Annotated in this window: 50 protein-coding genes, 4 tRNA genes and 1 pseudogene (2 of these 55 cut by a window edge); 28 read left to right on the top strand and 27 right to left on the bottom strand. The window is 56.4% G+C overall.

Annotated elements, in window-relative coordinates; translation table 11 throughout:
• The 11 genes from pyrF to rpe all read left to right on the top strand — a co-directional run.
• Window positions 1-645 carry the 3' portion of an orotidine-5'-phosphate decarboxylase gene (gene pyrF, locus FYJ63_RS01055; RefSeq protein WP_407717223.1) on the top strand. It extends 237 nt beyond the left edge of the window, so only the last 645 of its 882 coding nucleotides appear in the window; its start codon lies beyond the left edge, outside the window; its stop codon occupies window positions 643-645.
• 79 nt (window positions 646-724) lie between these two features.
• A complete protein-coding gene (gene mihF / locus FYJ63_RS01050; RefSeq protein WP_154542891.1) occupies window positions 725-1,036 on the top strand; it encodes an integration host factor, actinobacterial type in 312 nt (103 codons plus the stop codon).
• A 3-nt stretch (window positions 1,037-1,039) separates the two neighbouring features.
• Window positions 1,040-1,609, top strand: a complete 570-nt coding sequence (gene gmk / locus FYJ63_RS01045; protein ID WP_154542889.1) for a guanylate kinase — start codon at window positions 1,040-1,042, stop codon at window positions 1,607-1,609.
• A 39-nt stretch (window positions 1,610-1,648) separates the two neighbouring features.
• The gene (gene rpoZ / locus FYJ63_RS01040; protein WP_154542887.1) at window positions 1,649-1,936 is read left to right on the top strand and encodes a DNA-directed RNA polymerase subunit omega; all 288 of its coding nucleotides are present in this window, start codon (window positions 1,649-1,651) and stop codon (window positions 1,934-1,936) included.
• Window positions 1,926-2,474, top strand: a complete 549-nt coding sequence (locus FYJ63_RS01035; RefSeq protein ID WP_277027285.1) for a flavoprotein — start codon at window positions 1,926-1,928, stop codon at window positions 2,472-2,474. The genes rpoZ and FYJ63_RS01035 overlap by 11 nt, the downstream gene beginning before the upstream one ends.
• A 10-nt stretch (window positions 2,475-2,484) precedes the next feature.
• Window positions 2,485-3,141, top strand: coding sequence for a phosphopantothenoylcysteine decarboxylase domain-containing protein (locus FYJ63_RS01030; RefSeq protein WP_154542885.1), 657 nt, complete (start codon window positions 2,485-2,487; stop codon window positions 3,139-3,141).
• A 14-nt stretch (window positions 3,142-3,155) separates the two neighbouring features.
• On the top strand, window positions 3,156-4,349 hold the full coding sequence (gene metK, locus FYJ63_RS01025) for a methionine adenosyltransferase (RefSeq protein ID WP_154542883.1): 1,194 nt from the start codon (window positions 3,156-3,158) through the stop codon (window positions 4,347-4,349).
• A complete protein-coding gene (locus tag FYJ63_RS01020) occupies window positions 4,350-6,410 on the top strand; it encodes a primosomal protein N' family DNA-binding protein (protein WP_154542881.1) in 2,061 nt (686 codons plus the stop codon). It abuts the gene before it with no gap.
• A 30-nt stretch (window positions 6,411-6,440) separates the two neighbouring features.
• Window positions 6,441-7,403: a methionyl-tRNA formyltransferase gene (gene fmt, locus FYJ63_RS01015; RefSeq protein WP_154542879.1), complete on the top strand. Its 963-nt coding sequence runs from the start codon at window positions 6,441-6,443 to the stop codon at window positions 7,401-7,403.
• On the top strand, window positions 7,400-8,860 hold the full coding sequence (locus FYJ63_RS01010; RefSeq protein ID WP_154542877.1) for an RsmB/NOP family class I SAM-dependent RNA methyltransferase: 1,461 nt from the start codon (window positions 7,400-7,402) through the stop codon (window positions 8,858-8,860). Before fmt ends, FYJ63_RS01010 begins: the two co-directional genes overlap by 4 nt.
• On the top strand, window positions 8,850-9,509 hold the full coding sequence (gene rpe / locus FYJ63_RS01005; RefSeq protein ID WP_154542875.1) for a ribulose-phosphate 3-epimerase: 660 nt from the start codon (window positions 8,850-8,852) through the stop codon (window positions 9,507-9,509). Before FYJ63_RS01010 ends, rpe begins: the two co-directional genes overlap by 11 nt.
• Window positions 9,510-9,511: 2 nt before the next feature.
• Here rpe and FYJ63_RS01000 read toward each other — a convergent pair whose 3' ends face one another.
• On the bottom strand, window positions 9,512-10,348 hold the full coding sequence (locus FYJ63_RS01000; protein ID WP_154542873.1) for a DsbA family protein: 837 nt from the start codon (window positions 10,346-10,348) through the stop codon (window positions 9,512-9,514).
• A 26-nt stretch (window positions 10,349-10,374) separates the two neighbouring features.
• A complete protein-coding gene (locus tag FYJ63_RS00995) occupies window positions 10,375-15,474 on the bottom strand; it encodes a DUF3320 domain-containing protein (protein WP_338106775.1) in 5,100 nt (1,699 codons plus the stop codon).
• A gap of 159 nt (window positions 15,475-15,633) precedes the next feature.
• On the opposite strand from FYJ63_RS00995, the gene FYJ63_RS00990 reads away from it, so the two are divergent.
• The 4 genes from FYJ63_RS00990 to FYJ63_RS00975 all read left to right on the top strand — a co-directional run bounded on the left by FYJ63_RS00990 (window position 15,634) and on the right by FYJ63_RS00975 (window position 18,074).
• Complete coding sequence (locus FYJ63_RS00990) at window positions 15,634-16,071, top strand: FHA domain-containing protein (RefSeq protein WP_154542871.1); 438 nt, start codon at window positions 15,634-15,636, stop codon at window positions 16,069-16,071.
• The gene (gene ftsR, locus FYJ63_RS00985) at window positions 16,068-16,814 is read left to right on the top strand and encodes a transcriptional regulator FtsR (protein ID WP_277027301.1); all 747 of its coding nucleotides are present in this window, start codon (window positions 16,068-16,070) and stop codon (window positions 16,812-16,814) included. Before FYJ63_RS00990 ends, ftsR begins: the two co-directional genes overlap by 4 nt.
• Before the next feature lie 113 nt (window positions 16,815-16,927).
• Window positions 16,928-17,503, top strand: a complete 576-nt coding sequence (locus tag FYJ63_RS00980) for a MerR family transcriptional regulator (protein WP_154542963.1) — start codon at window positions 16,928-16,930, stop codon at window positions 17,501-17,503.
• 217 nt (window positions 17,504-17,720) lie between these two features.
• Window positions 17,721-18,074: an RNA polymerase-binding protein RbpA gene (locus FYJ63_RS00975; RefSeq protein WP_154542869.1), complete on the top strand. Its 354-nt coding sequence runs from the start codon at window positions 17,721-17,723 to the stop codon at window positions 18,072-18,074.
• 55 nt (window positions 18,075-18,129) lie between these two features.
• On the opposite strand, the gene FYJ63_RS00970 is transcribed toward FYJ63_RS00975, so the two are convergent.
• The 5 genes from FYJ63_RS00970 to FYJ63_RS00950 are packed head-to-tail and all read right to left on the bottom strand — an operon-like array spanning window position 18,130 to window position 25,276.
• A complete protein-coding gene (locus FYJ63_RS00970; protein ID WP_154542867.1) occupies window positions 18,130-18,858 on the bottom strand; it encodes a polyprenol monophosphomannose synthase in 729 nt (242 codons plus the stop codon).
• The gene (lnt, locus tag FYJ63_RS00965) at window positions 18,855-20,426 is read right to left on the bottom strand and encodes an apolipoprotein N-acyltransferase (RefSeq protein ID WP_287848492.1); all 1,572 of its coding nucleotides are present in this window, start codon (window positions 20,424-20,426) and stop codon (window positions 18,855-18,857) included. Before lnt ends, FYJ63_RS00970 begins: the two co-directional genes overlap by 4 nt.
• An 11-nt stretch (window positions 20,427-20,437) precedes the next feature.
• Window positions 20,438-22,873 (bottom strand): DEAD/DEAH box helicase, encoded by a 2,436-nt coding sequence (locus tag FYJ63_RS00960; protein WP_154542864.1) that lies wholly within the window; start codon window positions 22,871-22,873, stop codon window positions 20,438-20,440.
• Window positions 22,870-23,190, bottom strand: a complete 321-nt coding sequence (locus tag FYJ63_RS00955; protein WP_154542862.1) for a hypothetical protein — start codon at window positions 23,188-23,190, stop codon at window positions 22,870-22,872. The genes FYJ63_RS00960 and FYJ63_RS00955 overlap by 4 nt, the downstream gene beginning before the upstream one ends.
• 7 nt (window positions 23,191-23,197) lie before the next feature.
• Window positions 23,198-25,276, bottom strand: coding sequence for a helix-turn-helix transcriptional regulator (locus FYJ63_RS00950; RefSeq protein WP_154542860.1), 2,079 nt, complete (start codon window positions 25,274-25,276; stop codon window positions 23,198-23,200).
• 32 nt (window positions 25,277-25,308) lie between these two features.
• Here FYJ63_RS00950 and FYJ63_RS00945 point away from each other — a divergent pair, with 32 nt between their 5' ends.
• Together FYJ63_RS00945 and FYJ63_RS00940 are read left to right on the top strand one after the other, a co-directional pair.
• Window positions 25,309-26,475 (top strand): DUF3866 family protein, encoded by a 1,167-nt coding sequence (locus FYJ63_RS00945; protein ID WP_154542858.1) that lies wholly within the window; start codon window positions 25,309-25,311, stop codon window positions 26,473-26,475.
• 20 nt (window positions 26,476-26,495) lie between these two features.
• Window positions 26,496-27,719, top strand: a complete 1,224-nt coding sequence (locus tag FYJ63_RS00940) for a TIGR04053 family radical SAM/SPASM domain-containing protein (RefSeq protein ID WP_154542856.1) — start codon at window positions 26,496-26,498, stop codon at window positions 27,717-27,719.
• Between the two features lie 15 nt (window positions 27,720-27,734).
• Here FYJ63_RS00940 and hisG read toward each other — a convergent pair whose 3' ends face one another.
• From hisG to FYJ63_RS00915, 5 genes are all read right to left on the bottom strand, one after another.
• Window positions 27,735-28,583 carry an ATP phosphoribosyltransferase gene (gene hisG, locus FYJ63_RS00935; protein WP_154542854.1) on the bottom strand — a complete coding sequence of 283 codons (849 nt, stop codon included), beginning with the start codon at window positions 28,581-28,583 and terminating at the stop codon, window positions 27,735-27,737.
• A gap of 74 nt (window positions 28,584-28,657) precedes the next feature.
• Window positions 28,658-28,921, bottom strand: coding sequence for a phosphoribosyl-ATP diphosphatase (locus FYJ63_RS00930; protein WP_277027319.1), 264 nt, complete (start codon window positions 28,919-28,921; stop codon window positions 28,658-28,660).
• A gap of 85 nt (window positions 28,922-29,006) precedes the next feature.
• The gene (gene ruvC / locus FYJ63_RS00925) at window positions 29,007-29,636 is read right to left on the bottom strand and encodes a crossover junction endodeoxyribonuclease RuvC (RefSeq protein ID WP_277027320.1); all 630 of its coding nucleotides are present in this window, start codon (window positions 29,634-29,636) and stop codon (window positions 29,007-29,009) included.
• Window positions 29,637-29,645: 9 nt separating this feature from the next.
• Window positions 29,646-30,407 (bottom strand): YebC/PmpR family DNA-binding transcriptional regulator, encoded by a 762-nt coding sequence (locus FYJ63_RS00920; RefSeq protein ID WP_154542851.1) that lies wholly within the window; start codon window positions 30,405-30,407, stop codon window positions 29,646-29,648.
• A 95-nt stretch (window positions 30,408-30,502) separates the two neighbouring features.
• Window positions 30,503-31,942, bottom strand: a complete 1,440-nt coding sequence (locus FYJ63_RS00915) for an L-serine ammonia-lyase (protein ID WP_154542849.1) — start codon at window positions 31,940-31,942, stop codon at window positions 30,503-30,505.
• A 412-nt stretch (window positions 31,943-32,354) separates the two neighbouring features.
• Between FYJ63_RS00915 and FYJ63_RS00910 the strand changes: the two genes are divergently transcribed.
• Entirely contained in the window at window positions 32,355-33,764 is a 1,410-nt protein-coding gene (locus FYJ63_RS00910; RefSeq protein ID WP_154542847.1) for a methyl-accepting chemotaxis protein, read from the top strand.
• A gap of 45 nt (window positions 33,765-33,809) precedes the next feature.
• On the opposite strand, the gene FYJ63_RS00905 is transcribed toward FYJ63_RS00910, so the two are convergent.
• The 5 genes from FYJ63_RS00905 to thrS are packed head-to-tail and all read right to left on the bottom strand — an operon-like array spanning window position 33,810 to window position 38,586.
• Window positions 33,810-34,418 (bottom strand): NUDIX hydrolase, encoded by a 609-nt coding sequence (locus FYJ63_RS00905; protein ID WP_154542845.1) that lies wholly within the window; start codon window positions 34,416-34,418, stop codon window positions 33,810-33,812.
• A gap of 2 nt (window positions 34,419-34,420) precedes the next feature.
• Window positions 34,421-35,044, bottom strand: a complete 624-nt coding sequence (gene pdxT / locus FYJ63_RS00900) for a pyridoxal 5'-phosphate synthase glutaminase subunit PdxT (RefSeq protein ID WP_154542843.1) — start codon at window positions 35,042-35,044, stop codon at window positions 34,421-34,423.
• 29 nt (window positions 35,045-35,073) lie between these two features.
• Window positions 35,074-35,979, bottom strand: coding sequence for a pyridoxal 5'-phosphate synthase lyase subunit PdxS (pdxS, locus tag FYJ63_RS00895; RefSeq protein ID WP_154542841.1), 906 nt, complete (start codon window positions 35,977-35,979; stop codon window positions 35,074-35,076).
• Window positions 35,980-36,023: 44 nt separating this feature from the next.
• The gene (locus FYJ63_RS00890; RefSeq protein ID WP_154542839.1) at window positions 36,024-36,575 is read right to left on the bottom strand and encodes an HIT family protein; all 552 of its coding nucleotides are present in this window, start codon (window positions 36,573-36,575) and stop codon (window positions 36,024-36,026) included.
• Window position 36,576: 1 nt separating this feature from the next.
• Window positions 36,577-38,586, bottom strand: coding sequence for a threonine--tRNA ligase (thrS, locus tag FYJ63_RS00885; protein ID WP_338106774.1), 2,010 nt, complete (start codon window positions 38,584-38,586; stop codon window positions 36,577-36,579).
• A gap of 104 nt (window positions 38,587-38,690) precedes the next feature.
• Between thrS and FYJ63_RS00880 the strand changes: the two genes are divergently transcribed.
• The 3 genes from FYJ63_RS00880 (at window position 38,691) to FYJ63_RS00870 (ending at window position 38,957) form a co-directional block, all read left to right on the top strand.
• A tRNA-Gly gene (locus FYJ63_RS00880) sits at window positions 38,691-38,763 on the top strand.
• Between the two features lie 45 nt (window positions 38,764-38,808).
• A tRNA-Cys gene (locus tag FYJ63_RS00875) sits at window positions 38,809-38,879 on the top strand.
• 4 nt (window positions 38,880-38,883) lie between these two features.
• Window positions 38,884-38,957, top strand: a tRNA-Val gene (locus FYJ63_RS00870).
• Between the two features lie 203 nt (window positions 38,958-39,160).
• Here the strand turns inward: FYJ63_RS00870 and FYJ63_RS00865 are convergent.
• Complete coding sequence (locus tag FYJ63_RS00865) at window positions 39,161-40,171, bottom strand: LacI family DNA-binding transcriptional regulator (protein ID WP_195839293.1); 1,011 nt, start codon at window positions 40,169-40,171, stop codon at window positions 39,161-39,163.
• A 157-nt stretch (window positions 40,172-40,328) separates the two neighbouring features.
• Here FYJ63_RS00865 and FYJ63_RS00860 point away from each other — a divergent pair.
• The 4 genes from FYJ63_RS00860 to FYJ63_RS00845 all read left to right on the top strand — a co-directional run bounded on the left by FYJ63_RS00860 (window position 40,329) and on the right by FYJ63_RS00845 (window position 44,247).
• Window positions 40,329-40,400, top strand: a tRNA-Val gene (locus FYJ63_RS00860).
• 24 nt (window positions 40,401-40,424) lie between these two features.
• Window positions 40,425-41,474, top strand: coding sequence for an SGNH/GDSL hydrolase family protein (locus FYJ63_RS00855; RefSeq protein WP_277027328.1), 1,050 nt, complete (start codon window positions 40,425-40,427; stop codon window positions 41,472-41,474).
• A 17-nt stretch (window positions 41,475-41,491) separates the two neighbouring features.
• On the top strand, window positions 41,492-43,639 hold the full coding sequence (glgX, locus tag FYJ63_RS00850; protein ID WP_154542835.1) for a glycogen debranching protein GlgX: 2,148 nt from the start codon (window positions 41,492-41,494) through the stop codon (window positions 43,637-43,639).
• Window positions 43,640-43,686: 47 nt separating this feature from the next.
• The gene (locus FYJ63_RS00845; RefSeq protein ID WP_154542833.1) at window positions 43,687-44,247 is read left to right on the top strand and encodes a DUF3000 family protein; all 561 of its coding nucleotides are present in this window, start codon (window positions 43,687-43,689) and stop codon (window positions 44,245-44,247) included.
• Window positions 44,248-44,275: 28 nt separating this feature from the next.
• Here the strand turns inward: FYJ63_RS00845 and FYJ63_RS00840 are convergent, their stop codons facing one another.
• Window positions 44,276-44,854, bottom strand: coding sequence for a magnetosome magnetite crystal formation protein family (locus FYJ63_RS00840; RefSeq protein WP_154542831.1), 579 nt, complete (start codon window positions 44,852-44,854; stop codon window positions 44,276-44,278).
• A 152-nt stretch (window positions 44,855-45,006) separates the two neighbouring features.
• Between FYJ63_RS00840 and FYJ63_RS00835 the strand changes: the two genes are divergently transcribed.
• Window positions 45,007-46,254, top strand: a complete 1,248-nt coding sequence (locus FYJ63_RS00835) for an HRDC domain-containing protein (RefSeq protein WP_154542829.1) — start codon at window positions 45,007-45,009, stop codon at window positions 46,252-46,254.
• Window positions 46,255-46,328: 74 nt separating this feature from the next.
• Here the strand turns inward: FYJ63_RS00835 and FYJ63_RS11065 are convergent.
• Window positions 46,329-46,624: pseudogene (locus FYJ63_RS11065) on the bottom strand (2-oxo acid dehydrogenase subunit E2); the annotation flags it as partial.
• A gap of 109 nt (window positions 46,625-46,733) precedes the next feature.
• Here FYJ63_RS11065 and FYJ63_RS11060 point away from each other — a divergent pair.
• Window positions 46,734-47,108, top strand: a complete 375-nt coding sequence (locus FYJ63_RS11060; protein ID WP_229769830.1) for a hypothetical protein — start codon at window positions 46,734-46,736, stop codon at window positions 47,106-47,108.
• Between the two features lie 480 nt (window positions 47,109-47,588).
• Here the strand turns inward: FYJ63_RS11060 and rpmB are convergent, their stop codons facing one another.
• The 7 genes from rpmB to FYJ63_RS00790 form a co-directional block, all read right to left on the bottom strand.
• Window positions 47,589-47,825: a 50S ribosomal protein L28 gene (gene rpmB / locus FYJ63_RS00820; RefSeq protein WP_154542825.1), complete on the bottom strand. Its 237-nt coding sequence runs from the start codon at window positions 47,823-47,825 to the stop codon at window positions 47,589-47,591.
• 164 nt (window positions 47,826-47,989) lie between these two features.
• Window positions 47,990-48,313, bottom strand: a complete 324-nt coding sequence (locus FYJ63_RS00815; RefSeq protein ID WP_154542823.1) for a hypothetical protein — start codon at window positions 48,311-48,313, stop codon at window positions 47,990-47,992.
• The gene (locus tag FYJ63_RS00810) at window positions 48,297-48,635 is read right to left on the bottom strand and encodes an ArsR/SmtB family transcription factor (RefSeq protein ID WP_229769829.1); all 339 of its coding nucleotides are present in this window, start codon (window positions 48,633-48,635) and stop codon (window positions 48,297-48,299) included. Before FYJ63_RS00810 ends, FYJ63_RS00815 begins: the two co-directional genes overlap by 17 nt.
• Window positions 48,636-48,772: 137 nt before the next feature.
• Window positions 48,773-50,815: a 1-deoxy-D-xylulose-5-phosphate synthase gene (gene dxs / locus FYJ63_RS00805; protein ID WP_154542821.1), complete on the bottom strand. Its 2,043-nt coding sequence runs from the start codon at window positions 50,813-50,815 to the stop codon at window positions 48,773-48,775.
• Between the two features lie 104 nt (window positions 50,816-50,919).
• The gene (gene acnA, locus FYJ63_RS00800) at window positions 50,920-53,604 is read right to left on the bottom strand and encodes an aconitate hydratase AcnA (protein WP_154542819.1); all 2,685 of its coding nucleotides are present in this window, start codon (window positions 53,602-53,604) and stop codon (window positions 50,920-50,922) included.
• 105 nt (window positions 53,605-53,709) lie between these two features.
• Window positions 53,710-54,957 (bottom strand): class I SAM-dependent RNA methyltransferase, encoded by a 1,248-nt coding sequence (locus FYJ63_RS00795; protein ID WP_154542817.1) that lies wholly within the window; start codon window positions 54,955-54,957, stop codon window positions 53,710-53,712.
• Window positions 54,954-56,792: an APC family permease gene (locus FYJ63_RS00790; protein WP_154542815.1), complete on the bottom strand. Its 1,839-nt coding sequence runs from the start codon at window positions 56,790-56,792 to the stop codon at window positions 54,954-54,956. Before FYJ63_RS00790 ends, FYJ63_RS00795 begins: the two co-directional genes overlap by 4 nt.
• An 89-nt stretch (window positions 56,793-56,881) precedes the next feature.
• Here FYJ63_RS00790 and FYJ63_RS00785 point away from each other — a divergent pair, with 89 nt between their 5' ends.
• Window positions 56,882-57,276, top strand: partial view of a potassium channel family protein gene (locus FYJ63_RS00785; RefSeq protein WP_277027357.1) — the 5' portion only. The gene runs 268 nt beyond the window's last position; 395 of the gene's 663 nt are visible here — the first part of the coding sequence; it begins with the start codon at window positions 56,882-56,884; its stop codon lies off the right edge, out of view.

Below are 57,276 nucleotides of genomic sequence, written 5' to 3'. Positions count from 1 at the left end.
TCTTCCGGGATCTCGGCGCTAACTGCAACTTTGCGGGCGATAGAGGACGTGGGGGCACTGTCGATAGCTGACGTGAAACGCGGGGATATCGGATCCACCATGAGCGCCTACGCGCGGGCATACCTGGGAGATGGGCCTCTCGTAGCCGACGCCATGACGGTGAGTCCGTTTCTCGGCTTCGAGTCGCTTCGTCCCGCTTTGGATCTCGCGCGTGAGCGCGGTAGAGGGGTTTTCGTTTTGACCCTCACATCCAATCCGGAGGCGGGGCCTCTGCAGGGTGCGATGATGGCGGACAGTGGGCGCTCAGTTGCGGAAAACATCATGACCCAGGTCGCTGCGGAGAATTCAACAAGCGCCAGCCAAGGCCAGTTGGGCCACGTGGGTATGGTGATCGGAGCCACGGTTGCCGAGCGGATGCAGGGCCTCGAAGAGGTCCTACAAGACACCAACGGCCCCATCCTGGTTCCCGGGTTCGGAGCCCAAGGGGGCACGTCACAAGACATTGCCAAGCTTTTCGGGGCGGCAACAAATCGGGTCATTATCTCGAGTTCTCGAGGGATTCTTCGCCAAGGTCCGGATCCGAAAGGCCTGCAAGAAACTTTTTCAAATAATTTAGTTTCTCTAAAAGCCATACTCGCGGGCTAATTTTCAGTATAGGATAAGGTAAAGGTTGATTATCTAACCTTTACACAGTCAGTTAATAGGTTGAATCAGGAGTTAAAGCATGGCACTTCCTTCCCTCACCGCTGAGCAGCGCGCCGAAGCCTTGAAAAAGGCCGCAGCCGCGCGCAAACATCGTGCGGAAATCAAAGCCGATTTGAAAAACCGCAAGAAAACCCTCTCCGAAGTCTTGAAAGCATCCGCCTCAGACGAAGCCTTGGCCAAGATGAAAGTGGTTTCCTTGCTGGAATCTCTTCCCCGCGTGGGCGCCAAGACCGCAGCCCAAGCGATGGAAGAAATTGGGATTTCTCCGGCTCGTCGTATTCGTGGCCTTGGTCCTCACCAGACCGAAGAACTCATCAAGCGCTTTGGATAACCGATGAACGACAGGGCAAACGCCCGGTTGTTCATTCTCTGCGGACCCACTGCTGTTGGTAAAGGAACAGTGGTGGGTTCTCTGTCGGAAAAATATCCGGGAAAATTCTATCTTTCAGTGTCAGCCACCACCCGTGATCCCCGTCCGGGAGAAGTGGAAGGAAAATCCTATTTCTTCGTTTCCCACGAAGAATTCCAGCGGCTTATTGATTCCGGTGGAATGTTGGAGTGGGCCGAAGTCCACCACCAGAATTTCTATGGCACCCCCGCGGCGCCGGTGGATGACGCTTTGCGACGAGGACTTCCAGTCTTGTTGGAGATTGACCTGGCAGGATTCCATCAGGTGAAGGCGGCCCGCCCCGAAGCGCATTCCATCTTCATGAAACCGCCCTCCTGGGATGAGCTGGTGCATCGTCTAGCGGGGCGGGGGACTGAGCGTGCCGAGGAACAGCAACGTCGTTTGGCGACGGCCAAAGTGGAGCTGGCTGCGCAAGGGGAGTTCGATGAGGTTATCGTCAACGATAAAGTTGAAAACGCGACTCTCGCATTGGCTAAAATCATGGGTTTGGCATAGAATAAGATGCTCTTGAAACCTTAGAAAGAAGAGGATTTAATGACGGGAACAGTAGCCCATCCGGAAGGAATCACCAATCCGCCGATTGATGACTTGCTTGAACACGTTGACTCTAAATATGCCTTGGTGGCGTTTTCTGCAGCGCGGGCGCGTCAAATCAACACCTACAATCAACAGCTCGAAGCCGGTCTTTTGGATACGATTGGTCCTCTCGTGGATCACGAGCCCCGCGAAAAGCCCCTGTCTATCGCGATGCACGAGATAGCCGACGGGATGCTTGATATGAAACTGCAAGATCCTCATAAGACTGAAGACAGTGAAGAATGAGTCCTTGCGTCCCCCGATGATTCTCGGGGTGGGAGCCTCCGTTTCCGCCTTTAAAGGCGTGGAAGTGTTGCGCTTCTTGACCAAGGCGGGTCTCGATGTGTGGGTGTGTCCGACTCGAGCCTCGTTGCAGTTTGTGGGGAAAGCCACGTGGGAATCATTAAGCGCCCATCCCATCCACGTGGATGTGTTTGAAAAGCCCGACGAAATCACCCATGTTTCCGTAGCGGAACGCGCCCAGGCCTTCTTGGTCGTCGGTGCTACGGCAGACCTCATGGCTCGATTCCGGATGGGTCTGGCCGAAGAGTTCCTTACTCTCGCGGCGATAACCGTTGACTGTCCGCGGTTTCTCGCCCCAGCCATGCACCCGACCATGTGGAACAACTCCGCCACTCAAGAAAACGTTGGCGTGCTTCGCGAGCGCGGCTGGCATTTTATCGGTCCCGAATCGGGCTCTCTAGCAGACCGCACCGAGGGGGTCGGACGGTTGAGCGAGCCGGAAACCATCGTCAGTGAATTCCGCGCGGCCCTCGGATGGTAGGAATCGCCCCATGGACTTTGCCCGCGTTCTTGTTTCCGCCGGTGGCACCCGCGAACCCTGGGATGAGGTGCGGTTTCTTGGTAATCGCTCGACCGGACGTCAGGGCTGTGAGATAGCGCGAGCGGCTCAGGATTTAGGCGCGGCAGTCACTTTGGTGGCCGCCAATGTGGAGACCGCTTTGGTGCCTTCGGGAGTTTCGGTGGTGGAAGTGGAGACCGCCGATGAGATGCTCACGGCAATGCTCCAGGCCGCTCGCGAGGCGGATTTGATTGTGCAAAGCGCCGCCGTGGCGGATTTTCGCCCGATTCGCGTGAGCGGAAAAATCACCCGTCACAGTGACACGATTCCAGTCCTGGAACTGGAGAGAACCCCCGATGTTTTGGCTACTTTGTTGTCTCGGCGCCAAGCGGGGCAGGTTATTGTGGGATTCGGGGCGCTCACGGGTTCGGTGGACGAGGTGAAAACCCAAGGGAGTTTGAAAGCCAAAGCGAAAGGCGCCGACCTGCTGGCGGTAAACCAGGTGGGAGAAGGCCTCGGTTTTGGAACCCAGACAAATACGCTGTATTTTTTTGATGACCGCGGGGAGATTATCGGCGAGGCCAGCGGAACAAAATACGAGGTCGGAAAAGTCTTGCTCCATCTCGCGGGCAAAATAGCTCGAAACTGACTAGAATTCACTTCATGAGCAAAACTCTTACTTTTACTTCTGAATCTGTCACCGAAGGACATCCTGACAAGGTTTGTGACCGGATAGCCGACTCGATTTTGGACGCCATCTTGGAACAAGATCCCGCCGCGCGCGTCGCCGTGGAAACCTTCATCACCACCGGCTTGGTCCACGTGATGGGCGAGGTGACAACCGAAGCGTATGTGGAAATCCCCCACATTGTGCGCCACGAAATCTCTCAGATTGGCTATACGTCTTCGGATATCGGCTTCGACGGACGCTCTTGCGGGGTCATGGTGTCGTTAGACCAGCAGTCGCCGGACATCGAAGCGGGGGTGACGCATTCCTTAGAGACCCGCAAGATTGCGAAAGATTTTGATCCGCTGGATGCGCAAGGCGCGGGAGACCAGGGTCTCATGTTCGGTTACGCCTGCGATGAAACCCCAGATCTTATGCCGATGCCGATTTGGCTCGCTCATAAACTCTCGGCACGTCTCGCCCAGGTTCGCAAAGACGGGATTGTTTCCGGACTGCGGCCTGATGGAAAAACCCAGGTCAGTATCGTTTACGAGGACGATGTTCCCCGGGCTCTCTCGACCGTGGTGGTTTCCACCCAACACAACCCCGACCGGACTCAAGCGGAGCTTCACGCCATGGTGGAGGCCGAAGTCATCCGTCCGGTTTTCGAAGGGCTGGATCTTGACCTCGACACCTCGGCGGCCGAGGTCTTGGTGAATCCCTCCGGTAAATTCGTTATCGGCGGGCCGGCAGCTGACTCCGGACTGACCGGAAGAAAGATTATAGTCGACACTTACGGCGGGATGGCTCGCCACGGCGGTGGCGCTTTTTCCGGTAAGGACGCAACAAAAGTGGACCGTTCCGCGTCTTATGCGTTGCGCTGGATTGCGAAAAATATCGTCGCCGCGGGGCTCGCGAAGCGGTGCGAGATTCAAAGCGCCTACGCCATTGGTCGAGCCCATCCGGTGTCTTTCGCGGTGAACACGTTCGGAACCGGCGTCGTGGAGGATGAGAAAATTGCCGCCGCCGCCCAGTCCGTTTTCGACATGCGTCCCGCCGCGATTATTCGCGACCTGGATTTGACCCGTCCGATTTTCCGCTACACGACAAACTACGGTCATTTCGGGCGAGAGGGCTTCACCTGGGAGAATACCGACCGGGTCGACGCGCTCAAGAATTTCTTCAAGTAAATGGAGGGGTTGCTGCCGCTCGAAGGCTTTGAGAACCCAGGACCGCGGAAGGTCACGGTGGAGGGTGTCGAAAACGCGGTAGCGGCAGTGCTGTTGAACACTTTCGCGCCCCAGCTTTCTCGGGCTCTCGATTTTGTGGTTCCCGCGAAGTTCGACGCGGCGGCACAGGTCGGGAGCCTCGTTAAAGTCAAGGTTAGCGGGAAAGAATATACGGGCGTCATTGCCGCGCGAAAAGACAGCACTGACTGGTTGAAGCCCCTGCAGGAGATCCGGCGAGTGGTGAGCCCTTGGCCACTCCTGGATGAGTCAACCTTGGAACTACTCGAAACGGTTTCGCTCCATTACGGAACCGGACCGGGGGTTTTGTTGCGCTATGCCCTGCCGGTGCGTCGCGCCAAGATTGAAGCCGACTTTGAGACAGAGCCGCTGGATTTGACGACTTCGGCTCCCGCAGTGGATGAGGACGGGGGAACCTGGGCAAGTTATGAGGGAGGTAAAGAGTTCCTCTCGGAACTCAAAGAAGGGGGCTATCCGCGCGCGGTGGTTTCCGCGCTGCCCAGAGTGGACGGGACCGCGAGTGGGGAGCTACCCTCGACGCTTCGGAAGGCGGGGCTTCCCGCGCGGTTTTTGCCTCTCGCGGAACTCGTAAAACCAGTGTGGGATCGGGGAGAACAATCGCTTTTGATTCTTCCCACCGCAGAAGAAGCCGGCGAGGCCTACCTGTTTTTACGGCGCTATTTTGTCGGTCGGGAAGACTCAATTGCCCTCTACACTTCGACCATGCCCCAGACGTCTGCCTACGAGAGTTTTTTGAAAGCCAGGTTCGGACGCGCCGCAGTCATCGTGGCGACGCGCGGGGGAGTGTTCCTGCCTCTGCGGTTCCCGGGTTTGTTTTTCTGTTGGGACGATATGGCTTTGTCTCTGAGTTCCGACATGTTCCCTAACTTCTCAGCGCGGCAGGTGCTTTTGCAGCGGGCGACGCAAACGGGTCGTGCGCTGGTTTTCGCGCATTTTTCCGTCAGTGCGGGGGACTTACAGCTCGTCCAGCGCGGTTTTGCGCGCAAACTCGCCCCCACGCGTGACACTCTGCGCGCCGCGACCCCCCGCTTCCAGTTCCTCGATTTTGAGGGGCAAATGTGGGAGGGCCCGACTTCTGCCATGCTGATTCCGGCGCGAGCCTTGAAGATTGCTCGCGAAGGTCTTAGGCGCGGTCCGGTTCTGGTTCTGATTCCGCGGGATAGCAAGTTTTCGGTGGTCAGTTGCGTGAACTGTGGCACCAACGCCATCTGTCGGGTCTGCGGGGGTCCGTTGAGTTTCAACGGGTCGCGTTTGGAATGTAGTCGCTGCGGGGCTATAGAAACCGATTTTGTGTGCCACAACTGCGGGTCTTCGAAAGTGCGGGGGCGCTTGCTGCAATCACGTACCGTCATTGAAGACATCGGGCGAATGTTCAAAGACATACCGGTGTTGGTTTCCAAACCTGGGGCGGGGTTTTTGAGCCAAATCGGGGACGAGCCGCGTCTCGTGATCGCGAACTCGGGGGCGGAACCGGTGGCGGCGGGAGGCTACCAGGCGGCGCTGATTCTCAGAGCCCACATGTTGGCTTCCCGAACCGCGCTGTGGACGGCTCAAGAAGTGATGCGTCGGTTTTTGGCTGCCGCGGCGCTGGTGGCGCCGGGAAGAACCGTGTTTGTTACCGAGCCCTTGGGAACCCTGTGGGAGCAGAGCCTCATCCGTTGGGATCCCTGGGGGGCGGCGGAGGTTGATTTGCGGGAGCGCCAGGTGGGGCACTTTGCGCCCGCGTGGCGGACGGCCCTGTTACAGGCTCCGAAGCTCGCTGGGTTTCTGGAGGAACTACAACTTGTGCTTCCCGAGGCTCTAGTCTTAGGTCCGGTAGAATCCAGCACCCAGCCGGGATTCGAGGCGGCTTTCGTCTCGGTTTCCCTCAAAGAAAGCGAGGCCCTGGGGAAAGTGCTCCGCTCCCTCAATTTCAAATCCGGAGCGACGGGCAATCTCCTGGTTGAAATCGATCCTGCCGACCCCGCCGGCCAAGTCGCCTAATGCCCTAACCAGGGCAGGTAAGATAGTCCCATGCGAATTGTTTTTGCCGGATCCCCAGACGCCGCTTTGCCGACCTTGCGATACTTGCTGGATTCGAGCCACGAGGTGGTCGGAGTGCTGTCGCGCCCCGATGCCCCCAAGGGTCGGGGGCGGAAACCTCAGCCATCTGCGGTGTCACAGTTCGCGGTGGAACACGATCTTCCGCTTTACCAACCCAAGTCCCTAAAAAATAATCCTGACGCCGAGGCGATGATTCGAGAAATGGCTCCCGACCTAGGGGTCGTGGTGGCTTACGGAGCAATCCTTCCCCAAAACATCTTGGATCTTCCCACCCACGGCTGGATCAACATCCACTTTTCCCTCCTGCCGCGGTGGCGCGGAGCCGCGCCGGTTCAGCGCGCCTTGGAGACCGGAGACAAAGAAACCGGAATCACGGTTTTCCAACTCGAGCTCGCCCTCGACACTGGCCCCGTTTACGCCACTTTGCCGGTGGCAATCCCGAACGAAGCCTCTGCCGGAGAACTTCTCACGGTCTTGGGAAATCTCGCCGAAGTCCCGCTGGAAACTGCGCTTACAAAAATCACCTCCGGCACCCCGCCCACGCCCCAAACCGAGGACGGCGTCACCTACGCCCCGCAGCTCACCGCGAGTGAGGGCCAAATCGACTGGACTAAAGACGCCACCTTGATTGACGGACATATCAAGGGTTTCACTCCCTCGCCCGGAGCTTGGACCTTACTTGGTGACTTGCGCCTCAAAGTGGGAGTGCTGGCCCAAAACCCCGAAGTCACAATGCCTCTCCAAACCCTTAGCCCCGGGGAGATTTTCCTGACTCGCCACGAAGTCTGGGTGGGAACCGGAACCCATCCGGTATGCCTCGACACGGTGGCTCCGGCGGGGAAAAAACACATGACGGCTGATGCCTGGGCGAGGGGAGCACGACTCGAAGCCGGTATGACGTTTAGCTCCCCTAAACAAGGAGCTGCCTCTTGAACCGCGACCGCACTTTCAATAACCGCCGCACGGGCTATCAATACCGCTCCAAAGCCCGCCGCGACCAGCCCCGAGACGCTGTTTTCCAAACGCTGCGGAGAGTCGAGGAAGATGACGCTTTCGCGAATCTCGTTCTTCCCATCGAAATCGAACGCCATCATCTCAATCGCCGTGACGCTGCTTTCGCGACTGAACTCGCATACGGGACGCTGCGTCTCCAGGGGCGCTACGATGCGATTCTCTCCCGGCTAACTGACCGGCCGCTAAAGGAACTCGACCCGGAAGTCATGACGGTGCTTCGCATGGGAACCCACGAGATTCTCGGGATGCGGGTGGAAAACTATGCGGCCGTGGATTCTTCCGTGGATCTGGCTCGCGACCGAATTAGTTCGGGGCCGGCCGGCATGATTAATGCCGTGTTGCGTCGAGTTACGCAGAAGCCTCTCGAGGAGTGGTTGGACCTCATCACTGCCGGTTTGAGCGAAGAAAAATCCCTGGCGGTGGCGTTTTCCTATCCGGAGTGGATCGTCTGGGCGCTCAAGGACTCCCTGGTGGCTTCTGGACGGGAAGCCGCGGAGCTGCCGCAACTGCTTCACGCCCAAAACGCCCCCGCCTATGTGACGCTAAGTGCTAGGCCAACCCTTGTTACCGCCGATGAACTCGCGATTGCTGCGGAAACCTATCTCGATGTGGATACGCGTCTGGGAGAGCTTTCCCGCGAGGCCGTCGTGATTTCCGGAGGCGATCCGCGCAGACTACGTCTCGTGACCAGGGGATACGCCGGAGTGGAGGATGAAGGTTCCCAATTCCTGGTGGACATCTTGACCGCGGTTCCCGTTTCCGGAACCGAGCGGACCTGGGTGGATCTCTGTGCGGGTCCGGGCGGGAAAACCGCTCTTTTGGCCGGGTTCGCGAAGGAGAAGGACGTTTCCGTAATCGCCAACGAGGTTGCCGAACACCGCGCGGAGTTGGTGAAAGATTCAGTAAAGGCGCTCCGGGATACCGTCACTGTCATCACCGGTGACGGACGCGATTTCGGAGCGAAACACCCCGGGAAAGCCGACCGCGTCTTGGTTGACGCACCATGTTCCGGACTCGGATCCCTGCGGCGCCGCCCCGAAGCCAGATGGCGTAAACAGCCCGCAGATTTACAAGATCTCGCCCCACTGCAGCGAGACCTTCTCCACTCCGCCGCCCAAGCCACCAAGCCCGGGGGAGTGCTCGCCTACGCGACGTGCTCGCCCCACCTGTCCGAGACGCGAGCCCTGGTACAGTCTGTCCTCGAAAAACGCGAGGACCTGGAACTTCTGGACGCTACCGAATTCGCGAAACTCGCCGCCGTCAATCCCGCCCACGATTTCGGTCCCGGGCCTTTCCTCCAGTTGTGGCCGGACCGCGACGACACCGATGCCATGTTTATGGCCCTAATGAGAAAGCAGGAAACCCATGAAAACTAAGATCTATCCGTCAGTGTTGAATTGCGACCAGATGAAGTTCGCTGAGGAACTTGCCGCCATCAAGACCGCGGACGGGGTTCACTTGGACATTATGGACAACCACTTTGTTCCGAACCTCACTTGGGGTCTTCCTACCGCTCAGGCCGTTTTGAACGCAACAAAGCTACCGGTGGATGCCCATTTGATGATTGAGGACCCCGACCGTTGGGCTCCGGAATATGCCAAGGCAGGCTGCGCCATCGTGTGTTTCCACCTGGAGGCCTCCAAGGCGCCGGTTCGCACCGCCGAGGTGATTCGCTCCTTGGGGGCGAAACCGGGAATCGCCTTGAATCCCGCCACGCCCGTTAGTGCCATTAAAGACATCCTGGGTCGTTTCGACCAAGTCACTTTGATGAGCGTCGAGCCCGGGTTTGGGGGACAGGGTTTCATTCCCGAAGTCTTACCCAAGATTAAGCGCCTCAGGAAACTCGTGGAGGAAGCGCGTCTCGACACCGACATTCAAGTCGATGGGGGAGTGAATGACAAGACAGTGGCCCAAGTTGTGAAAGCCGGAGCCAATGTCATCGTTTCCGGTTCCTTCGTTTTCAAACGCAATCCGGTCGAGGCCATTGCTGACCTGCGGAAACTAGCCGAGAACCCGCTGGCGTAACCCTAGAGGGTGGCCTTCTCCAACAGTTTGTCGTCCTTGCCCAGATTGGCAAGGTCAACAATCTTCCCGTTAGCAATATAGAGCGGGGTGCCGGCTTGATCCCGACCCAAACCGGTCATGCGCTGCTGGGCGTAGATGTTGATGGCTAAACCACCGGCGTCTTGGGCTGCGGGAGGAACTTTGGCAAAGTCGATGCCATTTTTTTCCGCAATTTTTTGGACAACAGGGAGAGGATTTTGGGCTTCATTAGTCCACTTTTCGTTCCCCTGATTCTTTTCGTAGTCGGCAGACTTGTAGTTCTGCAGAGCATAGGCCGCCAAATCTTTTTGCACCGCCCAAGTCTTGTCCGGAGCGTTCTCAGCCGTCCACAAAATGAGATTATTAGCGACGGGGGCAAAAGGTAGCGCGTGAGTCAGGGTCGGGCGCAACACCACAAGAGCCTTCCCGCCTTCGACGAGGTCATCAAGTTGTTTACCGTTGCCAAGCTTTTCATCAAAGTCGTTGCAAATATTGCAAGTGTAGTCAAAGTAGTATTCCAAAACCTTAGTTCCAGCCTCGGTTTCTTTTTGGATCTCCGCGTTAGAAAGCAGTTTGCCGCTCTTGAACCACAGGCCCTTGCCTTGAGAGAACTCCTGGGGTTCAGCGTATCCGGTTGCGGTTTTAGTGCCGGGAATGGTCCCATCTGGCTGGGTCACCGCGGCCTGCTTCTTGGTCATGATGGCTACCCCCACCAATATCAGGGCCAAAACCACGGCGACAATGATAATAATCATGACGGTGCGACCGTGACCGGCATTCGGATTGGCGACCGCAACCTTATTCTTACTAGATTTTCCCATTTTTTATCTCCTTGTAAACGTCTTCATTATTGTAAGTGAAAACGCCCGTCCTTTCTTTCCAGATGTCCTTCCTTCGCCAAAAGAGTCAGCGCCGCAGCCATCCGTTGCCGAATCGAAGTCCGAGCCGCGGTGAGATCCAAGACTCTTGCCACGGCTTCGCTGGCTTCTTCCTCCAGCGGTCTCTGGGTGGCAATCACCCAGGTCAGGGCATTATTGAATTCTTCGTCGCTAATGTCGGTCAGGGCGCGCTGACCGTAGATGGAACCGGTTCTAAACACGTGGAAGTTTTCCGGACTGGTCCCTTTTGGCCACGCAAAATCCCCAAACTTGGTGGAACAAATATTGACCTCGGGCGAGAGTAACGCGAGAATTTTCTCACGCCGCTTCGGGTGGAGTCGTTGCATCCCGAAAGCGTCCGCCGCCAACTTGGCGAGCCGAGAGGTCGCGATGGGCCCTTCGGAGTAAAGAATTTTTTCCAAAGCCTCGCTGACCTGGGCGGCATTATCGGGTTCATCCAAGTCGTCAAGGATTTCTTTGTCCCCAAGATCTGTCAGGGGTTTCCCGCGCGGAACGAAAGGCTGGATCTCTGTCTTGAGTTCGTTCGGGGGAGTGGCTCCGGCGGGAGCAGGTGCTGGTGCAGGAACGGCTACAGGGGTAGCTACTGTTTGCGAAGCCTTTGGTGAAACGGACACGGGAACAGCCGCGGGGGTGACAAGTGCTGTCTCCGGAGCAACCGCTGGAATATTCGCGGGGATTGCGGGTACCGTCGCAGAGGGAGTTTCTCTGGGCTCTCGGGAAGGAATCACCAGTGGCGCAAAAGCGCCGGCCCCGGGCTGGGAGATTTTTCCGGTTTCCGGAAGCGCAGTGAGATTCGTAACCCATTCCGTCTCGTTTTCCCCCAGATGGTCGCTCAAGCTCGGTTCCGGCAGCGGCATCCCGACGAGTTCTTGGCGGGACAGGTGCGTGAAACTCGTGGGCGGTACCTCCGAGACTAGAGGAAGCGGCGAACTCGTGTTGAGACCCTTACCGAGGGAGATTTCCGTGTCGGGAACCGCGGAGGGAATGGGCTCGACGACTGGTGACGTGGCCGACGTAGGAGGCGTGTGAGGCGTGGAAGGTGCGGACGCAGTGGCCGGTGTGGCCGGTGCGGAAGGTGCAAGCGGAGTGGGAGGAGACAGTGGGGTACCAGCAGGTCGGAGACTCGCAGGCAGACTCCAATTGGCGCCACTATCTGTTGGTAAATCCCAACTGTCGATGCGTTGGGACTGCGCCGCGAGAACCCGCGTCGGCGAAGAGTAGCGATCCTCGCTCGCAATGGCCCCTTCCGTTACTTCCCCGGGGAAAGCCAAATCCAAAGACAGAGAAACCAGGCGCCGAACCACCTCGTCCTCATCGCCGACGAGCTGATCGAAATAGATATGTTCAATCTGTCCAAAGCCACACTGTTCCACCAGGTAGTTTGGCAGTGTCACCTCGCGGTCTAAAGCGGGGGTAATCCCACACCTTGATGGCGTATCAAGAACGATTCCCATCCACGGAGCATCCGCCCCTCCTCGCACCGCCAAGTCAACCACGAGAGGGTTGACTCCGAGAGGACCGTGAACTTCCAAACCAGATTTTGTCAGGCGTTTCTTCAAATGTTCCACCACGTAGTTGGAACCCTCCGGGGCCGCCTCGGCTCTTCCCGGAGTCTCGATGGCGGAGAGAAAATCCTGTACTTGGGCAGGTAGTGCCAACCGGTCGAAGCCTTTGTCCTCAACCAGCCACAATCGGTGGCTGGCTCCCAACAGTGCGCGGGAAAACGCCTGGAGAAAATCCTCCACTTGAGGGGATTTGGACTTTAGCGGGTGAGAGATTCCTCCGAGGAAGAAAACCACTGCGGAGGACTCCTGGGCTTCAAAATCACCGAGAGAAGAAACTGTCACCTGGGGGAAACCCAGTTCACGGCTCTGGGCGATATCTCCTAGATACCAACGGATTCCTGCTGCCAATTCGCCGGTCAATGTGATGGCGTGAATCGTGGAGTTCTTGTTTTTTAGTGCCAGATTGATGAGAAAATTACCGGCTTTTTCGAACCAGGCACGATTCGCTCCCGTGCCTTTCCATCCGGGCAACTCGTCTGCGGGAGAAAGAGAGAAGGCCGGTGACGAGGGCGGATCCAGTGGGAGCACAGTAGCCGAAGCGGGATGCCAAGAAACCGGCCAGGTTCTAATCTCCCCACCTCCAAAAATGGCTGCCGTAAGCGCGGTCACCGGCGACAAGTCAGACCCGTAACGCAGGTCAAAGCGCATTTCGGGAAAACCGGCACCTCTCGCTGCCGCGTAGACGGAAGGAGATTTTCCTCTCGCAAAAGCCTTCGCGCTGGGGGTCGTGGCCACAAAGAGAACCTGCTTCGCTAAACTGAGGGCCTTCACCGCGGCCCCGCACGGTAAATCCGCGGAATCCAGGATTACCAGCGCATCGAAAAGAGGTGTGCCGGTGGCTGGGGGGAGGTGGGTAGCGACTTCGCTGGGGGTGAGACCCAAAAGAGGGGTTCGCGCCAGAACCCCATGAAGTTCTTCGCCCAGGGTTTTCTGGATGGAGAAATGAGGGTCGCGAAGCCTTGCCCCGAACTCTCGCAGATCCTCTTTGCTGAGCCCCGTGGCATAATTCGCCGCTGTCGCCTTGACCACATTGGAGATTTCGCGGCGAGTCTCGGCGGCGGTAGCGGTCAAACGCTCGGTCTGGGCGCTCAAGTCGGGGGAGGAGAAGGACTGGCGTTCCAGCGCGTGTTGTCTTTCCGTAAGGGAAGCCAAACTCAAGGCGTATTCAAGCACTCCCGAAATAGATTTACCCGACAGTTTCCCGTCCGAAACCCAGTCGGAAAGGGGTTCCAGACCCAAGGCGGCGAGTTTCGGTTGGAGATTACGGAATGTCACCATGTCATCAAGGGTGGATTCAGGCGCGGGCAAAGCGCTAGCCCACTGTTTGCGAATCTGGAGGTATCGCGCGAGGGGTGGTAAAGAATGAGACCAAAACTCCAGTTGCGCGGGTTCAGTTTGCAGTTCCTCCAAGATGGAGGCGAAAGCTCCAGCAATGTCTCTCACCTGGCGACCGAGACCGCCACCCTCGCGAGCGATGGGAATAAGAGACACGAGGTCATCGACCCGGCTGGGGAGCTGCGCGGCCATTTCGACGGCGGTCAAGATAGTGTCGGCATGGTAGAGAAATTTGTCGTGTGCTCCCTTGGCTAAGGCATCAAATTTGGGCAGTCCCAGCATCGGATTGGCAGAGATTCTCGAACTGAGTTGGAGGCTGCGTTGACGTAGACTCGCGAGGGCCTCGAGCGTCTGAGCAACTTCTGCGGGATTAATCGTCTTGGAAAGATGAGGTTGCAGTTCTTTCAAGAGCGCCTTGCGGCGAGTGGTCCTGGTGAGACCTTTGGACGCCTCGGCGTGACGGGCATCTGAAATGAGCTGTTGATCTAGGCCGCGGCGATAGGCCTCGCCCGCCCACTTCAGCAAGGGATTGGCCTCACCCAGCAAATCGCTATAGTCGGACTTCAAGGTTTTGAGGTTTCCGGTGACTAGGACGCGTTCTTTTTCGGTGAGTTCCACCGGCTCGCGACCGTAACCGATTTCGAGAAGATCTAGCCAGCGAGAAAACCACGGCCAGGTTTCGAGCTCCGCGGCGGCAGACATGATTTCCAACACGGCCGGATGGGTGTGTTTAATGGCTGTTTCCAGGGCAGTAACCGCTTGGGTAAGCGCGGTTTTATCCACCGTGCGCGCTTTGGTTCCCACTAAAGACCACGGGTTGGCCCCCAGACCATTCACGGAATGGGAGTCGAGGGTCGCGAGAACTTGTCCGAGTTTAGCGGCTTGGGCGCGATCTTTCGAGGTTGCGGGGAAACGCGGGAGGGCGGCAAGTTCCGTCGCCAAGTCTTGTTCTTCGCGGTTTAGCGCGGATTTTGTCAGGAGGGTAGCGCTGTAAGCTTGCCAAGCGGAGACGCCGTTTGGTCCGGGCTCGTGAATCGACTTGGCGTAAACATCGAGGTCTTCGGAAAGCATCGTCAGCGACTGACGACAAGATTTCAGATAGTCATCATCTGCGCTCACCGGCTCATCCCAGGCTGATTTTAGGGCTGACTGTGCGGTGGCATCGGGATGCTGGGGGTCTAAAGCGAGGAACAGGTGACCAAAGTCCGCCTTGTTGATTCGCGTTTTCAACCTACGAAGTGAGGCGGGCCCTCCAACTACCAAAACAGTTTTGCCCGCGACTATGCCCTGTGCCAGTGAATTCACAACGGCGTCGGTTTTTCCGGCAGCGGGTGGTCCGGAGAGGATGAAGCTTTCTCCGCGACCGAAGGCCTGGGGGACACGAAGTTGGAGGTGGCTGGCTTTGAGTGGCGCATAAATGTCTTGTGACAGACTTAGCGTCGCGTGCTTGGTGGGCGGGTAGCCGACAGGCTCGCCTTTCGTGGCGTAGCGGTTCACCAAGGGTGCCGCACCGTAGTCCACCAGGTGTTTTTCCAAGTCGGAATAAACGTCATCCCAGTCGCGGTGAGCCAAGCCGACGCGTCCGCGTTTTTCCAGTTCGAGGCCGCGGGCTCGAGGCGTTTGATGCAAAGCCTGTTCGAGGGCTTGCCAGAGTTTGTCTAAATCGAATCCGGAAGAGGTGCGACCGGCTCGGGTCCACGCCGGGTTCACCCCGTACTTTTTTGCCAAAATTTTGACGAGAGTGGTGTTGAGATTGAGTTTGGAGCCCTCATCGAGACGCAGGAAAGTCTCTGACGATCCCGAAGCGGCGCTGAGCGTGCCGGTAAAGAGCGGAAAGGCCCAGCGCTGGTCTTGCTGGGAAATGAAGCCCAGTGCGACCTGTAGTTCGGTTGACTCCGTGAGGTTTTCACGAAGCCACAGCCACTGGGTAGGCCTCGCGATGGCTCCCAGTTCCGTGGCAAGTTTTCCTTGGGGCGCCAAGTCGAAATCGCCACCGGTTCGCAGTAGCTGGTAGGTGCTGGTAAGACTTTCTTCCACAAAGGGAAACTCGAAAAACGCTGCCGGACTGGACAGGGGAGTGACCCCGAATTGGGGAGAGTGCAGTGAAGTAGCCCAGTATTTCCAGGCTTCGGTCACGTTCTCGTTCACTCAGTGGTTCCTTTGTTTGCGGTATTTCCTGCTAAGAGTCATTTTAAGGCTATGTGGGGCGGGCGGGGAAAGTGACGGGCGGGGAATATAACAAATCGGTTAACTTTTTCGCCTCCGAGCCACTAAAGTAGAAGCAAGGAAATTTTTAGAGGAGACCACATGAGTGACATCGGCGCGAGTGCCCCTGACGAGACTGCTGTCTTTGGTGCCATCGGAACCTTGGCTGAAAGTGAGCCTGAACTTGGTAAACGCGTGCTTTCACCCGCGGATGAAGAAGCGGTAGCGGCTTTACCCGCGGGCTCAGCTCTCTTGATTGTGCAACGCGGGCCTTCTGCGGGGGCGCGATTTTTGCTCGACACAGACCGGATTACTGCCGGAAGACACCCCCGTTCCGATATTTTCCTCGATGACGTGACCGTTTCCCGCAAGCATTGCGAGTTTCTCCGCGAAGGGGAGGGTTTCGTAGTGCGCGATGTCGGTTCCCTCAACGGTACCTATGTGGACCGGCAACGGGTGGAGTCTCACCTGTTGCAATCGGGCGAAGAAGTCCAGATTGGAAAATTCCGCCTCGCCTACTATCCCGCGGTGGTGAAGTGAGCACCGCCGCTACCGCACTTAACCAGCAAAACGCGCCGGAGCCTTGGCCCCGTGGCGTCGATACTGCCCCGACCATGTCCATTAGTCGGGTGCAGGAATTGGTGTCTACAGAATTCCCTTCGGTGTCACAGGCTAAACTGCGGTTGCTAGAAAAACACGGCATCGTGGATCCGGCTCGCCGCGCCAACGGGTATCGCGGCTATTCCGAGGCCGATGTGGAGCGGATTCGTTACGCTTTACGCCAGCAGCGAGACAGCTATCTTCCCTTGGACAAGATTGGGGAGAATCTGGCGATGCTCGATCGCGGGGAAGACCCGATACCCACTGAGCCAGTGGCGAGAATGGTTTCCAACGATGGGGAAGTGGTTCTACCCAAGACCTCACGGGTGACAGTGCGTCAAATCATGGACTACACCGCGGTCAGTGCGGAGTCTTTGGACAAAATGGTCACCGCTAAACTCATTAGTCCTGATCTTTCCACGCGGTTTTCTCCCCGAGCCATCGAGGTGGTTCGCGCTCTCATGCAGTTGGAACAGGCGGGAATCGAACCGCGCAATCTTCGCGCGGCCAAGTCTTCAGCAAATGCTGCCGTCGATTTGATCGATAAAGTAGTAGGCCCGAAGCGGGCGAAAAACACGGCCGCCGCGAAGGATCGAGCCCGTCAGGATGCCTATGATTTGGCGCAAATCTTGAGTTCTCTCATCGAAGCCTTGATTTTGCAAGGGGTGGAGGAACTCTCCTAGAATCACCGTCACCTTAGGTTAAACTTAAAGTGCAAGGTTTGGGCGCGTTGGTCATTGACTAATCACCCCCTAAGACTTACTCTAAAGTTACACAATTGAAAGTTAGCAGAGGAATGGAGCCGGAGTTGGCAGATAGCAGTAAAACCCACGTTCCCCAGATTAAACAGGGGATGCTTTTTGGTGAAGTGCTTCCCGTCATTGACGAGGAAACCGGTTTCCGTGGCCCGACCGCCTGCAAGGCCGCCGGCATTACTTACCGCCAGCTCGATTATTGGGCGCGTACCGGTTTAGTGGAACCGAGTGTCCGCGGGGCAAAAGGCTCCGGATCCCAGCGGCTGTATTCTTTCCGAGACATTCTGCTTTTGAAAGTAGTGAAACGACTTCTTGACACGGGGGTTTCCCTCCAACAGATTCGCGTCTCTATCGCGACTCTCGGACGCATGGGCGTAGATGACTTGGCTTCTATCACTTTGATGAGCGACGGAGCCTCAGTCTATGCCTGCCAGTCACCGGACGAGGTAATCGACTTGGTCCAGGGCGGCCAAGGTGTCTTCGGAATTGCTGTCGGTCGTGTCTGGCGCGAGATTGAAGGCACTCTGGCGGAACTCCCGACCGAAAATGTCAACGACACAAACACGGAGATTCGAGACGAGCTCGCTGAGCGTCGCGCCCGTCGCCACGCTAGCTAGTTCGCTGGAACGAAGGTGCTTGCCCCGGCTGGTTTGCCTTTGGGGTAGGGGCTAAAAACATCTGGAAAGTCCGGGGTTAATTTAGAAAAATCTAAAATGACATAATATATATTATCGGATTGAGGCTTCAGGGGCTCCGGCCGCGATTTCGCTTGGTTGCACTTTTAGTCTTCCGATAGGCTAGAATGAATTGCTTCGAAAGTAGGAGGATTTCTCAATGGCAGATCGCGCGCTCCGCGGCACCCACATGGGTTCAACATCTCTAGAATCTGAAGAAGGCGTCGTTTTTGTCGAACGCCAGAATGTCGATTTCACCTGCCCCTCCGGACACACTTTCGAAATCACTTTCGCCATTGATGCCGAAGTTCCCGACACGTGGGAATGCCCGCTTTGCTCCAAGGTTGCGATCCGAAACGGTGTGGAGGATTTCCAAGAAGAAAAATCCACTAAGCCGCAGCGAACCCATTGGGAACAACTTATGGATCGTCGGACCATGGAACAGCTCCAGATCCTCTTAGACGAGCGTCTGGAAGTCTATCGTTCGGGTCGCCGCCGTCCCGGCGGTTATTAATCGCGTTAGAGACTTCCCCATTGGGAGTTTTCCATAGAGGGAAAATGACATAACACTACCTTCCAATTAGCTCTCGCCACCGCCACTTCAAGACTTCTATAAAGGCCTCTTTGATGATGGAACCGGACATTTTTGAGGTGCCGGCGCGCCGTTCCACAAAAGTAATCGGCACCTCTTTGATGCGCCCACCAGCCCGTTGCGTTCTCCAGGTCATTTCGATTTGGAAACCGTATCCTTTGGACTCAATGGAAGTTTTGCCTAAAAGTTTATCCAAAAAATCCACTCGATAGACCCGAAAACCGGCAGTGGTGTCGGCCACGCCTACGCCCAGAACTGCGTTCACATACAAACTTCCCGCCCGACTCAAAAGTTCGCGCCTTTTCGACCAGCCGTCTGTGCCTCCCCCGCGAGTCCAGCGAGAGCCAATGACGAGGTCAGGTTGGGTGGTGCCGTGCGAAAGATGCAGTAAGCGAGGCAGATCCGCGGGACGATGCGAGCCGTCGGCGTCGAACTCCCCCACCCAGGTGTATCCGTTTTCGCTGGCCCACTGGAAAGCGGCAAGATAGGCCGGCCCCAGCCCTTCCTTTCCTTGACGGTGCAAAACGTGGAGTCTGGGGTTAGTCTTACTCAAGGTATCGGCTAACTCACCGGTACCGTCTGGAGAATTATCGTCAACAATGAGTATCTCCACTTCGGGAGCCTCGGAAAAAACCGCGGAAGTAATATATTCCAAGTTTTCTGATTCATTATAGGTGGGAATAGCAATCAGGGTTTTCTGAGTCATCTCTTTCGACTTTCTATTACTTTCATTACCAACAGGAGTAAAGTGGCTCCTGCAAAAATAACTAAAATTGCCCGAGTGAGCATCTCCCCGTAAAGGGTGGCCGGGGTGGCGCCACTTCGCAGCGGTACCGCGGTAACAAATGAACCGGCAGTATAGTTAGGAATCACTTTACCGAGGATATTCCCGTGAGAATCAATCCTCGCGGTAGAGTCCATGGTAGAAACTTGCACCGTGTCCAGACCGTGTTCTAAGGCGCGGAAACGAGCGATAGCAAGTTGCTGGTCGGCCTCATCGGAGTCTCCGAAGAAAGTATTTGAGGTCGGAAGCGCAATAAAGTTAGCTCCCCTTGCGGCCTCGCGAACGAGAGCATCATCTGCAATCTCGTAACAGATGGGAGTTGCAACGGTAATGTCTTTATCTCCCGCAAAAATCTTCAACTGAGCCTTAGTGTTTCCCGGGGACATATCTTCGGGAATCATGGCGGCAAAATCAGGGGCCAAAGTTTCGAGATATTTCCGCCAAGGAAGATATTCACCAAAAGGCACCAAATGTTTTTTCGAATAGGTCGCTATCGCCTCATTATTATTCCAATAGATAATGGTGTTTTTAATTTCCTTATTGGTGAAACCCAAGGTTCCCGCAATTAGAGGTGCCGCAAACGCATCGGTCACTCTATTGATTTGTGCCGCAGCCTTCGCGTCGATTCGCGGATCCATATCTGCCGCGTTCTCGGCCCACACCACAAGATCGACGCGTTCTTCCGGTCCAAGAGTCTCTCGCAGCCGCAAAGACTCCGCCACGTGATGATTCAAAACGTCATAGGGCTCGCCGTAGGCGGTTTGTGGAGTTCGTCCCGGAGTGTTGCCCTGCACCGCCGCCACTTTCAGACTCTGCCCCGTAGCAGTCGGGACACCGGCAGGAATCAAGTGCGGAAACAACACCGCGACGACGGCGAGTACCACCATGAGCGGCCGCAAGGTGAGAGCCAGGAACATGGAAAAAAAGGCCTTGAAGGGATGGCGCCACCGCCCCCGTGAGGGATGGAATATCTCTACGGCACAGATGGTGACGAACATTGCCACTCCCCCGACCGCGATGCTACCGCACCAGGGAGCCCAGGCCGCGAAAGGCGAATCTACCAGCGCAAAAGCCAACTTTGACCAGGGGAAACCCTCGAAAGGCACAATCGCGCGAATTTGCTCCACCGCAATCCAAGCCACCGGAGCCCACAGCAAGGTAAAAATCCAGAAAAGCCCCTTACTGCGCTGTAGCCTCGAGTCACCCGCTCCCCACAACACCCCGAATCCTGCAATAAACAGCGCTTCCAAGATGGTCAGAGCAACCCACGGAACTGGGGAACTCGCCGGAACTGTGAGCCACGTCAGTTGGCCACCAAAAAAGGCGAGCCCCCACGTGAAACCGACCAGACCTCGTGACCAGGCCGGATGTGGTCTCTCTTCGACATATCTCAAGGACAACAGTAGGGCCATGAGGGAAGGTCCCAACAGTACCCACCAATTCCAGTGGGGGAAGGCATAGCTTCCCAGCCAACCACCAAAAAAGGCCACTACCAGGTTGATTAGAAATCCCACGCGACCACTCCACGTTTGAGGCTCAAGTTGAGCTGGCGAAAACGCTGGCTCAAATCGGTGGGGGCGACTTTGCGAAGCTGGTCAGAAAGGTCTATGACCTGGCGGACTGCGCGGACAAAGTCTCCCGCTCCCATGCCCCCGTTAAGCTCCAGGCAGTCACTCAACGGTTTACCTGCTGACCAAGCCACGAGCCCCATGGCTTCACCGGTCTCCAGGAGCTCATAGGGCTCGAGATAGTGGGCCTGTTGAAGATTTGTGAGGTCGAAGTTGATTCGCGCCATCTCCTCTAGGGCTCGAGCCAGTCGAGGCGAGGAGTTCGCGGGGATGAGGCGAGAGAGCCCTCCCCCTCGGTTTTCAGCCACACAAACCGAGAGTGCGCCGGCGAGTTCCGCGACGTTCAGCGGGTTGAAAATCCCGCGTTGCAGGCACTCCACCACGAGTAAATCCCGCTCACTATAGACCCCTTGTAGAGTCTCTCCGTTCGCCGTCAGGTGGTGGTTGGCATCAACGTAGTTGAGTTCTTGCAAAACCTCGACAGTGGAACGCAACTGGCGAGCGAGGCTCTTGGTGCGCATCTCGATGCGTTTACGGGTCTGGCTGGCCTGTTCTTCAGCTTTCAAGGCACGTCTGGCGTGGTTCAAATGGTCATCGCGCTCCGAACACGTGTAGCAGGGATGCGTTTTCATCCGCGCGCGAATTCGGTCTATTTTCTCGCGGTCTTTAGCGCGGTTTACGGGGGTGTTTTCTCCGGAATGTTTACGCTGTTTCGCCTGTTTTTCCGCCCGCGTCAGCGTCTGCATTTCTTCGACAAGTTCGAAGATATCCCCGCGGTGGCATTTGGCGGCCTCCCTCTCCTGGAGGCTCGTTTGTTCAAACTTGTTCAGGTTTGCCAGGAGCTTTTTTGAAGAACCCAGGGCTTCATATTGCGCAAACGACTTTTCCACTGTGCGCTGGGCGCCTTCGAAACTCGTCCTGGCGAGGAGATTTACCGCCATGTTGTAGTTCGGGGCAAAAGCCGAATGCAGCGGATAACTTCTTCCCGCTGCCAGACTTGAAAGCACTTGGGGTGGATTCTTCTGGTCCAGCAGCGTCAGGGCATAGCCATTGGTGTCTATCCCGCGCCTTCCCGCCCGACCGGTGAGCTGGGTGTATTCCCCGGGAGTGAGATTTACTCGATCCGAGCCGTTGAACTTGTTCAATGACTCCAAAACCACGGTTCGCGCCGGCATATTGATTCCCAAGGCCAAAGTCTCGGTGGCGAATACCAGGCGAATGAGACCGGAAGCAAAAAGTCCCTCCACGATTTGTTTTTGAATCGGCAACAAGCCGGCATGATGGGAAGCCACCCCTGCTGCCAATGTTTCTTCCCAGTCGAAAACATTAATCGCCGAAAGATCGGCGGGATTGAAGCCCGAAAGCGAGGTCTCCACCCGCTCGCGAATCAAGTCGGCCTCCTCGTCGGTAGTGAGTCGAATCCCATCCCGTACCAGTTCCGCGGCTGCCGCGTCACAGCCGACTCGGGAAAAAATAAACTCAATCGCGGGAAGTAGCCCCTGTTTTTCGAGATTACGGGCAATCTGGGGTCGGTTGGCGCGGCGGCGTCGCGGCATCCTTCCCCGTCTGGGAATCAACAAGTGTGCCGCCTCCGCCAGCAGCGCCCGATTGATATTCCCTCCTACCTTGCCTTCCTCAAACAGGGGAAAAATCTCGCCGTTAGTTGTCACCATGAAATGTTCTAGGGGAACCGGACGGGTATCCGTGGCCACCACAACGGTTTCACCGCGCAGAGTGGACAACCAGTCCGCGAACTGGCGCGAATTCGACACCGTGGCTGACAGGGAAATCAGCCGCACGCTCGGGTCGAGGTGAATGATAATTTCTTCCCACACCGGGCCGCGGAAATGATCTGACAGGTAGTGGACCTCATCCATGACCACAAAGCCGAGCCGCAAGAGATCCGATCCGGCATAGATCATGTTGCGCAGGACTTCTGTCGTCATCACCACAATGTCGGCGTCCCCATTGATGACCGTGTCTCCGGTGAGAAGACCCACCTCATCCACCCCGAAACGCTCCTGGAGTTCTTGAAATTTTTGGTTGGAGAGCGCCTTAATCGGGGTGGTGTAGAACAGGCGGAGTCCTTGACGCAAAGCCAAAAAAATCCCGTACAGGCCCACGATGGTTTTACCCGCGGAGGTCGGAGCCGTCACCAAAACATCTTTTCCGGAATCTAGAACCTGGCAGCCCTGGATTTGGAAATCATCAAGAGGAAAGTCGAACAAGCCCTGGAATTCCTCTAGTTCTGGGGAAATCTGGCGAGCCTTGAAAGCGCGATATTTTCCGGCGGGAGATTCCGGATCAAGGGTGGCGAGTTTGGTTTCTTGGCGTTTTTGTTCGCGGTGACGCTTGCGTTTCGGGCTCATCGGGGCAGTTCCACCAAGCCGTAATCGGCCCAGCGTCCCTGGGCTCGCTCCAGTCGTTTTTCCCTGTTGAGGCGGCGTTGCAGTTTCACGTCTTGATGTGCGACGCGGGCGGAAGTCAGCGTGGACGGGTCACCGGTAGGACCTGGGGCGCGGGGAGGCCTCGGCTCGGAAATGGTTTCGCTCGATTCGGGGAACTCAATCGCGCTCACGGCACGGTACAGGGCGCGCCCTTTGAAGAAAAGCCAAATCAGAGTGAGAACGAGCATCGCCACGGCGAAAATTGCCAAGCAAAGCCACACGATTCCAAGCCAAGTCATAGTTCCATCATACTTGATAGTTCGCCAGCGCGCGTTTAGCGATTTCTTGAAGTTTCTCGGTCATCTCGGGGAAGGCTTTGCTGTCGCAGAAAGCACGGAGGTCTTTCCCAAAAGACAGCAAAGTGCGGGTCAACCATTTGTCATCATAGGCGCTCAACTCGACGGTCAAATCCCCGTTCTTCTCGCGTTTCAAGACGCGGGCCTCGCGAATCTGGTCGACTTGTGGCAGGGCTTCGGACCCGAGGCGCACTGTCACCGGCGTGGGCTTATGAGCGCTTTTCCGAGGTCGCGCGGCGGGAATAGATTCTTCTAGGAGACGAATCTTATTCATCCGCTCCAGGCGAAATAACCGCCACGGATAGGAACGGACTTTTTGCTTGATACCCTGAAGATAAATCTGGTCCTTGATAGCAAGAATCGCCACCGGAGCGGCTCTATCCAGCTTCTTTTCATCCGCAGCATTGGTGTATTCCATCTCAATCAGGTGCTTCGACTCGATGGCATCCCACAGTTTCTCCAATTTGGCGCCATCCTCCGCGCTGATGGTGTCAACTCCCAGCGGAACCAAGGTGAGACCCGGGCTTTGTAAAATGATGGTGGCAACCTTGTTCTCCACCGCAGTAATCGCCTCCCGGTGCGTGGGTACATACCGAGACAGGGCTTCGAGGCCGAGGAACAAATTGATTGCATCCGCAGGGAGGATAGCCGGTAACTTAATCCAATCCGGAGTCTCGCCGGCGTGATAGATAAGACTGTGATCCGGACCGACAAACCCAACTTGGAGGCTGTACTCGACCTCAAACTCATCGGCGGTAAGTAGGGATAGTCGCGTCACCAGGTCTCGGACCTCGGCTTCTTCCCAACCGAAGTGTTTGGTGACCGCGGAGACTTCTACCGGCTGGTCGCTGGCTCTATCGACCAGGAATTGTGCCAAGGTGCGCATCTTCTGTGCCATCAGAAAAGCGTTATCTTTAGAGATTTTTGATGGTTTTCTTTCCTTAGGGGTCCCTCCCGTTTTCTTTCCGCGAGGGGCAGGGGCGGGCTGCAGTTTACTGAGTTGAGAGGCTTCGGCGATGATTTTGTCGCGGAACCATGCGGGTGACACTACTGTGGCATCAGCCAAAAACTCTTTCAATAGCGCCACCCAGTCATAGAAACCGGCATTTTCAACTTTGAAAAGCTCCCAATCTTTGGGAACATGAGCCGTAACTTCAGCAGACAACTCAGAGAATTCGGAGGCGGAAACGGGCTGGGCGCGGTGCCGCAGTTCGTGGGCGGCATTCGGGGCCAACGCAAACAGGAGTGGTTCGTGGAGTGGAGAATCCAAATCTATGGGAGGAATCGGATTCGGAACGGTAAATGAAACGTCTTCATTAATCGTTACCTCGCTTTCAAAGCGAGACAGATGTAAGGTGCGAAATTTACCGGAGTATTCATTCGGATAATGCCCTTGCACATAGAAATACCCGTTGTGGAAATATAGTTTCCACGGTTCAATAACTAGGTCTTTAGTGAATGTTCCTTTCATATTTCGATAATCGAAAGTGACAGGATTTCGCTGCATAATGGCTTTAAATAAAGTTTGTGCACTTCCTGGAATCCGGAGCTCCGTATCGAGGTCGATAATATCTTCCTTGCCGATATCAGACAGCCCCAGAATTTTTGTCAGCAGGATTGTGTGGTCGCCTTCCAAAAACCGCAGGCCTACCTCCAGCCAAGACGCTTCCGCGGCGGTAAAACGCACCGGCTCTTCGCTCATAAACTCAGGATTAATCTGATAGATGCCTTCTTGGCCAACTTCAGCTCGGTTGACAATAATCTTGGCGCCCTGATTAATGTTAGTGATATCACTCATCAAAGTCCCCGCCGGATCGGTCGGACCGACCAGGCTCTCATCCTCACTGGAAACAAAATCGGGATGGTAGCGTTGCAGTTGCGAGAGGATTTCACTGGTGGCGACGGGACGCTGGGCTTCACTCAAAAAACACAGGAGAAACAGTTGCCGCTCCCCCGGGAAAGCGGCTTTGGCCATCTCGCGAGTCAGGTTGGGAACGAATTCTTCATCGAAAGCATCAATCTCGTCCATGCTTTGATTATAGGGGCCAATTTCGGATATAAATGGTAAATGTGATGATTCGTAAAGCCCGCGTGATTGAGGTGCGCTACAGTTCGCCTCATCAATTGCTGGTTTGCGAAATAGTCGCGGCTCCCCCGCCCATTGGCGCTGAACCAGCCGTGAGTTTTCAGCCCGGGGATACCTGTCGAGCCATCTGCTATCCGGATTTGATCGGATACGCTGGAGTCGGTGACACGGTCCAGATTGAGGTGTCGCCGCTGGCCAAGAATCTCGGCACGGGCGGGGCCGCCATGGTTCTCGCCAATGAATCTCGGCTGCCCTTTGATGACCTCCCGAACCCGGGCCATCTCGTGAAAGCCCGCTACACCCCGTACCAGAAAATTGTCTTAGGGGCCGACGAGCCCGACAGTCCCTTCCATTCCGTATTGCAAGCGGCTGACAGCCTGCAGGGTTTACCGGTTTTAGTAGCTGATATCCATTCGGCGCTTCCCGCGATTGTGGCCGGATTCCTCCAGGGGCGTCCCGACGGGAAAATCGGCTATATCCAGACCGACGGCGGGGCTTTACCGCTGGCGTTCTCTAGAGTCGTGGCGGAGTTAAAAGCGGAGGGGCTGTTAGCGACCACAATCACCTGCGGGCAGTCTTTCGGCGGTGATTACGAGGCGGTGAGTCTCCCCTCGGCATTGCTTATCGCGGATTTAGTGGCGGATCTTGATGCGGTCGTAGTTACGCAAGGCCCGGGGAATCTCGGGACTGACACCCGCTGGGGCTTCTCCGGTATCGCCGGAGCGGAAGCCCTGCGGGTCGCGGCCGCTTTGCAAGGGCACCCCGTGGCAGTGCTAAGGATGTCCAGCGGGGATGCTCGCCCCCGCCACTACGGAATCTCCCACCACACTTTGACCATGCTGACCTGGATGGAACTTCCCCCAATTGACGTGGTAGAGCCGGTTTTCCAGGCGGATTGCCCCGTGGAGGGCCCCTTGGCGGATCCGGATAGTTCCTTCGCTCCCCTAGTGGCCTCCCAGATGAGCCTGCTCAGTGAGCACCACCGGATCTGTCCCGTCGAAACCGCGGGGCTCTATGGTGCCTTGGAGGATTTCCCGATTAAGTTCTCAACCATGGGACGCAGCCTTTCCGAGGATCCCGCGGCTTTCCTCGCCGCTGCGGTCGCCGGAAAATATGCCGCAGAGTTGTTGAATAAAGCCTAGCGCTTGAGAAAGGAGTCAATATGAGTGCAGGTAACGGCATGTCGGGCCCGACTCATCATCATGGATCTGACGCTACCCCCGCTCATCATACGGTGGTGCGCACGATTAAACACGATTTGAACGATCGACCATTCATCGTGATTTGGGAGGTGACACGTGCCTGTGCGCTGGCCTGTCGGCACTGTCGCGCCGAGGCCATGCACCATCCGGATCCGCGTCAGCTCACCCACGCCGAGAGCCTGGAGCTTTTGGATCAGTTGGCGTCCTATGAACCGCCGCGCCCGATGGTAGTTTTCACCGGAGGAGATCCCTTCGAGCGAGACGATTTAGTGGACCTGGTTCGTTACGGCACCGAGAAAGGACTGCATATTTCGCTGTCGCCTTCGGTGACGCCTAAGCTGCGTCCGGCGCTCTTGCAAGAACTGCACGAGGCTGGGGGACGGGCGATGAGTGTCAGCCTCGACGGCGCGACTCCGGAGCGCCACGATGCTTTCCGCGGTTTTTCCGGCACTTTCGAGGCCACTGTGCAGGCGGCGCAATGGATAAAAGAGGCCGGTTTCCGGCTGCAGATTAACACCACTTTGACCCGCGGGAATATCCGTGAAGCCCCGCAGATGTTGAAGAATGCCATCGATATGGGGGCGTTCATGTGGTACACCTTGATGCTGGTGCCTACGGGAAGAGGGGCGCAGCTGGAAATGCTGTCTCCCGAGGAGCGCGAAGACGTGCTGAATTGGTTGCACGATGAATCGGACCGGATCGCGATCAAAACCACTGAGGCTCCGCAATACCGTCGGATTGCGATCCAACGTCAACGTTTGCGTGAGGACGGCGTGGAGATTCCCGAGCAGGTGGCCCATCGCGGAGAGCTTTACGAGTTTTTGACCACCGAAACTAAGCGTCTGTTGGGTGGAGCGCCGGAAAATCCACGCCCACCGCGTCCTCCGCTCGCAGTGAATTCGGGGTCTGGATTCGCTTTTATCGACAACACCGGCGACGTCTACCCCAATGGTTTTCTGCCGATTCACTGTGGCAGCATCAAGGACACCCCGTTCGCCGAAATCTACCGCAATTCGGAGGTGTTTCAGCAGTTACGGAATCCGGATGGCTTTGAGGGAAAGTGCGGAGTCTGTGAATTCAATCGCATCTGTGGCGGATCTCGAGCCATCAGTTACGCCATCACGGGTGACTACCTGGCCTCCGATCCGACCTGCGCCTGGATTCCTCCGCAGTGGGCGCAGTGAATGGGATGTTCGTCCTTAGAGACGGCACGCTTTCAAGTCCGTTACTAGGATTCCACGCGCCCCAGCGGCATAGAGTTTATCCATAATCAGGTTCACGTCCTTAGCCTGAACCATGACGCGGACGGCCTTCCAAGATGATTCCGCCAGGTCGGAGATAGTGGGAGATTCAATCCCAGGAGTGATGGCCAACAGCGCGTCCAATTTCGCGGTGGGAGCGTTGTAGTCCATCAAGACATAGTTGCGCGCCACCATGACCCCTTGGAGACGGGCCACCAAGGTCGCGAGTTGCGGGTCATTGACGTGGGCTTCTTTGGTGATGAGAACGGCTTCGGATTGCATTAGGGGCTCCCCAAAGGTTTCAAGACCCGCCGCGCGCAAGGTGGATCCGGTCTCAACCACGTCAGCAATACAGTCCGCAACTCCGAGGCGGACCGAGGATTCCACCGCGCCATCCAGGTGAACGACTTGCGCCACTGAAATCTCTCGCTCGCCCAAAAACTTCTCTACCAGGAGATCGTAGGAGGTCGCGATGCGTTTTCCGGCGATGTCATTCAAGTCTTGGAACTGACCCTGGGGGCCGGCAAAACGGAAGGTGGAACGGGCGAAATCGAGTCCCAAATGTTCCACGGCCTCGACACCAGAGTCAATCAACAAATCCCTTCCGGTGATTCCACAAGCCACCACTCCGGATCCAACATAGACCGCAATGTCGCGGGGACGCAGGAAAAAGAATTCCACGTCATTCTGTTTGTCCAGCAACTGCAGTTCTCGTCCGTTGCGCCGCGCCTGATAGCCGGCTTCTTTCAACATTTGGACAGCGGGTTCAGACAGGGAACCTTTATTCGGCACGGCGATTCTAAGCATTTTTCTCCCTCAACTATGGGTTGTTAGATGGTGACTTCATTAATGGCTGGTGGTCTCAAAGTCGAAACTTCCAACTACATGTGCTGGTAGATGTCTTCTGGTTTGAGACCCTTTTTCACCATCATGACCTGGAGATGATAGATGAGTTGGGAAATCTCGATACAGGCCGCCTCGTCGGACTCAAACTCGCAGGCCATCCAGACTTCCGCGGCTTCTTCGACGATCTTTTTCCCGATAGTGTGGACTCCCCCATCGAGTTCCTTCACCGTGCCGGAACCTTCGGGACGCTCCTGGGCTCGCGACTGAATAATGTTGTAGAGCTGTTCAAAATCATTCACGCTTTAAGGCTATGCAAGCCCGCCCCAAAAACCAAAATCCCACCCTCTCCCTGATTCATTCCCACTCATTTCGGGGTTTGACATTTTATTTGCGACGCGGGTCGGCGGCGCCCGAGCGACGCGAGGCTGCCTCGGCCTCAGCCCAAGCCCGTTGAGCGGGAGTGAGACGCGTTCCGACGCGGGTTTTCACGCCTCCAGAAATCGTGACATCGAGATCCCCATCAACTCCCGAGCCAAGAATTCCGGTTCCTCGCCAGGCCTGGGTAATCGCAATCGCTAAAGCATCGGCCGCATCTGCCGGTTTCGGGGGTTTATCGAGACCGAGAATCCGCGCCACCATCGTCTCCACCTGGGCTTTCGAGGCTGCCCCGTTGCCGGACACGGCCGCCTTCACCTCGGAAGGGGTATGCACCGCCACGGGAAGACCTGCCCTGGCGGCCTCCACCATTGCGATTCCCATCGCTTGCATCGTGGTCGCCACCGATTGCCGATTTTCTTTCGCAAAAGGGCGCTCCAATGCGACTATCTCCGGAGAGAAACGTGCGATGACCTCGGCAATCCCGTCTGAAATCGTCAGCAATCTAAACTGGGTCGCCAACTCCGGGTCGGTTCGCACCACTCCGACATGAACCAGGCTCGCCCGCCTCGACGGGTCAACGTCAACGACCCCGACACCACACCTGGTGATGCCGGGGTCGATGCCTAGAACGCGCACGAGCCGGTATTACTCTTCGGCCTCATATTGCGCCACAACCTCATCAGAGGCGTCACCGTTCATATAGACGTTTTGGACATCATCGGCATCGTCCAAGGCATCGAACAAACGCATGACCTTGCGGTACCCCTCCAAATCCAAATCTACCTTCACCGAAGGCACAAACTGAGACTCTGCAGAGTCATAGTCGATGCCCGCATCTTGCAAAGCGGTACGAACCGCAACCAAATCCGTAGGCTCGGTTTCGATGATGAACATCTCGCCCGCGTCCTCGACTTCTTCGGCCCCCGCAGCCAAAACTGCTTCGAGAATCGCGTCCTCGTCCACCCCGTCAGCTTTCGGAACTTCAATCACGCCGCGGCGCGCAAACTGGTAAGACACGGAACCAGAATCGGCCATGTTCCCGCCGTTACGCGAAAAAATCGTGCGCACTTCGCTCACGGCGCGGTTCTTGTTATCGGTCAAACATTCGACGATGAATCCGACTCCCGCCGGGCCGTAACCTTCATAGGTGATGGACTGCCAGTCCGCCCCGCCACTTTCCGCGCCGGATCCGCGCTTGACCGCGCGATCGATGTTGTCGGCAGGAACCGAGGACTTTTTGGCTTTCTGAATGGCATCAAAGAGGGTCGGATTACCGGCCGGGTCTCCGCCACCAGTGCGCGCGGCGACTTCGATGTTCTTAATCAGGCGAGCAAACAGTTTGCCGCGCTTGGCATCAATCGCCGCCTTCTTGTGCTTGGTAGTGGCCCATTTAGAGTGACCCGACATAAATAATCTCCTTCAACAATTATTTCTCGCTATCTTCTCCATATTAATGTTCCCTCCCCGAATTCGCCTAACCGAAACCGCCTCGCGCAAACATCTCAACATTCCACAACGTTTACCGCAAGCCCTCCGAGGGAGGTTTCCTTGTATTTTGAGTTCATGTCGAGACCGGTTTGGAGCATGGTGGTAAGGACTTCATCAAAACTCACGTGGTGGGTTCCGTCTCCCCACATGCTGATTCTGGCGGCATCAATGGCGTGGACGGCAGCAATGGCGTTCCTTTCAATGCAGGGCACTTGCACCAATCCCCCAATCGGGTCGCAGGTCAGACCCAAGTGATGTTCCATCGCTATCTCGGCGGCATTCTCAATCTGGCGCGGAGTGGCTCCCAACGCGGCCGCTAATCCTCCGGCAGCCATGGAAGCTGCGGATCCGACTTCGCCTTGACACCCGACTTCCGCGCCGGCCACCGAGGCATTCGTCTTGATGATTCCCCCAATGGCTCCGGCCACTGTCAAGTAGTCACGCAAGGCGGGGCCGCACTTGTTTTCCACACTCGGACAAAACCAATTCAGGTAGCGTCCGACCGCCGCCACGACACCGGCCGAACCGTTGGTGGGGGCGCGCACGACCTGTCCCCCAGCCGCGTTCTCCTCGTTTACTGCCAGCGCCCAGAGATTCACCCAGTCCATGGCGCGCATGGGATCTTGCGCGAAAGACCGCCAAATCGCCGGCGTCCCGGGTTGGCCGTCGCGTTCGCTCAAGTGGGTGAAGAGTTTGTGGGCGCGGCGGGGAATTCCCAATCCTCCGGGCAAAGTGGCCAGGTCTGAGTGGCAACCGCGGTCGATGCAGGCACTCATTTTGGAGTTGAGGTTTTCCAGCTCACGCTCGATTTGTTCCAGGCGCCTCGAAGTCAATTCGTTTTCAGTCACGATTCGCGCCAAGCTCTTGTGGGCGTCCTCCGCTGCGGCCACGAGTTCACTCATGGAAGAGTAGGGGTGAGGTAAGTCCTTCAGGTCTCCGATTTCATCAAGTCGGGTCAACTCTCCGGCGTCACCCTCCACTTGAGAATCGCGGGCTACGAAACCTCCGCCGGTGGAATAGTAGCGGGTTTCGAATACTGGATTGGAACCTGAAAAGGCCCGCAAAACCAGGGAATTATTGTGGTAGGGCGCGATGGTAGCGGGAGCGAAGATGAGATCGCGCTCATAGATAAAATCAATCCCGACTCGACCCGGGAGAAGCAGGGTGCCTGCGGGATTTACTGAATCCAGCAGGCGCGGCATCACGTCTGAGTCGATGGTGTCCGGCACATAGCCGCACAATCCGGCCAGTACTGCTCCATGCGAGAGGTGTCCGCGTCCGGTGGCACCGAGCGAACCTTGCAAAACGACTTGCAACCGGTCGAATTTGAGTCCGGTCTCCCCCAGTCGAGCCACGAAATCAGCCGCGGCTCGCATCGGCCCAACAGTATGGGAAGCAGAAGGCCCAACCCCCACTTGAATCACATCAAAAATCGACACCATAGTCTTTGTCATACGTGAATTTAACCACAATTGTTAGAGTTGAGCACTATCGATTAAAGAACTTGTAAAAACTATTGAAAAATGATACACTTAATTCGTGTAATACGACATTGGGTACAAGACATAGGAGTCTACCATGAAACTCAGTTCTTTAGTAAAATTTGCATATTCGGCCGTAATAATCTTTGCCCTATTTGTTATAGGAGCGTTTGTGTATAGCCAATCTTCCTTACGAGCCGCAATTGCAGACAATATTGCAGAAACACGGCAAACAGAACAAGCATCACGGGTTAGTACCGCATCGGCAAACTTAACGAACTATGTTCAAGAATACGTTGTTACATTAGACCAGAAGTGGCTCCAGAAGTATTGGGATGAAGTCGATGCTGGAAATAAAGCTGACGCGATAAAACAATTGAAAGAAATGAATGTTCCGCAAGAAGAACTCGACCTTGTGAATGAAGGTATTGCCAATTCTGATAATTTAGTGAATCTTGAAACTCGCTCCCAACGTCTCATCTTGGATTCTTTAGGAACCCCAACCGAAAACATGCCCCAGGCGGTAGCGGCGTGGAAAGTAAGTCCCGAAGACGCCGCTCTCACTCCAGAAGCCAAACAGTCCTTGGCTCGTGAATTAATTTTCGGAGATCTCTACAACGAAGAAGTCGCGAAAATTATGACTCCGATAGATGAATCTAATACCAAAATGGTAAACCGACTCAACGCACAAATAGCCTCCAGCAACGCCAGTTTAACAGCCTCTCTGTGGGTGCTTTCCATAGTGGCGATTCTCCTTACGGTTTTGTCGATGTCGCTTTTAGCTGTGTTCAACCGGACAACAGCCAGACCCATACAACAATACAGAACAATTCTGGAATCCACAGACCCGAAAGATTTGACGGTTCAGTTGCGCGCCATGGGTGTAGTGGAAACAAAGGATTTAGCGAATGTGATAAATTCCAAAAACAGAAGTATTGGTGAGCTTATCGGTACGATTATGAACTCTGCCGGAATTCTTAATCACGAAACCACATCGATTGAGGGTTCAGCAAACCACATGGACACTTCCACCCAACAATCCGCAGCCAAGGCAGAGCAAACCGCCCAGAGCGCTGCCGAAGTATCAGCTTCAATCGCCACTGTGGCGGCTGCCTCTGAGGAAATGGGAGCTTCAATTCGAGAGATTTCTTCCAACGCCACCCATGCAGCGGAGGTGGCTAATGATGCCATGAAGGTAGCGGAACGTACCACAGATATTGTTGCTAAACTCTCCGAGTCTTCGAAACGCATCGGGGAAGTGATTGCCTCCATCACCCAGATTGCAGAGCAGACGAACCTTCTCGCATTGAATGCTACTATCGAGGCTGCTCGCGCTGGAGAAGCTGGTAAGGGTTTTGCTGTGGTGGCGGGGGAAGTCAAGGATCTCGCGGCCCAGACGGGAACTGCGACCTCCGATATTTCTGCGCGCGTTATTTCCATTCAGGAAGATACCGCCGCCGCGGAACAGGCTCTGAGCGAGATTACCGACGTCATAAACCGAATCAATGAAACCCAGACGGTGATTGCGGCCGCGGTGGAAGAACAGACTGCTACCGTGAATGAGATTTCTCATTCGGTTCAGTCGGCTGCGGAAGGCTCACAGGAGATTGCTGGAGCGGTTGGTGAAATCGCTAACGCGGCTGGGGATAACTCAACCGAGATTCACTCGGTGGTCAACAGCCTCAAGACGGTGGTGGATATCAGCGACAAACTCGCGGTTGCGGTTTCCGGATTTACCGTAGACCCTTCGAGGGATGCTGAAAGCGGGATGGACACGACATCGACTAACGGCTGAGATTCCTCTAAGCGACCGGGGTCGGCGCGAGTAATCGGTACATTTCTAACGTTTCCCGACGGTGCCTTCGGAGATTTCCAAAGTGACTCCGTCCCAGCCGGTGAGCCACTGGCGAACCAAGGAGACGAAATCGAGCGGGTAAACTACGGTTCCCCGCTCGATTTCTGTTTCAAGTTCACCCAAATCCCACCATTTAAGCTCATCGAGAACCTGTTGTTCCACGGCAGTCACGTGGGTTCGGTTGAAAGTCGGGGTCTCCTCAAGGCGCACGAAAAAGAACTCCTCGTCTTGCCGACAGGTCAGCTCGTGGAAGTCGAAGGTAGCGTGGCGACGTAACACCGGACCGATTAGAGCCTCCGGGTCGAGCCGGTAGCCGGTTTCTTCAAAGAACTCCCGCACCGCGCCTTCGCGGGCACTCTCCCCCTCCTCGAGCCCGCCTCCGACCGTGAACCACCACCAGTGGTCGGTGTCGGAGAAATCGTGTCCGCGCAGCAAGAGTGCCTCCCCGCGCGCGTTCACCGCCACCACCCGCGCCGCTTGGCGATGATAGTAACCCTCCTCGTCACGCGGCCACTCGCGCGCAAAGTAGTCCTTCACGGATTGTTCAGCGGGGTTCCGTTCGCTACCAGGGGCAGCCTCGGTCGGTTCTGTCATCTTTATCCCCGGTTCGATTCTGCAACCATGCGGAGAAAATACTCGTGAACCCGCCGGTCACCCGTTACTTCCGGATGGAAAGAGGTGGCCAGCAGCGGGCCTTGACGCACGGCCACAACCGCGGGTTCCGACTCTGGAGTTTGTTGCCAAGTCGACAAAACCTCTACGCCGGAGCCGACTGACTCCACCCAGGGTGCGCGAATGAACACTGCCGGAAGTGGGGTGTCTCCCCCAAAAGCTCCCGCGTCAACAAAACTCTGCGCGGAGTCAACCTGTCTCCCAAAAGCGTTGCGTCGCACCGTCACATCGAGGCCACCCAGAGTCTCCTGGTCAGCAATCCCGTCCACAATCCGATCTGCGAGCATAATCATTCCCGCGCACGACCCGTAGATAGCTCGACCAGAATGCACAAAGGCCTTCAAATCGTCAAACAGGTCAAAAGCGTGGGCCAGCTTATTCATGGTGGTGGACTCCCCGCCGGGGATAATCAACCCGTCGAGTCCCTGAAGGTGCGCACTGACCTTTACTTCCACTGGTTTTGCCCCGAGTTCGCTGAGGACTCGCGCGTGTTCAATCACGGAGCCCTGCAAAGCGAGAACCCCGATGTGTAGAAGTTGGTTTGTCAAAGAGCCGCCGTCCTTGTTACCAGCCACCGTTACCAGCCGCGCTGGGCGAGGCGATCGGAGTCAGGAATGTCATGGACGTTAATGCCCACCATGGCTTCACCCAAGGAACGTGACACTTCCGCGATAACCTCTGGCTCATTGAATCGCGCGGTGGCCTTCACGATAGCCGCAGCGCGTTTCGCCGGATCGCCGGATTTGAAAATACCGGAGCCCACGAAAACGCCCTCGGAGCCCATCTGCATCATGAGCGCGGCATCAGCCGGAGTAGCAATCCCGCCAGCGGTAAACAGCACGACCGGTAGCTTGCCCGTTTCCGCCACCTCTTTAACGAGCGGATACGGCGCCTGTAGCTCCTTGGCGGCACCAAACAGCTCGTCGGGACGCATGGAGGTAAGACGGCGAATCTGGGCGTTCATCGTCCGCATGTGGGTCACAGCGTTCGAAACGTCACCGGTGCCGGCCTCGCCCTTGGAACGAATCATGGCCGCGCCTTCGCTGATGCGACGCAGCGCCTCCCCGAGGTTCGTCGCCCCGCAAACGAAGGGCACGGTGAAATCCCACTTGTTGATGTGGTTTTCATAGTCGGCCGGAGTCAAAACCTCGGACTCGTCAATGTAATCCACGCCTAGGCTTTGCAAGACCTGGGCTTCCACAAAGTGGCCGATACGTGCCTTCGCCATCACCGGAATGGAGACTGCGTTAATAATGCCGTCAATCAAATCCGGGTCGCTCATCCGCGCCACGCCCCCCTCAGCGCGAATATCCGCCGGGACACGCTCTAGAGCCATCACTGCCACCGCTCCCGCATCTTCGGCAATCTTGGCCTGGTCAGGGGTGACCACATCCATAATGACGCCACCTTTTAGCATCTGGGCCATGCCCCGCTTCACGAGGTCGGTGCCGGTTTCGGTTTGAGCTGAATTATTTTCCGTCATTTTCTTCTGTATCCTTCTAGTATTTCTAGCGGCGTGGTCGCTTCTTACTGACCTATCTTAACGCGAGCTTCATAACCTTCGAAACCTTTGGCGAGAATCTCTCGCGTTTGGCTCAAGAGCTCCGGCACCGCCTTGGTTTTAGCGACAATGGGGAAGAAATTCGCGTCGCCTTTCCAGCGCGGCACAATGTGCTGGTGGAGGTGGGCAGCAATCCCCGCGCCCGCCACCGCGCCCTGATTCATGCCGAGGTTGAAACCGTGGGGGGATTTCACGGCGCGAATCACTTCCATCGTGTGCGCGGAGATTTCTCCGAACTCTATGCGCTCCTCAAAGGTCAAATCCGTATAGTCGGGAATGTGACGATACGGCAGAACCAGCACGTGCCCGGGATTGTACGGGAAGAGGTTCATGATCACGAAGCAAAACTTTCCGCGATAGACGATGAGCGCCTCCTCGTCGGTTTTCTTCGGATCCTCGCAAAATGGGCAGGCCTCCTCGTCGCGGCGTGGACCGTTATCGATGTAGACCATCCGATGCGGGGTCCACAGCCGTTCCATCCCGTCCGGATCGTCGCCGAATTCGTGACTGGTTTCCATGTCAGTTGTTCTTTCTGGAGCGAATTGTTTCGGTGATTTCCGCAATCGCGTCCGCAATCTTGACGCCGTTCTTCTGTTCCCCGCCGCGGTAACGGAAGGAAACTGCGCCGGCTTCCGCATCTTCTCCCCCCGCAATCAGGGTGAAAGGAATCTTGTCCTTGGCAGCATTGCGAATCTTCTTCCCGAAGCGGTCGTCACTTTCATCAACTTCTACGCGCACGCCCTCGGCCTTCAACTTCGCCGCGACATCCTCGCAGTACTCATTAAAAGCCTCCGCAACCGGAACCAAGCGAACCTGCACGGGAGCGAGCCAGGCGGGGAAAGCCCCGGCGTAGTGTTCGGTCAAAACCCCGAAGAAGCGCTCAATGGAGCCGAACAAGGCGCGGTGAATCATCACCGGGCGCTGACGCGTGCCGTCGGCGGCGGTGTATTCGAGATCAAAGCGCTCCGGCAGGTTGAAATCGAGCTGAATCGTGGACATCTGCCAGGTCCGGCCAATCGCGTCACGAGCCTGGACGGAGATCTTTGGCCCATAGAAAGCCGCGCCTTCCGGATCGGGGCGCAGCTCCAGGCCGGAAGCCTCGGCAACCTCTTGCAAAGTCCGGGTAGCTTCTTCCCACACCTCATCGGAACCCACAAACTTCTTGGGGTCTTTGGTAGAAAGCTCCAGATAGAAGTCATCAAGACCGTAGTCTTTCAACAAATCCAAAACGAAAGTCAAGAGCTTGGTGAGCTCGTCTTTCATCTGGTCTCGGGTGCAGTAAATATGGGAATCATCCTGGGTAAAACCGCGCCCGCGGGTGAGCCCATGAACCACGCCGGATTTTTCGTAACGATAAACCGTCCCGAACTCGAACAGTCGCAGCGGCAGCTCGCGGTAGGAACGGGAACGCGACTTGAAAATCAAGTTGTGCATCGGGCAGTTCATCGGCTTCAGGTAGTAATCGAAGCCTTCCTTGGTGACGTTACCAGCCTCGTCTTTTTCCTCGTCAACGCGCATCGGCGGGTACATCCCATCCTTGTACCACTCCAAGTGTCCTGAAATCTCAAACAAATGTCCCTTGGTGATGTGGGGGGTGTAGACGAAAGAATAGCCTTCCTCAATGTGGCGCTGGCGAGAATAATTCTCCATCTCCATACGCACGATTGCCCCGTTCGGGTGGAACATGGCCAAGCCGGAACCGACTTCTTCGGGGAAACTGAACAGGTCAAGTTCGGTCCCGAGACGACGATGGTCGCGCTTCTCGGCTTCCTCCAGGCGGGTCACATAAGTTTTCAGGTCTTCTTTTGTCGCCCAAGCAGTGCCGTAAATCCGCTGGAGGGAGTCGTTTTTCTGGTCGCCGCGCCAGTAGGCGGCAGAGGCCTTCATCAACTTGAAAACGCCGTTCAACAAGCGAGTCGAAGGAATGTGGGGTCCGCGGCAGAGATCCTTCCACGCGGTTTCGCCGTTTTTGCGAACATTGTCGTAGATGGTCAGTTCATTGCCGCCGACCTCAACGGAAGCGCCGGCAGCGGCCTGGTCATTGTCCTCATCCGTGCCGCCTTTGAGTCCAATAAGTTCCAGCTTGTAAGGTTGGTCAGCAAGTTCTTTCGCGGCCTCCTCGTCGCTCACCACGCGGCGAACGAACTTCTGGTCCTCTTTACAGATGCGGGCCATGAACTTTTCGATTTCTTTCAAGTCCTCGGGCGTGAAAGGCTCATCAACCCCGAAATCATAGTAGAAACCGTTTTCAATGAACGGCCCGATGCCGTACTTCACGTTCGGACGAACCTGCTTCACGGCTTGGGCCATGACGTGGGTGGCGGAGTGGCGCAGGATGTTCAGTCCCATCTCGGAGTCGATGGTGATGGCCTCCACTTGGTCGCCGTCGTGCAGTTCACGATACAAGTCGCGGGCTTCGCCGTTGATGAAGTAGGCAATGACTTCCTTGCGGTCTCGGTAGAGGTCTTCTCCGGTGATGTTTTCGTCGATGGTGGTTTCTTTGCCATCAAGCAAAACTTTGATGCTCACTATGCGCCTTTCGATAAGAGTTTTTTCTCCGTCTATCTTACTCGTTTGCGCGATGAGTGTTTTTATGTGTAAGATATTCGAGCTGGTTTTGTTCCGGCGAAAACGCGGATGTGGCTCAGTTGGTAGAGCATCACCTTGCCAAGGTGAGGGTCGCGGGTTCGAGTCCCGTCATCCGCTCGGAGAGAACATCGGGGCTGCTATCCGGTGCTTTTCTTTTACTTTGGTGGGTTGGCCGAGTGGCTAGGCAGCGGCCTGCAAAGCCGTATACACCGGTTCGAATCCGGTACCCACTTCGAAGGGCGGTTGGCGCAGCTGGTTAGCGCGTTTCCTTGACACGGAAGAGGTCGCAGGTTCGAGTCCTGTATCGCCCACTGGCCGGCAGCAGCGAAGCCGCATGAGCCGGCCAGTGACTGGCGGAGCCGATTAAGCGACGGCAACGATTTGCCGTCGCCGGCGGAGCACCTCAGAAAAAATCGGAAGGTCGGCGTTTTCCGAGACCAAGAAAGTGGTGCGCAATTTTTACGAAGTAAAAATTGCTGGCACCGCCGCATCGCGCGAGGCTGAATTCCCGCATTCAATAAAACCTCCCTGTTGACTCGCGACAAATGAGTTTCATCGGTAGCTTCGTGACAGACGTTGTGGACTCTTTCGCGGCATTCCCTTGCTGAATCCGATTCAACAGTTGTTTCACCGCAGTGGCGCCGATCTTTTGCTGCGGAATCTCCAAGGTTGTCAGTTGTGGAGTGGCGAGTAGACCGCTGTGGGCGTCCCCGATTCCGATTACGGAAACGTACTCGGGGATTTCAACTTGCCGGTGTCCCAAGCCTTGCATGAAACCAATCGCCGCCAGATTACCAAACGCTATCACCGCACTGTCTAAGTACTTTTTCCAAGAGTTTACTGCGCGGGCCCCACTTTCGAGACTATTTTCGACCCCGTCAATAAAATGGACTTCCATCTCGAGCTCTTGACTGAGACTTAGGGCTGCCGCGAAGAATTCATCTGAAATCCAACTTTCATCCTCCGAGTACAGATAGGAGATATGAGCGTGTCCCAAAGTCTTCAAGTAGGTAAGTAGTTGCGCAACTCCCTGTTCCACGTCGGGGATTACTCCCCCGGAATGCTCGTTGATTCGATTCATCATGACTGTTGGAAGCGTGTCGAAAACTGTTTCGATCTCCGCGTTCGTTTTCACGTCATCAACTAGAAAACCATCGATTTGTGCCCTGATGTCACCGCAAGTTTGACTGAGCGTGGGGGTCTCCACTCTCGCGTCCACCAGTAGCAACTGTTGGTGAGCCCGATTAACTTCTCGGGTCAGGGCGTGAATCAATTCAGAATTCCGAGAACTCGTGATTACTGCCACTCGGTTGTTGAGGCAGCGCGGGGTCTTCCACAAATCTCTTTCGCTGATATACCCGAGTTCGAGGGCAATTCTATAGACATGCTGCGCTGTATAGGGATTCGTGCGTCCGGGACGATTGAGAGCCCGCGAAACTGTGGAGGTGGCCACGTGAGCTGCCTTGGCCACGTCATAAATGGTGGCTCGTTTGGCTGTTTCGATGACGACTTCGTTGTCTCTCACCATCTCATGCTAAATGTTTCCTGAATGTTTTATGAAAATTACCTGTATCTTTGTCTGGACAATTGGGGCGTTCGTTCATCAAGAGGCCAAACTGAAAGGGCGATGACGCACTGATTTTGCTTTGCCGAGGTTCTTTGGGGTAACCTTGATAAGCCTTGGGCCATTAGCGCAGCGGTAGCGCGCTTCCTTCACACGGAAGAGGTCACTGGTTCGATCCCAGTATGGCCCACACTTTTCCACTAAACTATAGTGCGTGGTACGTTCAACAATTTCTTCGGAAAAAATCCTCGAACTCATCAAGGATCTCCCGACTGCTTCCAAAATCTCAGCCATTGCTGCCCTCGGCACTTCCGGCACTCTCTTGGCTGCCGGCAACGCTGCGGCAGGCATGTGGAAGGTCTACCAGGAAGTCGCTACTCACCGCTGGTTTTGGGAAGACCACATCACGAGTGGTTTAGCGAAACTTCACCAAAATGGATTGGTTTCAAATCCGGAAATCCTGCGCTCGAGTTTCGAGATGTATGCCGCGAGTTCGATGCACTATCGCAAGCGCAGCGACTGGTATTCCAATAAATCCCTTACCGACACTAGCTTCCAGAAACTTCAGCGCCCCTCCAAAATCGAGGGCGCTCCCCCGTTTGTCTACGTCGCCCTGGGGGATTCTGCAGCCCAAGGCGTAGGCTGCGCGGACGTGCGCGATTCCTATGTGGCGCTGTTTGCTTCCTATCTGCGTCGGGCTACGAGACGCCGCGTAATCCTCCTGAACTTATCGATTTCTGGAGCCATCGCCTCCACCGTCATCACCTCGCAGATCCCGCGACTATTGAGTTTCGGAATCAAACCTGACCTGATTACTTTAGACATTGGCGGCAATGACACTTTCTATGATGCCGCCGAAATCTCGGTGGAAGACTTCAGGAAAAACCTCGAAATTATTTCGCGCCATCTTACTGTGACAACCCTGATTGCTGAGGTGCCGGCAGAGAAACCTCTCCCCCAAGACCGGCGCGCCCAAGAGCTCAACGAAGCCCTCAAAGAGGCCGTGGAGAACTCCGGCCACATTATTGTGCCCATCCGGAAACTTGGGGAAGTCCCCTTGTGGAAGACCCTCGCGATTCGCGCAGAAGATGGATTCCATCCGAATGCGGACTCGTATCGGCTTACGGCTTTGGAGTTTGCGCTATCCGCGGAGCCCTGGTTGAAGGAACGTGGAATTTGGCAAGATACTGCGGATATCCTCGTCTCTCCGCGACCCGTCCGCGGACAAATCCGCTCCCAAACCCCGTCAGAGGAGACAAATTAATGTGAGAGACTAGGGGTATGGAATTATGGCCTGGAACACCTTACCCACTCGGTGCCACCTATAACGGCAGTGGCACAAACTTCGCTCTTTACTCCGCAAACGCTCAGAAAGTTGAGCTCTGCCTGGTTGACGATGCCGGTCTCGAAATCGAAAGACTGGAACTGACGGAAGTCGACGGTCACGTCTGGCACGGCTACGTCCCGAACCTGCGCCCCGGACAGCATTACGGCTACCGCGTGCACGGCCCCTACGAGCCGGAAAACGGGAAACGTTTTAATCCCAGCAAGCTGTTGCTGGACCCCTACGCGAAGGCGATTGCGGGCGACCTTGATGGTGACATGTCTATTTTCGCTTATCCTGCCGGGGATCCGGAGGGTTATAACGATGCCGATTCCGCCTCCCACACTATGCACTCGGTGGTCATCAACCCCTTCTTTGATTGGGGCAACGACCGTCACCCCGACTTGAAATACCCTGAACTCGTGATTTATGAGACCCACGTCAAGGGCATGACCATGTTGAATCCTGCGATTCCGGAGCATCTGCGCGGCACCTACGCGGGAATCGGTCACCCGAAGAACATCGAATATCTCCAACACCTCGGCATTAATGCCCTCGAGCTGATGCCGGTCCACCAATTCGTCACCGACCCTTCCCTGAAAGCCAAGGGGCTGACGAACTATTGGGGTTACAACACTATCGGCTATTTTGCGCCTCACAACGCCTACTGCTCTGACCCGAAGGGCGACAGTCAGGTCGAAGAGTTCAAACAGATGGTGAAGAACCTTCACTCGGCCGGAATCGAAGTGATTCTCGACGTGGTCTATAACCACACTGCTGAGGGCAACCACATGGGCCCGACCCTGTCTTTCCGCGGGATTGACAACGAGGAATACTACCGGCTCGTGGAAGGCGATAAGGCTCACTATTTCGACACGACCGGAACGGGGAATTCTCTCCTGATGCGCTCCCCCGCCGTCCTACAGCTCATCATGGATTCGCTGCGCTACTGGGTGACGGAGATGCATGTGGACGGGTTCCGTTTCGATTTGGCCTCCACTTTGGCCCGCGAACTGTCCTCGGTTGATAAGCTCTCGGCTTTCTTCGACATCATTCACCAAGACCCGATCATTTCCCAGGTAAAGCTCATTGCCGAGCCTTGGGACGTGGGCGAGGGCGGCTACAATGTGGGCGGTTTCCCGATTCTGTGGTCGGAGTGGAACGGGAAATATCGCGACACGATTCGTGACTATTGGCGCGGGGAACCCGCGAAACTCGGTGAGTTTGCCTCGCGTTTTTCCGGTTCGGCAGATCTCTATGCCCACTCGGGTCGCCTGCCGGTGGCTTCCATCAACTTCGTGACTGCTCACGACGGTTTCACTTTGCTCGATTTGGTGTCCTACAACGGGAAACACAATGAGGCCAACGGTGAGGGCGGCGCGGACGGGGATAACAATAACCGTTCCTGGAACCACGGAGCCGAAGGGAAAACGGATGACGAGGGCATCAATGATTTGCGGCGTCGCCAGCGGTTTAATTTCCTGACAACCCTGCTCTTGTCCCAAGGGGTCCCGATGATTTCTCACGGTGATGAGCTCGGGCGCACCCAAGGCGGAAACAACAACGGGTACTGCCAAGATAACGAAATCACCTGGATTGACTGGGATCGTGCAGACCGAGACCAGCGTATGTTCGAGTTCACCCGCGAGGTGATTCTCCTGCGCCGCGAACATCCAGTTTTCCGTCGGCGTCGTTTCCTCGCCGGAGACGCGGCCAGAGGCGGCGAGTCTGACCGCGGCGATATCGAATGGTTCGGCGTCAACGGCGAACACATGACCGATGAGGAATGGACAACAGCCTTCGCGAAGGCTTTGACGATTTCCCTAAATGGCAATTCGATTGATGAACCCGGTACCCGCGGCGAGAGGGTGGTGGATGACGATTTCATCCTCATGTTCAACGCCTCGGAAAAAGATTTGGATTTCACCATGCCGGATTGGACCCACAACTTCGAGTGGTATCGCATCATTGACACCGCCGACAAGGAACGCCCCATCTCTGCCGATTTCGACAAGAAGTTGCACTTGGGTTCACCAAAGTCGATAACGGTTAAGTCGCGCTCCATCATGGTTTTGGCTTCTCCCATCCCCGACCGTTCCCTGTAACGGCGTGGGAACAGCGTAACAAAGGTAGCTTTCATTAGGCTGAGGGCATGTCCCAAGCAACTATCCCTCCGGCCTGGGAGCTAGCTTTGCTTTCCTTGCGGGAGGCACACGTTGACCTCCCGGCACATGTTTCGGTGCAAGAAGTCCCCGCTCCCAAGGAGATCGCGCCCTATGCGCTCGCGATTAGCGGGACGACAGCGAAACATGTTGCGGCGGATGCTCCCGCTACCGGACGCCTGGTGGTCCTCTACGATCCGGAAGGGCAACCCGGTTGGGGCGGAAATTTCCGCGTCATTGCCATGATTGCGACAGAGGCCGAGTTGGAGCTGGGTGAAGATCCGCTGGTGGGAGAAGTGGCGTGGTCGTGGCTGCGGGAGGCACTGGCGGCGCGGGACGCCGATTATGGGCATCTGGTTGGAACGGCGACGACAACAATTAATCGTTCTTTTGACGGAGGCATTATGCGCGGAACATCGGCCAATCTTGAGATTCGTGCCTCTTGGACTCCCGGGAGCCCAGATTTATCCGCGCATTTCCTGTCGTGGCTCGATGCCATGTTGCAGTCGACTGGCTTCTCCCCCGAAGCCAATGTGATTGGACTTCGATAGTTTTAGCCTACACGCTCCGGTTACCCGCTTATTGCACAAACTTGATGTTGAACAGGAACGGATCTTCCCTCATGGTGTCGGGACCACTGCTGACTTTGACGGCAGCGATTAGGTGAACCACGAAGAAAACCAGCGGTGCCAGCCCCAGCATGACCATTGTCGAGAAGGGGAGGAAAGTATTTAGGAGCGCGAGTCCCACCTGGACTATCGTATGCAGAATAGAGAAGTTCAGGTTATCGGCGTGAAGCTGGTGGTACCGAGAGTTCTTGGGAACCACGAAATAGAAGATAATCGCGGGAATAATCGTGAAGAAAACACTCAGCCAGTAGTTCAACAAGACGCCATTAGCGCTGTTCATGGTGCCTTGAAGCTGTGGGTCGGCAGTGAATTGGGGATTGAAGCCTGAAGGCTGTTGGGGCGGGACATCGCCCGACTGGGGCGGGACATATCCCGGCTGGGGCTGCCCGAACTGGGGTTGGGGCGGTGGGAGATAACCTGCCTGCTGACCCAAGTTCGGATCCGGAGTGGGATTATTTGGACCCAGAGCCAGATTGGGATCTTCAGACTCGGGAATATTCGAGCCAAAACCTTCGTTACCATTAGTCATATTTCCCCCTGAGTTTCAACACTTAACCAACGATTTAATCGTATCGTAATTATCCGCAGCGGCGCCACATTTGTCTCATGGACGAAACCGATTCGCTATCAACGGAGCGGGAAACCCCTACCTTGCCTAAAGGAATATACGATAAAGGAGCTATGAGTGAAACTCCCCCTACGAAGAAACGTAAGCCGCCGGTGAAAAAACCGCGTCTCATTACTTCCACGCGCGGGCCTTTGGAGCCGGTGGTAGATACCGAGGAGGGGCTCACTCGAGTTTGTGAACTCGTGGCGGCCGCAGAGGGCCCAGTGGCTTTAGACACCGAAAGAGCCGGCTCTTTTCGCTATTCGCAAGGCGCCTATCTCGTCCAGCTTCGCCGTCAAGGAGCCGGAACCTTTCTGATTGATCCCACGGCGTTCCCCGATTTGAAACCCTTGGATGAAGCGATTGGTAAAGGCGAGTGGATTCTTCACGACGCCACCCAGGATTTGCCGTGTTTATCGGAAGTGGGGATGCATCCGCGGCTCCTGTTCGACACGGAGCTGGCGGCCAAGTTGCTGAATTTTGAACGTTTCGGGCTGGCGGCTGTGACCGAAGAGGTGCTGGGAATCGCCTTGGCGAAAGAGCATTCGGCCGCCGACTGGTCCACCCGCCCTCTCCCCCAAGACTGGCTGGAATATGCCGCACTCGACGTGGAGTTCTTGATTCCTCTGCGCGAAAAACTCTGGCTCAAGCTTAGTGAACTCGGGAAAGACGATTGGGCGGAACAGGAGTTCGACCACTTGCTGCACTTCGAACCTCCCGCCCCGAAACCGGATCCGTGGCGACACGTCCCGGGTTCCGGCAAAGTCCACTCCCCTCGCAATCTCGCGGCGCTCCGCGAGCTGTGGGAAACGCGTGAAAGCATCGCCGCTGCTGAGGACAAAGCGCCCTCAAAAGTCCTCACGAACGCGGCAATGGTCGCGCTCGCTGCCGGACTACCCAAGGGCAAGCGCTATATGAACGCCTACGAAGAGTTCCGCCACGATCGTGCCGGTCGGAAACGTGCCGATGTGTGGTTTGCGGCGTTGTCTCGTGCCTACAAGTTGTCGCCGAAAGAATACCCGCCGCGTCGCGCTCCGCGAATCCCCGGGGAGGTTCCTGATTCTCGGACTTTCACCCACAATCATCCCCAGGAAGCCGATCGTTGGCATCGGATTCGCGACGCCGTAGCTGAGGTGGCGGGGTCTTTGGAGGTTCTCACCGAAATCATGGTGGAGCCGCGGACGCTTCGCCAGTTGGCCTGGGTTCTACCCGATGATGCCTCTGAGTCCCAGGTTCTGGGAGTGTTGCAAGCTGCCGAAGCGCGTCCCTGGCAGATTGAACACGCCCTTAGCGCCATTGTGGAGGCGCTCAAATCGGAGTGACCGCCGCACGCCAAAGCCTCTCCAGCGATAAGCCTGCGGCGCCTTGGCCAATTAGAACGACCGCTAAGACCTAACAGGCTGAGATTGGAGGCAAAATCAGCCTCCACGAGGCGCTTTTTCACGTCCGTGAGGTAGCGGGCGGCATCAGCCCCGTCAATCAGGCGGTGGTCATAGCTCAGCACGAGCTCAACCAGGTGACAAATCGCGATTCCGTCCACGCTGTCCGCTCCTCTCACCACGGCGGGTCGCTTCACGATTGCCCCACCTGGAGAATCGCTTCTTCGGGATAGTTCACGGCGGAAGTGTCCCTCAAGACCCCGCCACTGCCGGTGTTGGTGATGGTGAAAGTTCCGCCCTCGAGTTCTGGGCCTTGAACCTGGTGTGGGTCGTCAAATCTTTATTCTGTTTCGCGAGTCCAGCATCGGGAAACGCGTCGTCCCGATTATCCAGATGAGGCGCTCGCTTTCGGGATGAAGTCCATGTTTCCGAGCGAACAGTTTTTCAATGCCCAGTGTCAAAAGTACACTCCGGTCGATAAGGGCATGATGCTTTCCTCTCGGGAGTCCACCAAAGGCCAGATTCTCCACACGGGTATTAGTGAGGCGGGTTCGGTCGCGGCGATGCAGGTGGCAGTGACTTCCTACAAGCCCCACGGCGAGACGATGATTCCTTTCTACCTGTTCTATGCCATGTTCGGTTACCAGCGCACTGCCGACCAGTTTGGGTCGCCGGAGACCAGCTCACGCACGGTTTCATTGCGCGCGCGGCCGCGGGACGAACGAAGCTTACCGGTGAAGGCCTGTAACACGCCGTTGGGAATATGCCGCTCTATGCGGCCTTGGATCACGCGGTGATTCACTAGGATCCGGTATATGCTTATGAGCTGCGCCACATTGTCAAGGACGGTGGTACGACCCTGTTTTTTGGTTGATTTCTTTTGAGAGTATTTGATGGTTTTTTGACACTTGTAGTGTTTTGGGTTTTGTTTTTGTGTGGGGATTGGGTTGTTGTCTTGGGTCTGATTGTTTGTGTTGGTGTTTTCTGTAGGGCTGTTGTATTTGTAGGTTTTGAGGGGGTGTATGTTGTTTAACTTGTGTGTCTGGTTTAATGTAGCGTGTTCGATCTCTGTTAGTGATGTTCATGGCTGGGGATAGGTCAGCCCTGTCTTGTGTAGGCTGTTGGTGGTTTCGGTGAGAGTGTTATTGTTGGAATCATTCACGGTCTTGGTTGGTGGCTTGATTCTGTGACTGGATCATCCCCGCATGTGGGGGCTCACTTTTTCTCCACCGCCGCCTGACGCTGGAGGTTCTTGGCAATCTTCGATTTCTTCGCCACTAGAGCTTCTCCCCTCTTGCCAACATTTCCGCCACCACCGCGTCAATCCCGCGCTTGTCAATCGTCTTGATGGCCTTAGCGCTCAAAGTGAGTTTGACCTTTCGCCCTAAAGACGGCACCCAATAGTGCTTGACCTGGAGGTTTGGTTCCCATCGGCGGCGAGTTTTGCGCTGCGAGTGGGACACAGAATTCCCGTAACCGGGTTTAGTATTCGTAACTTGGCATCGTTTGGACATGGGAACAAGTATATATAATGATAATCGTTATCACTAATTGAAAACCCTCACACCCCAGCTCTCCCATTAATCCTTGAGACCAAGCCGATTAAATCACTCCAGCCCCCGAGCTAAACCCGGAGGCTGGAATCGTAAATCTCAAAAGCGGATAGGCCTCGCCACATCTATGCCGCGTGACGGCAGGTCTGGCAGTTGCAGTCCTCGCAGCTACAGTTGGAGCAGTTATCGTCGCAGTGGTCGCACTGGCAACGGTTGTGGTCACAAGTCGGGCAGTCGCACTCCGCACAGTCGCAGTTGGCGCAGACGTCGTTGCAGTTGGCGCACTGGCAGGTGTCGCATTCGTCGTAGTGCCCGCCGTCTTCATGGTGGGCGTGGCCATCGTGGAGGTAGTCTACGTGGTCGTGGTGGATAACCGCCTCGTGGCCGCAGTTCGGTCCGTGGGTGTGGTGGTGGGCTTCCGCCGGCTTGTGTTCAGTGTTTGCAGTCATGGTTATGCTCCTTCATGTGGTTCAAGGCGTCGAAGAATATTGACGCCACGTGGGTATCAACGAGCGAATACTGGTTACTTTTACCGTCTCGAGTCATGTCAACCAAATGAGCTTCGCGAAGAATCTTCAAGTGATGCGACACCAGCGGTTGGGAGGTATCCCCCAAAAACTCCACCAAGGAATTCACATCTGAAGGAGATTGTGCCAACCGATTGATGATGGCGACCCGAGTTGGATTCGAGAGAGCCTTGAACAACTCGACCACCGCGTCCACCACTGCGGGATCTTCTGCAGTAATTGGCATCGATGTCGTCTTGTTCATAACCCCATCCGTATCGTTCATAAAAACAAGTTTATATCAAACTGAATTGATATAAAAGGATTTTGATTGAATTTTGGAAAATTTCTCTCAGAAATCTGTGATTCTAAAGGTTTTAAGGCTTTTCTCGCGCCTCGCCATCAGGCCTTTTGTACGGACAAGACTCCGGTTCGGGAGCGGATGGAATCCACCAGCGCCTCCGAAGTCAGTCCCAGCTCTTCGAGAATTTCCCCACGGGTGGCGTGGGAGAGGAATTGTTTCGGGATCCCGTAGGACAGTACGGGCGTGAACACGTTGGATTCAGCAAGACGGTTGCGAATTTGCGAGCCAAAACCGCCATCAACCAGCCCGTCTTCCAAGGTCACGACCCAGTCATATCCCGCAGAGGCCCGCACTAGATCCGACGCCACTGGAAGGAGCCAGCGTGGATCAATAACTTTCACGTTGAAGTCTCCCGCGAGCGACTCGCCCACATCCATCCCCAACTTTGCAAATGCGCCGGTGGCAGCAATCAGCAAGCGCGGAGCCGCCTCCGCGCCCGAACCCCGAGACTGGGTATCGGTAGCGCCGTCCTCGGCATTACTCTGGCTAGCCCTTGTTGAGTCCCCCGCCGAACTTCCCGCGGGAGATTCCCACAGCACATCCATACTCCCCTCGCGACGCAAGGCCGGAATCGGGTCGGGCAAGGAACCCTTGGGATAGCGCACAATCGTTGGCGCATTGTCAACCAAAACCGCCTCTCCGAGCTCATCGCGAAGCGTGGCCTCGTCGCGTGGCGCCGCCAAACGCAAGCCCGGCACCGTAGCCGCCAAGGCAATATCCCACACCCCGTTGTGGCTCGCTCCATCAGAGCCGGTCACTCCCGAGCGATCCTCACAGATTGTCACTCCGGCGTGGTGGAGCGCCACGTCCATCAAGAGCTGGTCGTAGGCGCGGTTCAGGAAAGTCGAATAGACCGCGAAAACCGGATGGTAGCCTCCGTAGGCGAGTCCCGCGGCGGTCGCCATCGCGTCGGCTTCGGCAATCCCGACGTCGAAAACCCGGTTCGGGAATTGTTTCTTGAAAGGCAACAAACCGACCGGTTGGAGCATTGCCGCAGTTAGAGCCACAATTTTTTCGTCGCGGCGCGCCAAGTGCAAAATCTCATCGGCAAAAACCTGGGTCCATTCGAAACGCTCGGGATCTATCGGGAGGCCGGTTTCGGGGTGAATCCGCCCAATAGCGTGGAAGTGGTCGGATATATTTGTTTCCGCCGGAGTGTAACCGCGACCTTTCTGGGTTATGACGTGGATGAGAACCGGCTTGGTCGAGGCCAACACGCGTGTGAAAGAAAACTCCAACGCGGCAATGTCGTGGCCGTCAACCGGACCGGTGTAGGTGATGCCGAGTTCATCAAAGAGCGCGCCTTCTGCAGGAGACACCATGTCCCGTAGACCGGCTTTCGCTGCGTGTAAGCCGGAGTAAACCAGATTCCCGACTGGCCCACTCCCCCGTAAGGTCTGCTTTCCCCACTTCAAGGCCTTTTCATATTGCGGAGTCACCCGAAGGGCATCGAGATGATGGGCGAGGCCTCCGATGGTTGGAGCATAGGATCGCCCGTTGTCGTTTAGGACAATCAACAAGCGCCCCTCGTTTTCGGCAGCAATATTGTTCAAAGCCTCCCAAGCCATCCCGCCGGTGAAGGCGCCGTCACCGATAACCGCCACTACCCAGCCCGGGCGTCCCGCGAGCCGGTTCGCCCTCGCGATTCCGTCAGCCCAAGCCAGGGAAGCCGAGGCGTGAGAGTTTTCCAAAACATCCGTGTCAGATTCTGCCCGCGAAGGATATCCGGACAGGCCGCCACGTTGGCGCAGGTGGGAGAAGTCCTGGCGTCCGGTAAGGAGTTTGTGTACGTAGGTTTGGTGGCCGGTGTCGAATACAAAAACATCGCGGGAGACATCGAAAATCCGGTGCAGGGCGATAGTGAGCTCGACGACACCGAGATTGGGGCCCAGGTGTCCGCCGGTTTGGGCCACTGACTGCACCAAGAAGCGACGGATTTCTCCGGCTAAGCGGTCGAGTTGGCGATGGTTTAGCTTCTGGAGGTCGCGCGGGGTTTTAATCAGTGGCAGAATCTTTAGCGCCGGAAAACTCGAGGTCTCCGTGTGGTGCTCTCGCTTTTCCGGATTTTGAGATTCTTTCATTGGTTAGTGCTCCCTTAAAAGTCAATAAGGACTATTCTAGCGGTTTAAACGCGGAGGTGCCCCCGGCCGGGGATACCGAGGGCACCAATCGCTTCAGGTTTCGGCTAGGCCTTCACCAGGTTGCGCAACACGTAGCGGAGAATCCCGTCGTTGCGGTAGTAGTCAGCTTCTCCGGGGGTGTCGATGCGAACTACCGCATCAAACTCGATGGTAGAGCCGTCATCCTTGGTGGCCACGACCTTCACGGTCTTCGGAGTCGAGCCGGAGTTCAGCTCCTCAATCCCGGTAATGTCGAAGGTCTCGGTTCCGTCCAAACCGAGAGAGTCAGCCGACTGACCCTCCGGGAACTGCAACGGAATAATGCCCATGCCTATCAGGTTGCTACGGTGAATCCGCTCGAAGGACTGGGCGATAACCGCCTTCACGCCCAAAAGGCGCGTACCTTTCGCCGCCCAGTCGCGGCTTGAGCCGGTACCGTATTCTTTCCCGCCCAAAACCACGAGCGGGACACCCGCAGCTTGGTAGTTCATGGACGCGTCGTAGACATACGCCTGGGGTCCGCCTTGTTGGGTGAAATCGCGGGTGAAACCGCCCTCGACACCGTCCAAGAGCTGGTTCTTGATGCGGATGTTGGCGAATGTGCCGCGCATCATGACCTCGTGGTTACCGCGGCGCGAACCGTAGGAGTTGAAGTCTTTCGGCTGAACCCCGTGACCAGTCAAGTACTGGCCCGCCGGAGTTTCCGGCTTGAACGCGCCCGCGGGAGAGATGTGGTCGGTCGTAACGGAATCGCCGAGCTTCAGCAAAACGCGTGCCCCGTGGATATCCTTTACCGGTTCCGGCTCCATCTTCATGCCATCGAAGAACGGCGCCTTGCGAACATAGGTCGAACCGTCGTCCCACGCGAAACGATCTCCCTCGGGGGTCGGCAAGGACTGCCAACGCTCGTCGCCGGCGAAAACATTCGCATAGTCCTTCAAGTACATATCGCGGTCGATGGTGTCATCAATGGTCTTCTGTACCTCGGCAGGATCGGGCCAAATGTCGCGCAAGAAGACATCATTGCCGGCTTCGTCTTGACCGAGAGGTTCGGTTTCGAAATCGAAGTCCATCGTGCCGGCGAGCGCGTAAGCCACCACGAGCGGCGGGGAAGCTAGATAGTTCATCTTCACGTCGGGGCTGATGCGGCCTTCGAAGTTACGGTTACCGGAGAGAACTGCGGCTACTGCGAGGTCATTGTCATTAATGACCTTCGAAATCTCGGCCGGCAGCGGGCCGGAGTTACCGATACAGGTCGCACACCCGTAACCAACCAGGTTGAAGCCGAGTTCGTCGAGCGGTCCCCAGAGGCCCGCCTTGTCGAAGTAGTCGGTGACCACCTGAGAACCCGGAGCCAAGGAGGTCTTCACCCACGGCTTTGACTTCAAGCCCTTGGCCCGCGCGTTGCGAGCCAAGATGCCGGCCGCCATCATCACCGACGGGTTCGAGGTGTTCGTGCAAGACGTGATCGAAGTAATCACCACGCGGCCATTGTCGAGGTCGGTCTTGGTGCCATCCGCTAAGGTCAAGTCCACCAACTTACTGGCCTGCGAGGCATACGTCGGGACCAGGGTCTTCTCGAAGGACTCCTTCGCTTCGGACAGGAGGATGCGGTCTTGCGGGCGCTTCGGGCCAGCAATCGAGGGCACCACGGTCGAGAGATCGAGCTCCATGTATTCGGAGTATTCCGGCTCGAAGCTCGGGTCGTGCCACAGGCCTTGCTCCTTGGCGTAAGCCTCCACGAGAGCGCAACGCTCCTCGTCGCGACCCGTCAAACGCAGGTAATCCACCGTGACCTCGTCGATCGGGAAGATTGCCGCGGTAGAGCCGAATTCGGGAGACATGTTGCCGATAGTAGCGCGGTTTGCCAGCGGCACCTGGGACACGCCCTCGCCGTAGAACTCCACAAACTTGCCGACCACACCGTGATCGCGCAACATCTGGGTAATCGTCAACACGACGTCAGTCGCGGTCGCTGCGGCAGGAATCGAGCCCTTCAACTTGAAGCCGACCACGCGCGGGATGAGCATGGAAACCGGCTGGCCGAGCATCGCAGCCTCGGCTTCGATACCGCCAACGCCCCAGCCGAGAACCCCGAGACCGTTGACCATCGTGGTGTGGGAGTCGGTGCCAACGCAGGTGTCGGGGTAAGCCTGGACGGTTCCGTCGGGAAGCTCCTTGGTGAATACGGAGCGAGCCAAGTATTCGATGTTGACCTGGTGGATAATGCCGGTCCCCGGCGGCACCACGCGGAAGTTATCGAAAGCGCCCTGACCCCACCTCAGGAACTTGTAGCGCTCGGAGTTGCGCTCGTATTCCTTGTCGGTGTTGAGTTTCAGAGCATCGGCGCGACCGAAGTAGTCGATCTGAACCGAGTGGTCGATAACCATCTCGGCGGGAGCCAGCGGGTTGATTTTCTTCGGATCCCCACCGAGGTCTTTCACGGCCTCGCGCATGGTTGCCAAGTCGACGACACAGGGGACGCCGGTGAAGTCCTGCATCACGACGCGCGCCGGAGTGAACTGGATCTCCTGGTTCGGTTCCGCCTTTGGATCCCACTGGGCCAGGGCTTTAATCTGATCCGCGGTGATGTTGGCACCGTCTTCAGTACGCAACAGGTTTTCGCCCAAAATCCGCAAAGCGTAGGGCAGTTTCTTCAAACCGTCCACCGCACCGAGAGAGTAAATCTCGTATGATTTCGAGCCCACCTGTAAAGTTTTACGGGCATTGAAGCTATTCAAGCTAGCCATTAATTGACCTCCTAAAGGTGGCGACACCGCCACTTGGATAAATTTATCTCGATATCAAGATACTTTGTCTGGGAGCGCGTTGCAACAGTTTCGAGGGTGAAAAAACTAATTTTTTTCCAAAACTGCTAGGGCTTCCATATGGAAAGTGTAGGGGAAAAGGTCGAAAGCGCGGAACGTTTTCAAAACGTATCCTTCTTTTCGGATGGCTTCGAGGTCTCGGGCCGCGCTGACGGGGTCGCAGGAGAGCAGGGCAATTCGAAAGGGCTCTTTTTCGCAAATAGCTTTGGCGGTTTTTTCACCAAGCCCCGTCCGCGGCGGATCGGCGACAACCAGGGTGCCGGCGGAGACCCGTTCTCCAAACTCCAGGGAGTTCAACAAGCGGGCATCCACATTTCCGCGCAGGGTTTTCACGCCCCCGAATCCTGCGTGTTCGAGGTTGTAGGCAGCCGATTTCACGGCCGGACCGCTGCCTTCCACCGTTGTGAGTCGTCCTTCCTTGCCCAAGGCTCGGCCCAGAAACACCGAAAACAGACCAGAACCGGAGTAAAGTTCCAGGGTTTCAAAGCCGTGAACCTCCCCGATTCCCGCGAGCAGCGCCGCACTCAGGGTTGCCGGAGCCCGATAGTCCGTCTGCCAAAAAGAGCTCGCGAAAATCCGAAATTTGGCATCCTCCACCACTTCCCGCACTCGCGGGGTAGTCGGGATGAGGTCAGCGTTATAAACCTCGCCACCCACAGCCAAAACCGGAGCCGAAGCGGAAGGAGCCACCGCTTTCACCCTGGTTCCGGGCGCGAAACCAAGCGGACGCTCAAACAACCGCAACTCGTCAATCCCCGGCACCGTCAACGGAAAAGACTTTATCGCGTGGACCTGGTGGCTGCCGGCTTCGCTCATGGCAGGTCGACCTTGATCGTCGATAATGAAACTCACGCGGGTTCGCCCCGGTTTATCTCCGAGGGACTCCACCTCCCAGTCGGGAATAACTGCGGACACCATCGCTTCCAGCTCCGCCGAGCCGTTGCGGCGCAAGGCCTCGGCAAGAACCTCGCGCTTCCAGCGCAACTGCGCTGGGTAGGACACGTGTCCGAGTTCTACTCCCCCGATGTCTCTCGCCGCGCCTTCGGGCCAAATCTCGGGCACTCGGTCCGCGGAGGCCTCTATCACCTCCACGACCCGCCCGTAGGCGACTTTGGAGCGCTCGGAAGTAATCTCCACCCGAACCCGCTCTCCAGGGAGGGCGCCGCGAATCATCGCTACCTTGCCCGAGGCGAGTCTTCCCACACAGAAACCGCCGTGGGCTACTCCCCCGATTTCGACTGTTTCCACGGCCTTTGCTGAACTATTGGCGCTCATGCCTGCAACCCCACCCAAGTAATCGTGACCCGATCGAGGCGACCCAAACGATTCGCATATGCCCGCTCGGTCGCATTGTGCATAAATCCGAACAACCGCCAGCCCGAGATTCGCCGCGGCAGATAGACCGAAACCGTGGTGGCGGGGTCCGTGTCGAGCAGGGCTTGCACAAACTGAGCCACCGGCTCCAGGTGATCTGACTCATCCGCAGCCAACAGGGTCAAGGGAGCCGCGAGGTCCAGCTCCTCCCAACTGGAGCGCAGCGCCTTTGCGGAATCCTCCCCGTCACTTACGACCACTACTTCTAGGCGCGGGTGGTGGGCTGCCCAAGCATAGCGGATAGTTTTCACTGAACTGGCGTTGAAATTGGGAACCAACGCGAGAGCAATCGAGCGTTTCAGCGGTTGAATTTCTAAGGACATAGCGGAAACTTTCTGAGTGGTTTTTTGATACGTTTCATTCACGATGACAATGAGCACGCAGAGACTCAGCCACACGGCAATGGCCACCAACTGCCATCCGGAACTAAAAGCGAGACTCACCACCACGAGGATAAACAGACTGATCCCCACGCTGATGAGCGCAATGAGGAGACTCTTCTTGGCGGCGCGACGCTGGTCGAAGGTGTCTCCCGACCAATAGCGCGCCTTCCACATTTTGAAGCGCGCGACTTGGCCGAGGAAACTCGCGATCGAGACGAAAAACACCCAGGCTAAGGCGACCAAGTCCATGCGGGTGTGGGCAAACAGAGCCAAGCCCAGCGCAAGCAGAATAAAGACGATGACTATGGCAGACCGCCCGCGCTGACGCCAAGACACCGGCACCTGGTGCGGGAGAAAGTCATGGCGCCCAAACTCTGTGAGTAGCACCGAAGCGCTGGAGAGATAGATGTAGGCCGCCACCAGGCAACCCAAGGAAAGCAACGCCATGAGCGGCACCACCAGGAAGTTGTTTTCCCCCAAGATGACTTCGAGAAGTAACACCAGGTTTCCCGGTCCTTGTACCACCGTGTCGAGACGTGTCCAGTCGAATCCTTTCACCGTGAAAGACAGGAACACCGTCAAAGCGAACAGCGCCGCCGCCGATCCTCCCAGGAACCGGAAAGCCGTTCCGGAGAGAGGCTGGTGAGGGGTTTCGTTTCGAAACATGGTGACCTGGGGGCTTACGGGAACCAGCAAGAGGGCCGCCACCGAGATGGCTTGCCAGCCCGCAGTGAAATAGGAACCTGTCAAAGCATTTCCCGCCAGGGTGGAGCCGCTCAAGAGCTGCCACAGGGTCGGGGTTCCCCCATTTAGGAAATAACGCAGATAGCCGTAAAACATGACGATGAAGGCGATGACAAAAACGAGAACGGTAGCCCCCGGAACCACTCTTCGCGCCACCGAAGCATTCAACATCATCAGGTGCAGTAGCGCGAATCCCACCACCACCAAGACAACACGCCATTCCAGAGGGAGCCCGAGAGACACCACCACGAAAGTGGTTCCAGTAGAAATCAGAGCAGCAATAGCAATCAGCAGGCTCAACAGCGAAGCCGCGGCGGTAAAAGCCCCGACGGTTCTCCCCAGTTGTGACTCCACCAAGGTCGCAACCGTGCGATAGCGCAAGGTGGAGCCAAATCGGTAGCCGTGAGCCAGGGTGATAATCAGTCCGGCCACGAGAATCCCGAGGACTATCCACAGGGCGAGGGCGGAAAAAATCGGGCCAGAGTAGGCAATAAGCGAGGGGAAAACCGCGGCGGCAATAAGAGCGGGGAACCAAAATTTGGGGGCGAAAAAGACCAATTCCCCAAGCAAGCCACGCCACTCGGGACTCGCTCCCGCCTTTTTCTGCATGACTCAACTTTAGTGTATGTCCCAAGCCTTTCCCCAAGAATCCCCCGAATGTGGCGAAAATCGAGAAGAATCCGGGTTATGTTTAAGAGGTGCATTTTGTGATTATGGGTTGCGGGCGCGTCGGAACTGCGCTGGCGCGTGCGATTGAGGCGCACGGGCATACTTTGGCCATGATAGATAACAATCCCGATTCTTTCCGGCGGCTTCCCAAGGATTTTGCCGGCCAGAAAGTCACCGGCGAGGGCTACGACAAGAACACCCAGCGCCAAGCCGGAATCGAGGATGCCTACGGTTTCGCGGCTGTGGCCGATGACGATAATGCCAATATTCTCGCGGCCCGGATTGCGCGGGAAATCTACGGTGTGAAGAAGGTGGTCGCGCGCATTGCTGACCCGAAACGTGCCCAAGTATATGAACGTCTCGGGATTCCCACCGTTGGAACCGTGGATCGCACCGCCCAGAGCCTCCTGGCTCGGGTACTGCC

It is taken from the genome of Mobiluncus porci (genome assembly GCF_009695935.1).
In the GTDB taxonomy this organism is placed as follows: domain Bacteria; phylum Actinomycetota; class Actinomycetes; order Actinomycetales; family Actinomycetaceae; genus Mobiluncus; species Mobiluncus porci.
This window is presented reverse-complemented; position numbering and strand designations above follow the sequence as displayed.

Excerpts from the sequence above, each read along its gene's own strand:
- FYJ63_RS00970 (WP_154542867.1), bottom strand. The coding sequence starts at position 18,858 with ATGACTCAGAAAACCCTGATTGCTATTCCCACCTATAATGAATCAGAA.
- rpe (WP_154542875.1), top strand. The coding sequence starts at position 8,850 with ATGAAAACTAAGATCTATCCGTCAGTGTTGAATTGCGACCAGATGAAG.
- FYJ63_RS00845 (WP_154542833.1), top strand. The coding sequence starts at position 43,687 with ATGTCCCAAGCAACTATCCCTCCGGCCTGGGAGCTAGCTTTGCTTTCC.
- fmt (WP_154542879.1), top strand. The coding sequence starts at position 6,441 with ATGCGAATTGTTTTTGCCGGATCCCCAGACGCCGCTTTGCCGACCTTG.
- FYJ63_RS00960 (WP_154542864.1), bottom strand. The coding sequence starts at position 22,873 with ATGAGCCCGAAACGCAAGCGTCACCGCGAACAAAAACGCCAAGAAACC.
- rpoZ (WP_154542887.1), top strand. The coding sequence starts at position 1,649 with ATGACGGGAACAGTAGCCCATCCGGAAGGAATCACCAATCCGCCGATT.
- FYJ63_RS00835 (WP_154542829.1), top strand. The coding sequence starts at position 45,007 with ATGAGTGAAACTCCCCCTACGAAGAAACGTAAGCCGCCGGTGAAAAAA.
- FYJ63_RS00975 (WP_154542869.1), top strand. The coding sequence starts at position 17,721 with ATGGCAGATCGCGCGCTCCGCGGCACCCACATGGGTTCAACATCTCTA.
- FYJ63_RS00990 (WP_154542871.1), top strand. The coding sequence starts at position 15,634 with ATGAGTGACATCGGCGCGAGTGCCCCTGACGAGACTGCTGTCTTTGGT.
- FYJ63_RS01000 (WP_154542873.1), bottom strand. The coding sequence starts at position 10,348 with ATGGGAAAATCTAGTAAGAATAAGGTTGCGGTCGCCAATCCGAATGCC.
- FYJ63_RS00815 (WP_154542823.1), bottom strand. The coding sequence starts at position 48,313 with ATGACTGCAAACACTGAACACAAGCCGGCGGAAGCCCACCACCACACC.
- hisG (WP_154542854.1), bottom strand. The coding sequence starts at position 28,583 with ATGCTTAGAATCGCCGTGCCGAATAAAGGTTCCCTGTCTGAACCCGCT.
- FYJ63_RS00910 (WP_154542847.1), top strand. The coding sequence starts at position 32,355 with ATGAATGTTCCGCAAGAAGAACTCGACCTTGTGAATGAAGGTATTGCC.
- mihF (WP_154542891.1), top strand. The coding sequence starts at position 725 with ATGGCACTTCCTTCCCTCACCGCTGAGCAGCGCGCCGAAGCCTTGAAA.
- FYJ63_RS00955 (WP_154542862.1), bottom strand. The coding sequence starts at position 23,190 with ATGACTTGGCTTGGAATCGTGTGGCTTTGCTTGGCAATTTTCGCCGTG.
- FYJ63_RS00920 (WP_154542851.1), bottom strand. The coding sequence starts at position 30,407 with ATGTCGGGTCACTCTAAATGGGCCACTACCAAGCACAAGAAGGCGGCG.
- gmk (WP_154542889.1), top strand. The coding sequence starts at position 1,040 with ATGAACGACAGGGCAAACGCCCGGTTGTTCATTCTCTGCGGACCCACT.
- FYJ63_RS00915 (WP_154542849.1), bottom strand. The coding sequence starts at position 31,942 with ATGACAAAGACTATGGTGTCGATTTTTGATGTGATTCAAGTGGGGGTT.
- FYJ63_RS11060 (WP_229769830.1), top strand. The coding sequence starts at position 46,734 with ATGTTTCCGAGCGAACAGTTTTTCAATGCCCAGTGTCAAAAGTACACT.
- dxs (WP_154542821.1), bottom strand. The coding sequence starts at position 50,815 with ATGAAAGAATCTCAAAATCCGGAAAAGCGAGAGCACCACACGGAGACC.
- FYJ63_RS00790 (WP_154542815.1), bottom strand. The coding sequence starts at position 56,792 with ATGCAGAAAAAGGCGGGAGCGAGTCCCGAGTGGCGTGGCTTGCTTGGG.
- rpmB (WP_154542825.1), bottom strand. The coding sequence starts at position 47,825 with ATGTCCAAACGATGCCAAGTTACGAATACTAAACCCGGTTACGGGAAT.
- FYJ63_RS00795 (WP_154542817.1), bottom strand. The coding sequence starts at position 54,957 with ATGAGCGCCAATAGTTCAGCAAAGGCCGTGGAAACAGTCGAAATCGGG.
- FYJ63_RS00810 (WP_229769829.1), bottom strand. The coding sequence starts at position 48,635 with ATGAACAAGACGACATCGATGCCAATTACTGCAGAAGATCCCGCAGTG.
- FYJ63_RS00840 (WP_154542831.1), bottom strand. The coding sequence starts at position 44,854 with ATGACTAATGGTAACGAAGGTTTTGGCTCGAATATTCCCGAGTCTGAA.
- FYJ63_RS00905 (WP_154542845.1), bottom strand. The coding sequence starts at position 34,418 with ATGACAGAACCGACCGAGGCTGCCCCTGGTAGCGAACGGAACCCCGCT.
- FYJ63_RS00945 (WP_154542858.1), top strand. The coding sequence starts at position 25,309 with ATGGTAAATGTGATGATTCGTAAAGCCCGCGTGATTGAGGTGCGCTAC.
- pdxS (WP_154542841.1), bottom strand. The coding sequence starts at position 35,979 with ATGACGGAAAATAATTCAGCTCAAACCGAAACCGGCACCGACCTCGTG.
- FYJ63_RS00980 (WP_154542963.1), top strand. The coding sequence starts at position 16,928 with ATGGAGCCGGAGTTGGCAGATAGCAGTAAAACCCACGTTCCCCAGATT.
- FYJ63_RS00950 (WP_154542860.1), bottom strand. The coding sequence starts at position 25,276 with ATGGACGAGATTGATGCTTTCGATGAAGAATTCGTTCCCAACCTGACT.
- glgX (WP_154542835.1), top strand. The coding sequence starts at position 41,492 with ATGGAATTATGGCCTGGAACACCTTACCCACTCGGTGCCACCTATAAC.
- metK (WP_154542883.1), top strand. The coding sequence starts at position 3,156 with ATGAGCAAAACTCTTACTTTTACTTCTGAATCTGTCACCGAAGGACAT.
- FYJ63_RS01030 (WP_154542885.1), top strand. The coding sequence starts at position 2,485 with ATGGACTTTGCCCGCGTTCTTGTTTCCGCCGGTGGCACCCGCGAACCC.
- FYJ63_RS00890 (WP_154542839.1), bottom strand. The coding sequence starts at position 36,575 with ATGGAAACCAGTCACGAATTCGGCGACGATCCGGACGGGATGGAACGG.
- FYJ63_RS01020 (WP_154542881.1), top strand. The coding sequence starts at position 4,350 with ATGGAGGGGTTGCTGCCGCTCGAAGGCTTTGAGAACCCAGGACCGCGG.
- FYJ63_RS00940 (WP_154542856.1), top strand. The coding sequence starts at position 26,496 with ATGAGTGCAGGTAACGGCATGTCGGGCCCGACTCATCATCATGGATCT.
- acnA (WP_154542819.1), bottom strand. The coding sequence starts at position 53,604 with ATGGCTAGCTTGAATAGCTTCAATGCCCGTAAAACTTTACAGGTGGGC.